This window comes from Embleya sp. NPDC055664 (assembly GCF_053618075.1).
The window spans coordinates 452,857-495,506 of the sequence record NZ_JBSHGZ010000005.1; the positions used below are offsets into that span (position 1 = coordinate 452,857).

General features: G+C 70.3%; 42 protein-coding genes and 1 pseudogene (1 of these 43 running past the window's edge). 26 read left to right on the plus strand and 17 right to left on the minus strand.

Going from position 1 to position 42,650, the window contains the following annotated elements:
- From resB to ACWGR4_RS12240, 4 genes are all read left to right on the plus strand, one after another.
- On the plus strand, positions 1 to 269 hold the final stretch of the coding sequence (gene resB / locus ACWGR4_RS12225) for a cytochrome c biogenesis protein ResB (protein ID WP_452131465.1). The gene continues 1,456 nt to the left of window position 1, outside the view; only the last 269 of its 1,725 coding nucleotides appear in the window; the start codon falls outside the window, past its left edge; the stop codon is at positions 267 to 269.
- 44 nt (positions 270 to 313) lie between these two features.
- A complete protein-coding gene (gene ccsB, locus ACWGR4_RS12230; RefSeq protein ID WP_452131471.1) occupies positions 314 to 1,330 on the plus strand; it encodes a c-type cytochrome biogenesis protein CcsB in 1,017 nt (338 codons plus the stop codon).
- Between the two features lie 148 nt (positions 1,331 to 1,478).
- Positions 1,479 to 2,363: an SAM-dependent methyltransferase gene (locus ACWGR4_RS12235; protein WP_452131466.1), complete on the plus strand. Its 885-nt coding sequence runs from the start codon at positions 1,479 to 1,481 to the stop codon at positions 2,361 to 2,363.
- Positions 2,364 to 2,457: 94 nt separating this feature from the next.
- Positions 2,458 to 3,081: a rhomboid family intramembrane serine protease gene (locus ACWGR4_RS12240; protein WP_379999493.1), complete on the plus strand. Its 624-nt coding sequence runs from the start codon at positions 2,458 to 2,460 to the stop codon at positions 3,079 to 3,081.
- Positions 3,082 to 3,142: 61 nt separating this feature from the next.
- On the opposite strand, the gene mqnP is transcribed toward ACWGR4_RS12240, so the two are convergent.
- Together mqnP and ACWGR4_RS12250 are read right to left on the minus strand one after the other, a co-directional pair.
- A complete protein-coding gene (mqnP, locus tag ACWGR4_RS12245) occupies positions 3,143 to 4,057 on the minus strand; it encodes a menaquinone biosynthesis prenyltransferase MqnP (protein WP_452131467.1) in 915 nt (304 codons plus the stop codon).
- On the minus strand, positions 4,054 to 5,505 hold the full coding sequence (locus tag ACWGR4_RS12250; protein WP_452131468.1) for a menaquinone biosynthesis decarboxylase: 1,452 nt from the start codon (positions 5,503 to 5,505) through the stop codon (positions 4,054 to 4,056). Before ACWGR4_RS12250 ends, mqnP begins: the two co-directional genes overlap by 4 nt.
- A gap of 104 nt (positions 5,506 to 5,609) precedes the next feature.
- Here ACWGR4_RS12250 and ACWGR4_RS12255 point away from each other — a divergent pair, with 104 nt between their 5' ends.
- The 3 genes from ACWGR4_RS12255 to ACWGR4_RS12265 all read left to right on the plus strand — a co-directional run bounded on the left by ACWGR4_RS12255 (position 5,610) and on the right by ACWGR4_RS12265 (position 9,907).
- Positions 5,610 to 7,727 (plus strand): DUF4139 domain-containing protein, encoded by a 2,118-nt coding sequence (locus ACWGR4_RS12255; protein WP_452131469.1) that lies wholly within the window; start codon positions 5,610 to 5,612, stop codon positions 7,725 to 7,727.
- Position 7,728: 1 nt separating this feature from the next.
- Complete coding sequence (locus ACWGR4_RS12260; RefSeq protein WP_452131470.1) at positions 7,729 to 9,378, plus strand: DUF4139 domain-containing protein; 1,650 nt, start codon at positions 7,729 to 7,731, stop codon at positions 9,376 to 9,378.
- Between the two features lie 91 nt (positions 9,379 to 9,469).
- Positions 9,470 to 9,907, plus strand: a complete 438-nt coding sequence (locus ACWGR4_RS12265) for a PLD nuclease N-terminal domain-containing protein (protein WP_379999505.1) — start codon at positions 9,470 to 9,472, stop codon at positions 9,905 to 9,907.
- A 52-nt stretch (positions 9,908 to 9,959) separates the two neighbouring features.
- Here the strand turns inward: ACWGR4_RS12265 and ACWGR4_RS12270 are convergent, their stop codons facing one another.
- Positions 9,960 to 10,862: an IclR family transcriptional regulator gene (locus ACWGR4_RS12270; RefSeq protein WP_379999507.1), complete on the minus strand. Its 903-nt coding sequence runs from the start codon at positions 10,860 to 10,862 to the stop codon at positions 9,960 to 9,962.
- 105 nt (positions 10,863 to 10,967) lie between these two features.
- On the opposite strand from ACWGR4_RS12270, the gene ACWGR4_RS12275 reads away from it, so the two are divergent.
- The 4 genes from ACWGR4_RS12275 (at position 10,968) to ACWGR4_RS12290 (ending at position 15,752) form a co-directional block, all read left to right on the plus strand.
- A complete protein-coding gene (locus ACWGR4_RS12275) occupies positions 10,968 to 12,785 on the plus strand; it encodes an N-acyl-D-amino-acid deacylase family protein (protein WP_452131952.1) in 1,818 nt (605 codons plus the stop codon).
- A 315-nt stretch (positions 12,786 to 13,100) separates the two neighbouring features.
- A complete protein-coding gene (locus tag ACWGR4_RS12280; RefSeq protein ID WP_452131953.1) occupies positions 13,101 to 13,772 on the plus strand; it encodes a WXG100-like domain-containing protein in 672 nt (223 codons plus the stop codon).
- Positions 13,773 to 14,053: 281 nt separating this feature from the next.
- The gene (locus ACWGR4_RS12285) at positions 14,054 to 15,151 is read left to right on the plus strand and encodes a hypothetical protein (RefSeq protein WP_452131954.1); all 1,098 of its coding nucleotides are present in this window, start codon (positions 14,054 to 14,056) and stop codon (positions 15,149 to 15,151) included.
- 22 nt (positions 15,152 to 15,173) lie between these two features.
- Positions 15,174 to 15,752, plus strand: coding sequence for a hypothetical protein (locus ACWGR4_RS12290; RefSeq protein WP_452131955.1), 579 nt, complete (start codon positions 15,174 to 15,176; stop codon positions 15,750 to 15,752).
- A 283-nt stretch (positions 15,753 to 16,035) separates the two neighbouring features.
- On the opposite strand, the gene ACWGR4_RS12295 is transcribed toward ACWGR4_RS12290, so the two are convergent.
- The 7 genes from ACWGR4_RS12295 to ACWGR4_RS12325 form a co-directional block, all read right to left on the minus strand.
- The gene (locus ACWGR4_RS12295; RefSeq protein WP_452131956.1) at positions 16,036 to 17,139 is read right to left on the minus strand and encodes a ferritin-like domain-containing protein; all 1,104 of its coding nucleotides are present in this window, start codon (positions 17,137 to 17,139) and stop codon (positions 16,036 to 16,038) included.
- 40 nt (positions 17,140 to 17,179) lie between these two features.
- Positions 17,180 to 18,430: an acyl-CoA dehydrogenase family protein gene (locus ACWGR4_RS12300; RefSeq protein WP_452131957.1), complete on the minus strand. Its 1,251-nt coding sequence runs from the start codon at positions 18,428 to 18,430 to the stop codon at positions 17,180 to 17,182.
- A gap of 15 nt (positions 18,431 to 18,445) precedes the next feature.
- Positions 18,446 to 19,492 carry a methyltransferase gene (locus ACWGR4_RS12305; RefSeq protein WP_379999519.1) on the minus strand — a complete coding sequence of 349 codons (1,047 nt, stop codon included), beginning with the start codon at positions 19,490 to 19,492 and terminating at the stop codon, positions 18,446 to 18,448.
- Between the two features lie 4 nt (positions 19,493 to 19,496).
- Positions 19,497 to 20,225, minus strand: a complete 729-nt coding sequence (locus ACWGR4_RS12310) for a hypothetical protein (RefSeq protein WP_379999522.1) — start codon at positions 20,223 to 20,225, stop codon at positions 19,497 to 19,499.
- Between the two features lie 18 nt (positions 20,226 to 20,243).
- Positions 20,244 to 20,912, minus strand: a complete 669-nt coding sequence (locus ACWGR4_RS12315) for an iron-containing redox enzyme family protein (RefSeq protein ID WP_379999525.1) — start codon at positions 20,910 to 20,912, stop codon at positions 20,244 to 20,246.
- Positions 20,913 to 21,077: 165 nt separating this feature from the next.
- Positions 21,078 to 21,524: a PaaI family thioesterase gene (locus tag ACWGR4_RS12320; RefSeq protein WP_452131958.1), complete on the minus strand. Its 447-nt coding sequence runs from the start codon at positions 21,522 to 21,524 to the stop codon at positions 21,078 to 21,080.
- 409 nt (positions 21,525 to 21,933) lie between these two features.
- Complete coding sequence (locus ACWGR4_RS12325; protein WP_452131959.1) at positions 21,934 to 22,914, minus strand: hypothetical protein; 981 nt, start codon at positions 22,912 to 22,914, stop codon at positions 21,934 to 21,936.
- Positions 22,915 to 23,085: 171 nt separating this feature from the next.
- On the opposite strand from ACWGR4_RS12325, the gene ACWGR4_RS12330 reads away from it, so the two are divergent.
- The gene (locus tag ACWGR4_RS12330) at positions 23,086 to 23,751 is read left to right on the plus strand and encodes a UbiX family flavin prenyltransferase (RefSeq protein ID WP_379999532.1); all 666 of its coding nucleotides are present in this window, start codon (positions 23,086 to 23,088) and stop codon (positions 23,749 to 23,751) included.
- A 110-nt stretch (positions 23,752 to 23,861) separates the two neighbouring features.
- On the opposite strand, the gene ACWGR4_RS12335 is transcribed toward ACWGR4_RS12330, so the two are convergent.
- Entirely contained in the window at positions 23,862 to 23,996 is a 135-nt protein-coding gene (locus tag ACWGR4_RS12335; RefSeq protein WP_281290559.1) for a hypothetical protein, read from the minus strand.
- A gap of 180 nt (positions 23,997 to 24,176) precedes the next feature.
- Between ACWGR4_RS12335 and ACWGR4_RS12340 the strand changes: the two genes are divergently transcribed.
- The 7 genes from ACWGR4_RS12340 (at position 24,177) to ACWGR4_RS12370 (ending at position 31,270) form a co-directional block, all read left to right on the plus strand.
- The gene (locus tag ACWGR4_RS12340; protein ID WP_380000020.1) at positions 24,177 to 24,635 is read left to right on the plus strand and encodes an Lrp/AsnC family transcriptional regulator; all 459 of its coding nucleotides are present in this window, start codon (positions 24,177 to 24,179) and stop codon (positions 24,633 to 24,635) included.
- Between the two features lie 56 nt (positions 24,636 to 24,691).
- Positions 24,692 to 25,651, plus strand: coding sequence for a threonine ammonia-lyase (locus ACWGR4_RS12345; RefSeq protein WP_379999534.1), 960 nt, complete (start codon positions 24,692 to 24,694; stop codon positions 25,649 to 25,651).
- 80 nt (positions 25,652 to 25,731) lie between these two features.
- Positions 25,732 to 26,895 (plus strand): aminofutalosine synthase MqnE, encoded by a 1,164-nt coding sequence (gene mqnE / locus ACWGR4_RS12350; protein WP_379999536.1) that lies wholly within the window; start codon positions 25,732 to 25,734, stop codon positions 26,893 to 26,895.
- Between the two features lie 43 nt (positions 26,896 to 26,938).
- Complete coding sequence (locus ACWGR4_RS12355; RefSeq protein WP_452131960.1) at positions 26,939 to 27,949, plus strand: SUKH-4 family immunity protein; 1,011 nt, start codon at positions 26,939 to 26,941, stop codon at positions 27,947 to 27,949.
- Complete coding sequence (locus ACWGR4_RS12360; protein WP_379999540.1) at positions 27,942 to 29,027, plus strand: SUKH-4 family immunity protein; 1,086 nt, start codon at positions 27,942 to 27,944, stop codon at positions 29,025 to 29,027. The genes ACWGR4_RS12355 and ACWGR4_RS12360 overlap by 8 nt, the downstream gene beginning before the upstream one ends.
- Before the next feature lie 129 nt (positions 29,028 to 29,156).
- Positions 29,157 to 29,462 carry a DUF4229 domain-containing protein gene (locus tag ACWGR4_RS12365; RefSeq protein ID WP_380000022.1) on the plus strand — a complete coding sequence of 102 codons (306 nt, stop codon included), beginning with the start codon at positions 29,157 to 29,159 and terminating at the stop codon, positions 29,460 to 29,462.
- 503 nt (positions 29,463 to 29,965) lie between these two features.
- Positions 29,966 to 31,270 (plus strand): dicarboxylate/amino acid:cation symporter, encoded by a 1,305-nt coding sequence (locus ACWGR4_RS12370; protein ID WP_379999542.1) that lies wholly within the window; start codon positions 29,966 to 29,968, stop codon positions 31,268 to 31,270.
- Positions 31,271 to 31,341: 71 nt separating this feature from the next.
- Here the strand turns inward: ACWGR4_RS12370 and ACWGR4_RS12375 are convergent, their stop codons facing one another.
- Positions 31,342 to 32,349: a helix-turn-helix transcriptional regulator gene (locus ACWGR4_RS12375; RefSeq protein WP_452131961.1), complete on the minus strand. Its 1,008-nt coding sequence runs from the start codon at positions 32,347 to 32,349 to the stop codon at positions 31,342 to 31,344.
- Positions 32,350 to 32,423: 74 nt separating this feature from the next.
- Between ACWGR4_RS12375 and ACWGR4_RS12380 the strand changes: the two genes are divergently transcribed.
- On the plus strand, positions 32,424 to 34,178 hold the full coding sequence (locus ACWGR4_RS12380) for an MFS transporter (protein ID WP_452131962.1): 1,755 nt from the start codon (positions 32,424 to 32,426) through the stop codon (positions 34,176 to 34,178).
- Between the two features lie 436 nt (positions 34,179 to 34,614).
- Here ACWGR4_RS12380 and ACWGR4_RS12385 read toward each other — a convergent pair.
- The 4 genes and pseudogenes from ACWGR4_RS12385 to ACWGR4_RS12400 form a co-directional block, all read right to left on the minus strand.
- Positions 34,615 to 34,782 (minus strand): annotated as a pseudogene (locus ACWGR4_RS12385) (type II toxin-antitoxin system RelE/ParE family toxin); the annotation flags it as partial.
- Positions 34,783 to 34,785: 3 nt separating this feature from the next.
- Entirely contained in the window at positions 34,786 to 35,097 is a 312-nt protein-coding gene (locus tag ACWGR4_RS12390; protein WP_452131963.1) for a type II toxin-antitoxin system Phd/YefM family antitoxin, read from the minus strand.
- Positions 35,098 to 35,209: 112 nt separating this feature from the next.
- On the minus strand, positions 35,210 to 35,692 hold the full coding sequence (locus ACWGR4_RS12395) for a hypothetical protein (RefSeq protein ID WP_452131964.1): 483 nt from the start codon (positions 35,690 to 35,692) through the stop codon (positions 35,210 to 35,212).
- Positions 35,693 to 35,908: 216 nt separating this feature from the next.
- A complete protein-coding gene (locus tag ACWGR4_RS12400) occupies positions 35,909 to 36,574 on the minus strand; it encodes an NAD(P)-dependent oxidoreductase (protein WP_452131965.1) in 666 nt (221 codons plus the stop codon).
- Between the two features lie 114 nt (positions 36,575 to 36,688).
- Here ACWGR4_RS12400 and ACWGR4_RS12405 point away from each other — a divergent pair, with 114 nt between their 5' ends.
- From ACWGR4_RS12405 to ACWGR4_RS12415, 3 genes are all read left to right on the plus strand, one after another.
- Positions 36,689 to 37,075 (plus strand): winged helix-turn-helix transcriptional regulator, encoded by a 387-nt coding sequence (locus tag ACWGR4_RS12405; protein WP_379999556.1) that lies wholly within the window; start codon positions 36,689 to 36,691, stop codon positions 37,073 to 37,075.
- 115 nt (positions 37,076 to 37,190) lie between these two features.
- The gene (locus ACWGR4_RS12410) at positions 37,191 to 37,709 is read left to right on the plus strand and encodes a GNAT family N-acetyltransferase (protein ID WP_452131966.1); all 519 of its coding nucleotides are present in this window, start codon (positions 37,191 to 37,193) and stop codon (positions 37,707 to 37,709) included.
- 49 nt (positions 37,710 to 37,758) lie between these two features.
- A complete protein-coding gene (locus ACWGR4_RS12415; protein WP_379999559.1) occupies positions 37,759 to 38,256 on the plus strand; it encodes a DUF4186 domain-containing protein in 498 nt (165 codons plus the stop codon).
- Between the two features lie 49 nt (positions 38,257 to 38,305).
- Here ACWGR4_RS12415 and ACWGR4_RS12420 read toward each other — a convergent pair whose 3' ends face one another.
- On the minus strand, positions 38,306 to 39,280 hold the full coding sequence (locus tag ACWGR4_RS12420; RefSeq protein ID WP_379999561.1) for a fibronectin type III domain-containing protein: 975 nt from the start codon (positions 39,278 to 39,280) through the stop codon (positions 38,306 to 38,308).
- Positions 39,281 to 39,540: 260 nt separating this feature from the next.
- On the opposite strand from ACWGR4_RS12420, the gene ACWGR4_RS12425 reads away from it, so the two are divergent.
- The 3 genes from ACWGR4_RS12425 to ACWGR4_RS12435 all read left to right on the plus strand — a co-directional run bounded on the left by ACWGR4_RS12425 (position 39,541) and on the right by ACWGR4_RS12435 (position 42,585).
- Positions 39,541 to 40,404, plus strand: a complete 864-nt coding sequence (locus tag ACWGR4_RS12425) for a hypothetical protein (RefSeq protein ID WP_452131967.1) — start codon at positions 39,541 to 39,543, stop codon at positions 40,402 to 40,404.
- Between the two features lie 141 nt (positions 40,405 to 40,545).
- On the plus strand, positions 40,546 to 41,334 hold the full coding sequence (locus ACWGR4_RS12430; protein WP_452131968.1) for a hypothetical protein: 789 nt from the start codon (positions 40,546 to 40,548) through the stop codon (positions 41,332 to 41,334).
- A 102-nt stretch (positions 41,335 to 41,436) separates the two neighbouring features.
- The gene (locus ACWGR4_RS12435) at positions 41,437 to 42,585 is read left to right on the plus strand and encodes a cystathionine gamma-synthase (RefSeq protein WP_379999567.1); all 1,149 of its coding nucleotides are present in this window, start codon (positions 41,437 to 41,439) and stop codon (positions 42,583 to 42,585) included.
- Positions 42,586 to 42,650 lie beyond the last annotated feature (65 nt).

Genomic DNA, 42,650 nt, shown 5'->3' on the forward strand with positions numbered 1-42,650 from the left:
CCAACTTCCAGGTCGCCAGCGAGCCCGGCAAGGGGCTCGCGCTGATCAGCACGATCGCCGCGATCGTCGGTCTCGTATTGTCACTGTTCGTACGCCGCCGCCGGATGTGGGTGCGCGCGGCAAAGGGCCCCGACGGCCACACGGTCGTCGAGGTCGGCGGGCTCGCCCGCACCGAGGGTGGGGGCCTCGGCGATGAGGTACAGGAGTTCGTGGACGCGTTGCGCGAGGCCGCGCCGGCGAACTCTCCCGGCACCAAGGTCAAGGAGTGAGCGTGGGCGTCAACGAGAACCTCGCCCAATTCAGCAATGTGCTGATGTATTCGGCGATCGCCGTCTACCTGATGGCGTTCTTCGCCTATTGCATGGAATGGACCTTCGGCAGCAGCGGGACGGTGGCCAAACGCTCCGCCGACCTGACCGTCGAGGTGCTCGAACCGGCCGCCGCCGCGGGTGCGGGCGGCGGGGTCGCGCTGGCCGAGCGGCCGGTGGTGGTGCTGCGCGACGGCGCGGACGCCGGTGCCGGCGACGACGAGGGCAACGTGGCGGGTGGCAGCGAACGTGCCGACCGCATCGGCCGGGTCGCGGTCTCGCTGACCGTACTGGCCTTCCTGCTGCACGCGGGGTCCGTGCTGACGCGCGGCATCTCGGTGGAGCGGGCGCCGTGGGGCAACATGTACGAGTTCTCCACGTCGGTCGCGCTGATGGTGGTCATGGCCTTCCTGGCGCTGCTGTGGAAGTACCCGGTGCGCTGGCTGGGCCTGTTCGTCACGCTGCCGGTGCTCACCACGCTGGGCGTGGCGGTGACGGTCCTGTACACCGACTCCGAGCAGCTGGTGCCGGCGCTGGACTCGTACTGGCTGTGGATCCACGTCGCGTCCGCGATCGTGTCGTTCGGCGCCTTCCACATCGGCGCGCTCGCCTCGATCCTGTTCCTGTTCAAGCAGCGCTACGAGCGCCGGCAGGCCGACCCGGCCGACACCAAGCGGGGTCGCTTCGACGACCAACTGGCCCGCCTGCCCAGCGCGTCGTCGCTGGACAAGACCGCCTACCGGGTCAACGCGATCATCTTCCCGCTGTGGACGTTCGCGATCGTGTGCGGCGCGATCTGGGCGGAGAACGCGTGGGGCCGCTACTGGGGCTGGGACCCCAAGGAGGTCTGGTCCTTCATCACGTGGGTGGCCTACGCGGCCTACCTGCACGCGCGCGCCACGGCCGGCTGGAAGGGCTCGAAGGCGGCGGTGGTCTCGCTGGTGGCCTTCTCGTGCTTCCTGTTCAACTACTACGGGGTCAACATCTTCGTGAACGGGCTGCACTCGTACGCGGGCGTGTGATCGCGCGAATTCCATGTCGGGTCCGCCCCGTTGCCCCGGTCGGGGTGACGGGGCGGACCCGTCTCGGCGTTTGCTCGACCTCTCGCACCTTCGGAACTGGCCGATTTCGTCGGTGTCCGGGCGGTCACACAGCGCTATGGTGGCGACCATGGCAGTGGACGAATACTCGGAAAGTGCCCAAGCCGCTCCCACTCCCGAGGAAGTCGGCGCCTCCTACGACGAGTTCGGCGACCTGTACGGACTCATCCTCGGCGACGCCGCCATCCACGTGGGCATGTGGGTGACGCCGGGCGCACGGACTCGCGCCGCTGGCTTGACCGACCTGGCCAACCTCGCCATGGATCGGCAGACCGACCACTACATCGCCGCCCTGCACCTCGGGCCGGACGATCACCTGCTCGACATCGGCTGCGGCACCGGCGGCCCGGCCCTGCGGGCCGCGCGCGCGACGGGGGCCCGGGTCACCGGCATCACCGTCAGCGGCTCCCAGGTGGAACTGTGCCGGGCCCGCGCCGACGAGGCGGGACTCGCCGACCGGGTGGACTTCGCCCTCGCCGACGCGATGGATCTCGGCAAGGAGTACGAGGACGAGTCGTACGACGCCGCCTGGGCCATCGACTCGTTCGCCCACATGGACAATCGCCTCGCCGTGCTGCGCCAGGCGTGGCGCGTACTGCGTCCCGGCGGCCGGCTGCTGTTCACCGAGTTCACCAAGCGCGCCGAGCCGACCCCGGAACACCTGGCCGTATGGCGCGCGGTGTGGACGTCCCCGCCGCCCCAGACACCCGCCGCCCTGCTCGAACGCGTCACCACCGAGGCCGGATTCCACCTCGAACGCCTCGAGAACCACACCGACAGCTTCGTGGTCACCGGCGACCTGATGGACATCTTCTACCGCGAGCACCACGAGCGGATCCTGGCCCGATACGGCGCGGAGACGACGGCGAACATGGACGCGGCGATGCCGAAGCTCCGCGAGTTGATCAACGAATACATGGGCTACTTAGTCTTCGTGGTCCGTAAGCCGAACTGACGCGGGCGGCCGGGCCGCCCACCACTCCGCTCGTCGCGCGTGCCTCCTATCCTGACCCGGTGGCGGTATCACTCACCGCCGGGGAGGGTGGAGCATGTCATCGCGCATATCCATATCGGGAGTTCGCGACGCGGTCCTGATCACCGGCGTGCTGATCGGCGCCATCTGGGTGGTCCAGGTGATCAACTACGCGACCGACGACTCGCTGCTGACACACGGGGTGACACCGCGGCGGGCGGACGAACTGCCCGACATCCTCACCGCGCCGTTCCTGCACTTCGGGACCGGGCACATCGTGTCCAATACGTTTCCGCTGATGCTGCTCGGCTTCCTGGCCGCGCTGCGGGGAGTCGCCCGGTTCCTGACCGTGCTCCTCGTGATCACGGTGGTCGGCGGGCTGGGGGTGTGGCTCACCTCGCCGTCGGGGTCGAACTCGGCGGGCGCGAGCATCCTGGTCTTCGGCCTGTTCGGGTACCTGGTCGTGCGCGGCTTCGCCGATCGACGCGTGCTCGACGTGCTGATCGGCTTCGCGGTAGTGGCCCTGTACGGCAGCTCGTTCGCGATCGGACTCCTCCCGCTCGCGGAGGGTGTCTCGTGGCAGGGTCACCTGTTCGGCCTGATCGGCGGAGTGGTCGCCGCAGTGACGCTACGCCGCCGCCGCCCCACCGACCCCCGCGACCCGTCGCAACCTTCGCTCGCCGGCTTGCCGACCATTTGACCGGCGCTGCCGACGCGAGCAGCTCTCCGCGAGCCGAGGCGGCTGTCGTCGCCGCCTCGGGCTACGGGCGCAGGCCCCGGACGCTCAGGTCCAGTAGGGCGCAGACGAACAGGGCGATGCCGATGAAGCCGTTCGTGGTGAAGAAGGCTCGGTTGAGTTTGCTCAGGTCGTTCGGCTTGAGCAGGCTGTGTTCGTAGACGAAGGCCGCCGCCACGATCAGCAGGCCCAGCCACCAGAAGAAGCCCGCGCCGGTGAGGGCGCCGAACCAGACGAACAGCAGCGTGGTCACCACATGGCTGATCTTGGAGGCGTTCAGCGCGGCGGCGATGCCCCACTTGGCCGGCACACTCTTGACGCCGTGCGCGCGGTCGGCGGCGACGTCCTGGCAGCCGAAGATCAGGTCGAAGCCGCCGATCCAGGTGCCCACCGCCAGGCCCAGGACCACCGCCTCCCACGACCACGAGCCGGTGATCGCCAACCACGCGCCGACCGGACCGATCGCCTGCGCGATGCCCAGGATCGCGTGCGGGACGTTGGTGAAGCGTTTGCCGTACGGATAGATCACCATCGGGATCACCGCCACCGGCGCGAGCGCCAGGCACAGCGGGTTCAGCAGCGCGGCGGCCAGCAGGTAGAAGAACAGCGCGACCAGCGCGCCGACCCACGCGGTGCGTACCGAGACCGCGCCGGTGACCAACTCCCGCGTGGCGGTGCGCGGATTGCGCGCGTCGATCTCCCGGTCGATGATCCGGTTGCAGGCCATCGCGAACGTGCGCAGCCCGACCATCGCCACGGTGACCAGGAACAGCTCCCAGTAGTGCAGGCGTTCGTTGGTCTCGTACATCGCGGTGAAGGCCGCGATGTAGGCGAACGGCAACGCGAACACCGAGTGCTCGATCAGCACCAGACGCAGGAACGCCTTGACCCGGCCGACCTCCGACGGTGCTCCGGGAGCGGGTAGAGCAGCGGACGTCACAGCCCGTATTCCTTCCATCGGCGGGTCACCTTGGCGGCGGTCTCCGGATCCGACACGACCATCTCCGGCCAGCCGCCGTCGCGGGTGTAGCCCTCCTCGGGCAGCTTGCGGGTCGCATCGATCCCCGCCTTGCCGCCCCAGAACTGTTGGTAGGACGCGTGGTCGAGGTGGTCCACGGGCCCCTCGACCAGCATCAGGTCGCGCGCGTAGTCGGTGTTGCCGAACGCCCGCCACGCGACCTCGTGGTAGTCGTGCACGTCGCAGTCGGCGTCCACCACCACGATCAGCTTGGTCAACGACATCATGTGCGCGCCCCAGATGGCGCTCATCACCTTCTGCGCGTGCTTGGGGTACTTCTTGTCGATCGAGACGATCGCGCAGTTGTGGAAGCCGCCCGCCTCGGGCAGGTCGTAGTCCACGATGTCCGGCACGATGATCTTGAGCAGCGGCAGGAAGAACCGCTCGGTCGCCTTGCCCAGCGGCCCGTCCTCGGTCGGCGGCCGGCCCACCACGATCGACTGGAGCAGGGGCTTTTCGCGCATCGTCACGCAGTCGACGGTCAGCGCCGGGAACGGCTCCTGCGGGGTGTAGAAGCCGGTGTGGTCGCCGAACGGGCCCTCGGGCAACATCTCGCCCGGGGTCAACCAGCCTTCGAGCACCACCTCGGCCTCGGCCGGGACCTGGAGCGGCACGCTCACGCAGTCGACCATCTCGATCCGCTTGCCGCCGATGAAGCCGGCGAACAGGTACTCGTCGATGTCTCCGGGCAGCGGCGCGGTGGACGCGTACGTCACCGCCGGCGGGCACCCGAATGCGATCGCCACCGGCAGTCGCTCACCGCGCTTGGCGGCCACCTGGTAGTGATTGCGGCTGTCCTTGTGGATCTGCCAGTGCATCCCGATGGTGCGCTTGTCGTGCCGCTGGAGGCGGTACAGCCCCAGGTTGCGCACGCCCGTGTCGGGGTCCTTGGTGTGGGTCAGGCCCAGGTTGTAGAACGAACCGCCGTCCTCGGGCCAGGTGAACAGCGCCGGGATGGTGTCCAGGTCGACCTCGTCGCCCTTGTACACCACCTGCTGACACGGCGCGTCCTTGATCTTCTTCGGCGGGATGTGCGCGACCGCGCCGAGTTTGCCGAACGCCTCGCGGATCCCGCCGAAACCCTGCGGCAGTTCCGGCTTGAGCAGGCCGCCGATCTTCTCCGACAACTCGTCGTAGCTCTTCAGCCCGAGCGCCATCAGCATGCGCTCGTCGGTGCCGTAGACGTTCATCGCCAGCGGCATCGAACTGCCCTTGACGTTCTCGAAGAGCAGCGCCGGGCCCTTGGCCTTGTTCACCCGATCGGTGATCTCGCCGACCTCGAGATGTGGATCGACCTCGGCGCGCACGCGCTTGAGGTCACCGCGCTTCTCCAGTGCCTTCAGGAAAGCGCGCAAGGTCCCGTATGCCATGCGTGCCAGTATCCGATACGGACTCGCCGGACCCGCACGCGCACCCGCCCGCTCGGGCTACGTTGGTGCCTTCGTGCCGGGCAGGGACGGGCAGGGAGGGGTACATGCTCACGGTCGCTTCGGAATTGCGTTCGGTGGTCGTTCACGCCGTCGGGGCGGTATGCGTACGAAATTGCGAGGTGGACCTGCCGGCGGAGGCGTCGGGGCCGGTACGGGTGCGGGTGACCGGCTTCCCGTTGACCGCGTACGGCGACCGGTTGCGGGCGCGCGTGGTCGGGGGCGGTGCGGGCGTACGGGTCACCGACGTGCGGCCGGTGGTCGACGTCGAGGTGGTCGACGACGCGGATCTGCCGGACGTACTGCGCGACCTGGAGGCCGCGGAGTCGCGGCTGCGGGCGGTGCGCGAGCGGCGGGCCCGGCTGGACGCCGAACTGGGCCGGATCGCCGGCCTGGAGCCGGTGTCGCCGCCCGTGCGTCGCGGCGACCCGCCGCGCACCGCGCCGGTGTCCGCGCTGTTGGAGCTGGCCGCTTTCGCCGACGAGCGGTCGGCGGCACTGCACGAGCGGATCACCGCCTGCGACGCGGAGATCCGCGAGGCGATGCGCGACGTGGACGTGTACCGCTTCCGGCTCAACGCCGGGTCCGGCGCCGCGCGGACCGAGCGGGCCCAGGCGTCCGGGACCGCCGTGGTCACCCTGGAGCACACCGGCGGGGCTGGCCCGGTCGAACTCGCGGTGGAGTATCACGTGCCCGGCGCGCGCTGGGCGCCGATGTACCAACTGCGCCTGGACGAGGCGATGACCGGCGGCACGCTGGTGATGCGGGCCTGCGTCGCGCAGCGCACCGGCGAGGACTGGTCCGACGTGCGGCTCGGGCTGTCCACCGCCGACCTGGCCCGCGGTTCCGACCTGCCCGAGCTCAAGTCGCTGCGGCTGGGCCGGCGGCAGAGCGCGCCCGCGCACGCGGGGTGGCGCGAGCCGCCGACCGGCCTGGCCGACCTGTTCGCGGGCTACGACGCGAGTCGGGCCGAGCGGCCGCGGCCGACGTACGGCGTACCCGCGGCGGCGGCCGGAGGGGCCGTGCCGAGCGAACTCATGGAGGACGAGGACCCGATCGTGTACCGGGCCGCGCCGCCGCCCGCCCCGACCCCCACGCCCGTGGCCGCGCCGATCGCGCCCGGCGGTTACGGCGGCCCGCCCCCGCCGGCCGCCGCCCGCCCCGCCGCACGCAGCCGCTTCCGCCGCGGTGCCTCCGCCGCGGCGGCCGAGGGCGACGCGTACGGGGGCGCCGGCTTCGCCGCGTTCCGGGAGTCCGGTTTCGCGCCCATGGCCGAGGTCGACGCGCACTTCGTCGACGCCGACGAAGCCCCGCCTGCCCCGACCGAGCCGGACGCCGACCTGCTCGACTACGCCGCGCTCGAACTGCGCGGCGCCGACGACGAACCGCAGGACCGGGGCCGGTTGCGCGCCGCGGCGTCCGGACCGGGCGGCGTGGCTGCGGAGTACCGCCGGCGCGCCGACGAGGTCACCCGGCTCACGCTGCCCGAGCATGCGCTCGCGCCGCGCGACGCGGCCGGGTCGTTCGACTACCGCTTCGACACCGCGGCCCCGGCCGAGGTGGCGGCGGACGGCGCGTGGCACACCATCCCGGTGTGCGAGATCGAGATCGGCCTCGACCCCGAGTTCGTCTGTGTACCCGCCCTGGACGACGCGGTGTTCGGCACCGTCGTACTCGCCAACGCCTCCCCCCACGCGCTGCTCGCGGGGCCGGCCGACGTGTCGGTGGCGGGCGAGTTCCTGATGACCGTGCCGCTGCCGACGCTGGCGCCGGGTGCGCGCGAGCGGGTCGGGGTGGGCGTGGTGGAGAGCGTGCAGGTCTCGCGCAACGCGCACATGCGCGAGTCGACCGCGGGCCTGCGCGGCGGCACCGTCGTGCTCGACCACCGCATCGAGGTGGAGGCGGTCAACCACCTCGCCCGGCCGATCCGGCTCGACATCCTGGAGCGGGTCCCGGTCACCGACGACAAGGACGTGCGGATCGAGGAGCACGACGGCGCCCCGCGCTGGGTCGAGGACACCGAGCTGCGCGACGGACGACACGTCGCCGGCGCGCGGGTGTGGCACGTCGAACTCGCCCCGGGCGAGCGTAGGAACCTGACCGGCGGCTACGAGATCCGGATCCCGGCGGCGAAGGCCGTGGTCGGCGGCAACAGGAGGGTTTGAGATGACGCAGCCGATGGCTCGGCCGACGACGCAACCGACGGCTCGACCCACACGTACGCAGGGCACGCCGGCGGAGCCCAAGCCGGAGACGTTGCCGATCACCGCGGTGACCTGCCTGGAGGACCGGGCCCAGGTGACCCGCTCCGGCCGGATCGGCCTGACCGAGGGGGTACAGCGGGTCCTGATCGGGCCGGTGACCCCCCTCGCGGTGGACCGGTCGCTGCGCGCCGAGGTGGTCGCCGACGACGGCACCGCGACCGCGATCGACGCGCGGGTGCGGCGCACGTACACCCCCGAACCCGCGAATGGCCCGGGCCCGGACGCCTCCGAACTGCGCCGACTCGTCCACGAGTTGAGCACCAAGGACACCGAACTGACGCGGCGCGAGGAGCGGTTGCGCGGCCGACTCGCGCTGATCACGCAGGCCGAGCACGAGTTGCGCCGGGAGATCGTCGAGCACACCGGCTACGGGACCACCGATCCGCAGCGCTGGGCCGGCGAACTCGACCGGCTCTCCGCCGAGGCCGAGCAGCGGTTCGCCGACCTGCACGCGCTGACCGAGGAGAAGAGCGCGCTGACCCGCCGGTCGCGCGACGCGCAGGCGGCCCTCGACCTCGCCGAGCGGGCGCCGGAGGAGTTGACCGCGACCGTCGAGGTGGTCATCGACGCGGACCGGGCGGGTTCGGCCGAACTGCGCGTGACGCACCTGGTGCCCTGCGCGCTGTGGCGGCCGGCCTACCGCGCGACGCTGGCTCCCGACCGTGGCTCGATCGAGCTGGAGTGCGACGCCATGGTCTGGCAGCGCACCGGCGAGGACTGGTCCGGGGTCGCGCTGTCCCTGTCCACCGCGCGGCCGACCCTGGCCGCGCGACCGCCGAGCCTGGTCGAGGACCGGCTCACCCTGCGCGAGCGCACCCAGGAGGAGAAGAAGCAGGTCGAGGTGGACCTGCGCGAGGAGGACATCGCCGCCGTCGGCAAGGTCGCGGCCGGCTCCTCGGGCACCGCCGAGTTGCCCGGCGTGGACGACGGCGGCGAGGTCCGGGTACTGGCCGCGCCCGGACCGGTGGAGGTCCCCGGCGACGGCCGGCCGCACCGGGTCCGGCTGACCACCTTCTCCGCCGACTGCACGCCCGAAGCCGCGTGCGCGCCGGAGTTGTCGGAGTACGTGAGCCAGGTCGTGCGGTTCGCCAACGACGCGGGGCACGTGCTGCTCGCGGGTCCGGTGGAGCTGGTGCGCGGCAGCGGCTACGTCGGACGCGGGCAGCTCGACTTCGCCGCGCCGGGCGAGGAGGTGCGGTTGCCGTTCGGGAGCGAGGACGACTTCCGGGTGGTCCGCGAGGTCACCGAGTCGCGCAGCACGGCGGCGCTCACCGGGCGCACGGTGATCACCCGTACCGTGACCGTCTTCGTCTCGCACATCGCGGCGCCGGGTGCCGAGGCGCCCGGGACGGTGGTGCTGCGCGAGCGGGTGCCGGTGTCGGAGGTGTCGGCGGTCGAGGTCAAGGTGCGCCGCGACCTGTCGGAGCCTGCCCCGGACGCGGTCGACGACCAGGGGATCGTGCGCTACGACGTGGCGCTGTCGGCCGGCGAACGGCGGCGGTTGACGCTGGTGTACGAGCTGCACGCGTCGGGCAAGGTCACCGGGTTGTGAGCGATCCGGTGTTCATGGGGTCGACCGTTTACGCTGGATGGGAGACGCGTCCGAGTACCGAGCGCCGAGTACCTGCCTGGGAGACCGCCACATGATCAGGGTTCTGCTGTTGCTGCTGCCCCTGGCCGTCGGGATCTACGCGTTCATCGACTGTCTGACCACCGATGAACGCAAGGTCCGCAGCCTGCCCAAGATCGCATGGGTCTTCATCCTGTTGCTCTTCTGGCCCGTCTTCATCGGTCCGATCGGCTGGTTCTTCGCCGGCCGACCCAGGAGCGAGTACGTCTCCGGCTCCGGGGGCGGCCGGTTCGCGGGCCGGGGCCGGGGTCCGCAGACGGCCCCCGACGACGACCCCGAGTTCCTGGCGTCGTTGTCCAAGGGCGACCGCAAGGCGGCCGACGCGCCCAAGCCCGGCACCGACGAGGACGAGATGTTGCGGCGCTGGGAGGAAGACCTCAAGCGCCGCGAGGACGACCTGCGCAGCCCCGACCAGGACAACCCGGAAGGGCGCGCGAAGGACAAGGACTGACCCGCGCCGTGCGATGCGAGCGCCGACCGTGATGCGGTCGGCGCTCGCGTTTTCACAGCGCGGCGGCCACCTCGGCCGACGCCTCCGCGAGCAGTCGGCCGGTGCGTTCCAGGGTGCGGCCGTCGGTGCGCGGCGCGAAGCCGCGCAGGCTCAGGATCAGTACGAGGTCGCCGTCCGGGGCGTGCACCGGCGCGCTGATCGCGCCCACCCGGTAGTCCCGGTCGGCCTCCAGCTCGTCGATCTGTCCGCCGTCGGAGCCGCCGATCTCGGCCGCGATCTCCTCGAGCAGGGTGCGCAGCCGGGCCGCCGACGCGCCCGCGCCGAGCGTATCCAGGCCCTCCAGGTGCTCGTCCAACTCGCCCAGCGTCTCGCCCAGTCGGGTCTCCACGTCGGTGACCAGCTCGATCGCGAACCCGGCGCGCCGCGCGTTGTCGATGGCGTGCTCCATCCGGGCCCGCGCGGTGGGACCGTCGGCCTCGTCCAGCCAGCGGCGGACCGTCTGCTCGTCGGCCCAGGGCACGTAGCCGATGCCCAGCGGCGGGGTGATCGGGGCCTGGGCGCCGATGTGCGGCCGGTGCGGTTCCGCGCCCGGTGCGCGCACCACCTCCGCGATGGCCACGTGCCGCTCCCCCGGGGTCATCGCGAAGCAGGTCAGTCCGGTCTCGTCGCGCAGCCGGCGCATCACCGGCCGGGCCACGTCGAGCACGCCGAGTCCGCGCGCGGCGGCGCGCCCGACCGCGACCAGGGCCGGGCCGAGCCGGTAGGTGCGCCGGGTGGGGTGGCGGATCAGCCAGCCCAGTGAGGTCAGGCTCGCCAGCATCGGATGGCAGGTCGCGGGCGTCACCGCGAGGTGCCGGGCGATCTCGGACAGGGTCAGCCCCTCGGCGGGCCGTTCGGCGATCGCGTCGATCAGCGAGACGAGTCGGTCGGTCTGTGGCGAGGGGCGTGGGGCCATGGCGGGACCATACCGGATGGAATCCGTGATCTTTTCGCATAGTGCGCATCTTGACTCGCACAATGCGCAGCCGTACGGTCTGGCCACCTTACCGGGGAGGCTGCTGTGAACGACCTCGAAACTCCTGTGCACGACGTCGGGACCCCCGTCTACGACCTCAAGATCGTCAACGCCACGATCGTCGACGGCACCGGCGCGGATCGGTTCGCCGGCGACATCGGGATCCGGGACGGACTGATCGTCGCGGTGCGTCGGTACGACGGCCCCGATCCGGCCCTGGACGGCGCCGCGACCGAGACGATCGACGCGGCCGGCCGGCTGGTCACGCCGGGCTTCGTGGACATCCACACCCACTACGACGGCCAGGCCACCTGGGACGAGGTGCTCGACCCGTCCACCTCGCACGGGGTGACCACGGTGGTGTCCGGGAACTGCGGGGTCGGCTTCGCCCCGGTGCGGCCGGGTCGCGAGGACTGGCTGATCCGGTTGATGGAGGGCGTCGAGGACATCCCCGGCACCGCGCTGGCCGAGGGCATGACGTGGGGCTGGGAGACCTTCCCCGAATACCTGGACGTGCTGGAGCGGCGTACCTTCGCCGCCGACATCGGCGTCCAGGTCGCGCACGGCGCGGTCCGGGCGTACGCGATGGGCGAGCGGGGCGCGCGCAACGAGCCGGCCACGGCCGAGGACATCGCCGCGATGGCGGCGATCGTCACCGAGGCGATCGAGGCCGGCGCGCTGGGCTTTTCCACCTCGCGCACCGTCGCGCACAAGGCGATGGGCGGCGAACCGGTGCCGGGCACCTTCGCCACGGAGGACGAACTCTTCGGCCTGGGCCGGGCGATGGCCGCGGGCGGGCGGGCCGTGTTCGAACTGGCGCCGACCGGCTCGTCCGGCGAGGACATCGTCAAGCCCGCCTCCGAGGTGGCCTGGATGCGCCGACTCGCCGCCGAGATCGGCATGCCGGTGTCGTTCGCGCTGCTCCAGGTGAACGCTGCGCCGCAGTTGTGGCGCGAGCTGATGGCCGAGTCACAGGCGGCGAACGAGGCGGGCGCGCAACTGCATCCGCAGATCGCGGGGCGCCCGTTCGGGATGCTGACCGGGTTCGGCACGCGCAACGCGTTCAGCAAACGACCGACCTTCCGGGCGCTGGACGACCGCCGCCTGGCGGGCGAGCTGGACGACGCGGCGTTCGCGGCCGAACTGGCTCGGCCCGAGGTCAAGGCGGCGATCCTGGCCGAAACGGACCTGCCGAGCGACCCGAACATCCCCGGCGACTCGGTCAACCTGGCGATGCAGTACATGCTGGACCGGATGTATCCGATGGACCCGGTCCCGGACTACGAGCCGCTGCCGGACCGCACCGTGGTCGCGATCGCGCGGGCCCGCGGCGAGGAGCCGTTGGCGACGCTGTACGACCTGCAACTGGCCGACGACGCGCGGACCACGCTGATGGTGCCGATGTTCAACTACTCCGACGGCGACCACGAGGCGATCCGGGAGATGTTGACCCACCCGGCGAGCGTGTTCGGCCTGGCCGACGGCGGCGCGCACTGCTCGATGATCTGCGACGCGTCCCAGCCCACGTTCCTGCTCACCCACTGGGCCCGGGACCGCATCCGCGGCGAGCGGCTGCCGCTGGAGTTCCTGATCCGCAAGCAGACGATGGACACCGCCGCGCTGTACGGCCTGACCGACCGGGGCGTGATCGCCGAGGGCAAACGCGCCGACCTGAACGTGATCGACCCGGACACCCTCACCCTGCACCGCCCCCGCATGGTCCACGACCTCCCGGCCGGCGGCGGGCGCATGCTCCAAAAGGCCACGGGCTACGTAGCCACGATCGTCGCCGGCGAGGTGACCCGCCGCAACGGCCAAGACACCGGCGCCCGCCCGGGCCGCCTGATCCGCGGCGCCCGCTGACCCACACCCGGCGGGCCCCTCCAAAGAACGGGGACGGAGGGGCCCGCCCCGTCTCGGCCCGTTCGATCCCCGCGCCGACTCGTACTCGGCATGCAACGGTGTTCGTGGTGCGACGAGTTCGGTAAATCCGCACGATTCGCGCGCACTTCCCGGCGGCATGGCATCCCTTGAGCGCATCGTGATTGTTTCGTCGCCCAAAGCATCCAACCATTCAATATGGTTATGTCTCGCGGTTGCACGCGCACGGATCGAGCCGAGCGGCAGGTCACACGCCCTCGATCCGTGTGTAATCGACGGACGACGCGAGGGGGACGCGTGGGATCGACCGTGCCCGCCGACTTGGCGGAGGCACTGAGTTGGACCGGGGTTGCGTGGCCCGCCATCGACGCGGACGCCTTGGACCGCCTGGCCGACGCCTACAACAACTACGCGAGCGAAGTCGACACGGCACGAATGGACGCGGACGCGGCGGCCACCGACGTGATGGGCGACAACAGCGGCCCGGCGGCCGACGCCTTCGCGAGCTACTGGGGCCAGGTCTCCGGCAGCCACCTGGTCGCGGTGTTCAACGCGTCCAAGAAACTGGTCACCGGCTTCCGGGACTCCGCCACCGAGGTCCGCAACGCCCAGAACGAGGCCGGGGAGCAACTGCGCACGCTGCGCGACAAGATCACCATGTTGCGCGCCGAGGGCCGGCTTCCCCCCGACCGCCCGATCGGCGACACCTACGAGGTCTCCAGCGCCCGTACCGCGCTCACCTCCCGCTTCGACGCCATGGCCGCCAAGGTCGCGGGCCTGCTGCGCACCGCTCACGACCTCGGCGGCCTGGAGGGGCTCACCCACGAGAGCACCCGGTTGAACGAGAGCGACATGGAGCCCGCGCCACCGGCATCCCCACCTGCGACCGACCCCGCCGGATCCGGCGGCCCGACGATGGCCCCCCAGTCGAAGATCACCTCGGTCCTGAACCCGAACGGTGATCGCTGATGCCCCCGAAGCCGCCACCGAAACCCCCGGCCCCGCCCACCAAGCCCGACGCACCCGGCCTCACCAAACCCGAAGCCCCGGGCGGGCAACCCCCCAAAGGGCAGCCGGGAACCGGACAGCCTCCCAAAGGCACGAACCCACCGGGCGCCCCGCCCGCCAAGGACACCGAGGGCCCCAGGTTCGACCCACCCGACCAGCCCTCTCCACCCAAACCCGGCAATCCCTTCACCTCCGCGCCCAACGGCACCCCTGGTGCGTCCGGCACGTCCTCGACGCCGTACATGCCCACCATCGCGAGCAGTTCCAAACCACCCTGGCGCCCACCGGCCCCCGCGGCTCCCGGCGGCAAGACGGTCACCACCCCGCAATCCCTGGAAACCGCCGCCACCCGCATGGACGCCGCAAGCAAACGCATCGTCGACGCCCGGAACTCCCTGCAAAAGGAAACCGCCGGCACCAACCCCTTCGGCAACGATCCCTACAGCGCCAAACTCAAGCCCCAATACGAAACCGTCGTCACCACCCACCAACGCGGCACGGCAAACGCCCCCGCCCTGATCACCAAAACCGGCACCGGCCTCCGCAACAACACCCGACGCACCACCGCCACCGACACCACCCAGGCCGACAACCTCCGCAAAACCCCCACCGGCCCGACGTCCGGTACCAAGAATCCATCCGGCGGTCAGGGAAAACCTCCGCAATCATCGGGAGGTTCCGGTCCGGGAAAGTCCGGCACCGCCAATCCCGGATCTCGACCTTCGTCGACACCCGCGACACAGACGGGAGGATCGGGATCCGGCAGCGGAGGCAACCGGCGGCCTCCTCCGCCACCACCGCCGCCACCAGGGACCCCGCCGCCTTACCGACCGGAGGATATTCAATACACGGAGGCATCGAGGCGGCACATTCTCGAGAGTGAGGGCGGGAAGAACGGCGGCCATCGATACGGCACCGGAATACCGACCAAAACCGAATTCCCGCAACGATGGACGGACCCGGACGTGGAGCGGCACGTCCTCGATCTCGTACGAAACAGTAGCCCTACCACGGGACCGAAATGGACGAACGACCCGGCCGGAAACCGTGTCCTGGCATGGGAGTACATAGGAACCCGGGACAACGTGACAATGTCCGTTACCGTCATGGAAAACGGCGAGATCAGAACGGCCTACCCGCTTTCCGGGGAAGGCGTCCACCGCAACCCGTCGTCCCCCAACCCGCGGCCTTCCTGGGCTCCCCCGAGCAGCACGCCCCGCTGGGATCGCGAACACGAGACATGGCACTATACGGGGATCAAGAAGGGGCAACAGGTCGACAGCTATGCCAACCAGGCCGGCGAGCAGACCGACGCCTTCGGAAACCCGTGGTCACCATGAAAACCTGCTCCGAGGAGTGTCCTTGATTCCGGAACACTACACCGATTCGGCGATTCTTTTTCTCCGCAGGATGGCCGGGCGGCTGCAGGACGACACCTTGAACTCGCTGTGGAACGACCTCGGCGCGGGTGAATTCGAATATCTGGAGGATACGATCTTCGGCTCGTTGGAGCACGAGGGAGTGGGCGTCACGCATTCCGAGGCCCGCGTTCTGCGCAGTCTCCTCGACGATCCGGAAGATGCGAGGATGCAGACTCTCGATCTTTTGCCGAGCGAACCCGACCTCCTTTACTCGTTCTCCATGGACGGAGGTGGGGAGATCGCGGATGAATTCGCTGCCGCCGCCGCCGAAGCAGAGCCCGACGTCCTACGTACGCTGCGTGTCCGGCGCGAACCGAACAGCGAAGCATCGCCGTGCCCGGCCGCCTGGATCTACCTCTTCGAATCAGCGGCGGAATCATACATCCCACACGTGCGGCTCGCGCTCGCCGGGCAATTCGTCACCACCTACCGATACGCCTTTCCGGTGGAAGTCTTCGGCCGAAGAGAAGAACTCCCGCATTACTACGAGGCAGCGCTGGCGGCGGCACGGGAAGTCTGAAACACCGACCGAAAATGCACAAGGTGAAAGGGAAGCCACCGGTCGGTTTCCCGAAGCAATCACAGACGCCCACGTCACGGAGCTCCGCCGTATGGCGTCCACGTGAAGTCCTCCGGACAGCCGGCTATTCGCGAAGCTCCGCGACCGACCAGGGCCGCCCACGCCCGGGCGCGCAGTGGGATGACAGGGGACGCCGGGAGTTTGCTGTCGCGCACGCCCATCGCCCGGTCGGTCGCCGGGGTCGATCCGGATCGCATGTAGATGACGGAGCATACGATCGCCGCTATTCCGCGCCCAGGTCCATTGCCGCGTCGATCTCTGCCTTGCGGGTGGCGAGGTCGGTGGCGGCTCGGGCCGCGTCGTACTGGTCGGCGATTTCCTCGTCCTGGCGCATCAGGGCCAGGAGGTCGGACTTGGCGTGGTCCAGGACGCCCATGGATTCGTAGGCGGAGCGGACGCCGTCGCCCCACAGGCCGATGTCGCGGACCACCGGCACGATGCGGCTGAACAGGTGCGAGCGGTAGAGGTGGAACATCTCCGACGACTCGACGCACTCCATGCACTCGTCGACCGGCATGTCCAGCGTTTCGAACACCTCGCGGCCGGTGAAGCGGTCGCGCATCAGCAGGCTGCCCTCGATCACGAACTCCTCACGCTCGGCCCGCTCGCGGTCGGTCAGTTCGCGGTAGTAGTCCTTGAGCGCGAGGCGGCCGAACGCCACGTGCCGGGCCTCGTCCTGCATCACGTAGGCGAGCAGATGCTTGACCAGCGGCGCGGTGGCCAGGTCCCGGTACAGGCCGAAGGCCGCGAGTGCCAGGCCCTCGATCAGTACCTGCATGCCGAGGTAGGGCAGGTCCCAGCGGCTGTCCTCCAGCGACTCGGCCAGCAGCTTGGCCAGGTCCTGGTTGACCGGGTAGTACATGCCGATCTTCTCGTGCACGAACCGGGCGAACAGCTCCACGTGCCGCGCCTCGTCCATGGTCTGCGTCGCGGCGTAGAACTTGGAGTCCATGTCCGGGACCGACTGCACGATCCGCGCGGAGACGGTCAGCGCCCCCTGCTCGCCGTGCAGGAACTGGCTGAACAGCCAGGAGCCCTGGTGCCGGTCCACCTCGTCGCGGTCGCGCTGCGACATCCGGCCCCACAGGTCGGAGCCGTGCAGCGGGTTGAACTCGTCGGGCAGGCCGGCCACGTTGATCGGGTCGATCTCCAGGTCCCAGTCGATCCGGTCCCGGGCGTCCCACTGCTTGTCCTTGCCCTTTTGGTACAACGCGAGCAGCCGCTCCCGACCCCCGTCGTATTCCCAGGAGAAGCGGGCGGACCCGGCCATCGGCACGTTCCAGGTGTCGGTGGACACCGGGGTGGAGTAGAGCGGGAACGACGTCACGACAGTCCCTTCGTGGTCGGATCGGTGGTCGGGTCCACGGTCAGATCAACCCCTCGGCCGCCAGGGGGTTCCTGGTCAGGGCCCGCTCGACGCCCAGCCACATCGCGCCCGCCATCTCCATGATCTTGGGCTGGCCCATCAGGTGCCGGCTGATCGTGGTGAGGTCGCGCGTGTGGCGCTCGATCGGGCAACCACGGTAGATCGAGGCGCTGCCGACCACGTCGGACAACACGCCGGCGGCGTCGCGGCAGGTCCGGATGGTGTGCATGTAGCCGCCGACCAGGGCCGCGCGCAGCCGCAAGGACGGTTCGGTGCCCTGCTCCAGCGCCGACCACAGCTCGCCCAGTACGTCGTACAGGTGGCTGCGCGCCGCGCCGACCATGGCGTGCGCCTGGGCGATGCCGGTCCGGACCCGGGGGTCCTCCCGGGCCGGGCGCATCTCGGGCACCGCGATCTTGTCGGCCAGCAGGTCCTCGGCCGCCTCGAGCGCCGCCCGGGCGATGCCGAGCGGCACCCCGGGGAGGTTGGCGAAGAACATGCCGGGCCAGGCGTACAGGACCCCCTCGCGGCGGCGTTCGCGCAGGTCGCGGAAGCGGAAGGTCTGCTCGGCCGGGACGAAGACGTCGTCGATCCGGTAGTCGTGGCTGCCGCTGCCTGCCAGGCCGGTGGTGTACCAGGTGTCCAGGATCTCGAACTGCTCGGCGCGCAGCAGGGCGACCCGGGCCTCGGGCCGGCCGTCGTCGGTGTGCGCGGGAGCGCCGTTCTCGTACACGATCGCGCCGCCGATGATCACGTCGGCGTGGGTGCAGCCGCTGCCGAACTGCCAGCGGCCGGTCAGGCGATAGCCGCCGTCGACGCGGTGGAGCCGACCGGCCGGCACGATCCAGCCCGCGGTGATCGTGTCCAGGTCGGGGTAGAGCTTGCGGCCCACGGCGTCGTCCAGCGCGGAGCTGTAGTAGCCGCCGTCCGAGCCGATCATGGCGCACCACCCGGCCGCCCCGTCGGCCGCGGACAACTCCTCCACGATCCGGGTCTGGGTACGGATGTCCACCTCGGGCCCGCCCCAGACCCGGGGCATCGGCATGCGGAACACCCCGGTCGAGCGCAGCGCGTCGACGGCCCGCGGGGTGAGCCGGCGCCCCCGCTCGTTCGCGTCGGCCTCCTCGCGCAGCACCGGGGCCACGGCCCGGGCGTTGGCCAGGATCGTGGCACCGTCGACAAGCCTGCCGTCGACAAGCCTGCCGTCGACGGAGCCGCCGTCGAGCCCGGTCGGGTCGGTCGTGCGGGACATGATCGGTCCCCCTTCTCAGTCTCGGGCCGGAGTCGCTTCGATCACCCGGAAGTCGAAGCGGGGGAGTGTGGTGATCCGGGTCGTCGCGAAGCCCGTGGTGTGCAACAGGCGCCGAAACTCCTCCTCGGTACGCTCGCGACCACCGGTGGCGACCAGCATGTGCAGGTCCAGCAGGAGCGCGGCGGCCTCGGACCGGCTGCCGGGGGTGACCGTCTCGGGCAGCGCGCGCTCCAGCAGGAACACCCGGCCCGCCGGGGGGATCACCGCGCGGATGTTGCGCAGGATGGCGCCGGCTTCCTTGTCGTCCCAGTCGTGCAGGATCTGCTTGAGCAGATAGGCGTCGCAGCCCGAGGGCACCGCGTCGAAGAAGTCCCCGCTCACCACCCGCGCCCGGGCCGCCACCCCGGCGGCGGCGAGCGTGTCGGCGGTGGCGGCCAGACCGGTGGGCACGTCGAACACCACACCCTCGACCTCGGGATGGGCCCGCAACACGTGCGCGACGAGGGTACCGTCGCCGCCGCCGAGGTCGGCCACGGTACGAAACCGCCCCAGGTCCGCGGCGGCGATCGCCTCGGGCGCCACGTCGCGGGTGTGCTCGGCCATGGCCAGGTTGAACGTCTCGGCGGCGTCGGGATGGGCCGCGTAGTACTCGGTCCACCCCATGCCGTGGGCCAGCTCCCACGGCGGCTCGCCGGTACGCACGCCGGCGACCAACTCGCCCCAACTGCGCCAGACTTCGGGGCCGCACATCATCCGCATCAGCCCGCGGATCGAGTCCGGCGCGTCGGTGCGCAGCGGTTGCCCCAGCTCGGCCAGCTCGAAGCGGTCCGCGCCGACCGGGGTCAGCACCCCCACCCCGGCCAGGGCCAGCAGCAGGCGGTGCAGGGACGGACCGTGCGCGCCGATGCGTTCGGCCAACTCGGCACTGCTCCGCGGCCCCCCTGCGAGCAGGTCGGGGATGCCCAACTCGGCCGCCGCGTGGACCGCCTTTCCGGCCAGCACCTGCACGATCATCGCGGTGAGCCGGGCCGGGGGCGGCGGTTTCCGCTCGCCTTCGCGCACGGCGTCAGCCTCCGAGCGCATCGGTCGGGCACAACGTCGATTCGGCCACGTCGGCGGCGATTCTCTTCATGGTGACCTTCCGATGGAAATAGTGGTAGCTCCGGGAGACCGCATAATCGACGTGTTCTTTCCGGTCGGTCATGAAGTAGGTGACGTAGTCGCAGATGGTCTCGTCGCCCAGGAGATGCAGGGGCGCGTGACGCACCGGAATCGTCCCGAAGTCCACGAACATGGGCAGGATTTCGTGCCGAATCAGCCCGGCGACGTAGTCGAAGCCCTTGGCATGGGAAAGCAGCGCACAGTTGCGCATGATGATGCCGAGCAGGAGGTCGCCCTTGAAGGAATGTTCGATCGCGACATTGTTGACCTCGATGACCCGCCGGCCCGCGGCTCCCGGTATCACCTCGTGATAGATCGAGTCCGGCGCGGCCGGGGTCAACCTGAAGATGGCCGCCATGCGGCCGTCGAAGGTGACCTTGTAACAACTCGACGCCACGCCGGGAAGGAATTTATCCCGGTAGATGCCGAGCGGCTTGAGCGCCTTCTCCAGGAATTCGCGATATTCTTCGCGTTCCTGGGTGTCGGTGATCATGCAGGTCTGGTACTTCCGCACCTCGGCCAGGACGGATTCGTCCTTCGGTGCGGCCACGAACGCCACCGGTGAGGTCGCCATCGCATGGTCGGTCGGAATTCCGTCTTCCTCGGGCCGCCGCTCTTCCCGTGTGCTCCTCATCCCGTCGAATCCTCGACTCTAGGACGCGATGGGAGTGGTCAGCACATCGTCGAACATCCGACTGTAGTAGTGGATCGTCATCCTCCTTCCCTGGATGACGTCGGCCATGTCGGAATCCTTCACCAACAACTCGTTCACCGCGCGCTTCACGTCTTCGATGTGCTTGGCGTCGAATCCGCCGTGGCTCTTGATGAATGTCACCTGATTACGTTCGAGGCCGTACCGGTCCCGGAGCACCTGTGCCATGGCCTTGCCCAGTTCCGCGCCGAGGCCCTCGGTCAGACTGGCCACGCCGAGGATGCCCACGGGGTTGCCGTACGTGGCCATGTAGTAGTTCTGCGAGACCAGTCCCCAGGACCCGGGTTTCGGCGGCACGGCGAGCACCTGCGCCACGTCCTCGCCGAGGTTCCGCAAGTCGTTCATACAGAATTGGTCGTGATTGTTCTCTTCCTGGACCTGCTCGAAGAACCAGTCGCGCAAGTCCCGGTAGTCGTCGCCGAGCCGCGCGCCGGCCAGGGACAACATCCGTGAAGTGTGTCGCACCATGTGGTACGTCTCACGCAGGTAGCTCACGTAATGTTCGCGTTTCATCCCGCCCCCGAGCACGAGCTCGATCAGCCCGTTCTTTTCGATCGAGGCTTTGTAGTCCTCTTCCGTGGCGGCAAGCAGGTCGTCGAAGTTGCTCATGATCGGTGCTCCATTCGTTCCGGCGTGCCGGCGGACGGTGGTGGCGACAATCCGGCCGAGGTGGGGTTCGACCGCGGTGCGAGAGCGATGACGAAAAGCGGAACCGAGAGCGGGAACCGAGAGCGGGAAGGGAAACGGAAAAGGAGACGGGAACGAAGACGGGAACTAATGGGTTTTCGTCGGCGGCTTCGGGAAGGGGAGCAGCCGGTAGGTGCCGATCGCCCGGGCCAGGATCCGGCCTTCCGTATCGGTCAGCCTCGCCTCCAGAAAGGCCGAGCTGTTGCCCCGCGAGGTGATCTGTCCCGTACCCAGGATCCGGCCCACGGAAATCGGTTTCACGAAGTCGGTGGACATGGAGACGGTAACCGGCATGAATTCCGCATCGGTGAGGCCGACGATGGCCGAGCCCATGCACTCGTCGAGCATGGCGACAATGAATCCACCGTGCACGTTGCCGGCCGGGTTGGTGAACTCGGGCAGTGCGGTGAAGGAAAGGTGGATCGAATCCGATTTCTTGTCGAGTTCGAGCAGTGTCCAGTCGACGAGAGCGGCGACCTGCGGCAGATCCCCCAGGCGATCGAAAACGGTCTCTTCGACGTTCGTATTCGGCACCGGCGATTCTTCTTTCCTCGATTTTGCCGGACATTTCGCGGCTCGACTCGAGCGGCTCGCCCCTGCGTCCGACCCATGAACATTCGGCCGCGCTTGTCAGCATGGTGAGGTCGGAGGGCGAATGTCAACCACTCCGGCAAGATCATGCGAGAGCGCCGAGCGATTAGCACCCGACCGGGTGAAGGCAAATGGACCGGCGGCCAAGATCGCGAATGGAGATCAAATATCGGCCGCCGGACCATCGAATCGTGGACCTTCGATCCGGCCGATTCCCGCGCACCTGTGCCCGGCATACGGGCGCCGGCGTACGACTCCCGACCCCGAACGCGACTCGGCCGCCCCGCACGATGCGGGACGGCCGAGGAAGTGCGTTCGCGCCGGGATCGCGCGGGATCGAACGGGCCGGGGTTCAGGCGGCCTTGTCGTCGCCGAACAGGCCACCGCCGAAGGACTTCAGCAGGCCGTTCAGGTCGATCGTCTCACCGGCCGGGGGCGCCTTGGGCGAGACGCCGCCGGAGAGCTTGGAGTACTTGAGGTCGACGGTCACCTCGTTGGTGCCGTCGCCCTTGTCGTCGGCGGTCACCCGCACCGGGAACGGCGTGCCGTTGGCCGCCACGTAGATCGTGGTGACCGCGCCGTCCGCGTCCTTCGCGATCAGCGGGATCGTCTTGACCCCGTTGATGTCGGTGATCGGGCCCTTGGTCAGCTTGGGCTTGTCGGTCGGGTCGGACGAGTCGGAATCCGAATCGGAGTCCGAGCCGAACAGCGAACCGGAGCCCGGCTTCGAGCCGAAGAGGTTGTCGAGCGACGGAGTGCCGCCGCCCTTCAGCAGGTCCTGGCCGAACTTGCTCGCGTCGGTGTCGCCGAACTTGACATATTTGCCCTCGACGAGCTTGGCGGCCTCGGTGAACATCGTGTCGAATTGTCCCCCCAGGTCCTTGTCGCCACGGGAGGAGGAACCCGACTTGCCGGACGGGGATGCCGCCTCGGCCCGCTTGCCCAGGTCGACGACGGTCTGGATGGTGCCGGGCGCGAGCCGGACGTAGAACGCCTTGTCGACCGCGATCAGGTCGAGCGCCTTGCCCTGGATGGTCACCTTGCCCTCGGCCCGGTTCTCGGTACCGATGCGCAGGTCCACGCCGACCGGCGCGTCGTAGATCTTCCCGGTTCCCTCGATGTGCAGGTTCGTGAGGTCCTTGTAGCCGTTCTCGGCCTGCTTGGACAACGCTTCCACGCTCAGGCCCTCGTTCGAGGGACCCTTCGGATCGAGGGCGTTGCCGCCGGCGGCAACGGACTCGAAGGGGTCTTCCGAGGACGACTCGCCACAACCGGCGGCGAGCAGGACAAGCGGAACGGTCAGGGCCGCGGCGGATATCCGGATCGGACGCACAGTTGAACTCCCGGTCGAGGAACGATCGATGGCATCACGAAGGATGCCTACCCGCATGGTAGGCAGCGTTGTCCACCCGATTGCGCCACGGGTGGCGCGTCGGGGCCGAACGGCGCGAGCCACACCCCTCCCCTGCGGGAGTCGCCGACCCCGCGACGCGACAATGGGGGCATGGACGCGGAGCACAGCAATAGGGGAGAACGACGTCCGTGGCTCGTCGGTGTGTCGGGAGCCTCGGGTACGCCGTACGCCGCCGCGGTGCTGCGCGCGCTGCTCGACGCCGGGGAGGCGGTGGACCTCGTGGTCAGCCGGGCCGCCCGGTTGACCCTGCTCGACGAGACCGGCATCGCGTTCCGGGACGCGCACTGGCGCGACGATCTCACCGCGTGGACCAAGCTCGACGAGGCCGCGCTCGACCGGGTCCGCTACTGGTCGGCCGGCGACTTGGGCGCGGGACCGGCGAGCGGTTCGTACCCGGCCAAGGGCATGGTCGTGGTCCCGGCCAGCACCGCCTCGGTCGCGGGCATCGCCATCGGCCTGTCCAAGGACCTGCTCCAGCGCGCCGCCGACGTCACGCTCAAGGAGCGCCGTCCGCTCGTGGTGGTGCCGCGTGAGACCCCGCTGACCGGTACCACGCTGCGCCACCTGGTCCGCCTCGACGACGCCGGCGCGGTGATCCTGCCGGCCTCGCCGGCCTTCTACGCGGGTGCGCAGGACGTCCAGCGCCTGGTCGACTTCGTCGCGGGCAAGGTGCTGGACGTGCTCGGCGTCCACCACGACCTGTACCGGCGCTGGGACGGCGAACTCGGCGGCGCCAGACGCGAGGCGACCGGATGAGCCCGACCCCGCAACCACGGCTCTTCCGACATCCACAGCTCTTCCCACAACCAAAAAGGCCCCCGTGAGAACGGGAGCCTTGGCGGGTCGTGCCGGATCTGCCGAGGTGATCAGCGACCGGTCTTGCGGCGGCCGACCAGACGCTTCACACGCTTGAGCGTGCTCGACGGCTGGGTGGCTCGTGAGCGTTCCGCGATCTCATGCAGTTCCTGCATATGGGCGCGGGCCATCTCCAGGGTGTACACGGTGTCGTCTCCCAACGAATCGTCATCAGAGGCTTGTGGCTTCTGATGCCTTTGATTCTAAGGGTTAGAATCGAAGGCGTCCAATGAATTACAGGCATGACGGGGGTTTGTGCCTGCGTCATGTCGTAGTCCCCTGGCGGACCCCCGGTGGACACCATCGAATACCTGGAGGAAACGGACATGGATGCCGTCGACCGCAAGCTGATCCAGGCGCTGCGCGGCAACGGACGGGCCTCGTACGCCGAACTGGGCCGACTGGTGGGCCTGTCCGGACCGAGCGTCACCGATCGCATCAACCGCCTCGAACAAGCCGGCGTGATCACCGGCTACCGCGCCTCGGTCGACCCGGTCTCGCTCGGCCTGGGCGTGACCGCGCTGATCGGGATCCAGCTCTCCGACGCGGCCGACCACGACGACGTCAGCCGCCGACTGCGCGACCTGGACGAGATCGAGGACTGCTGGTTCATCGCCGGCGACGACTCCTTCATGCTCAAGGTCCGGGTCTCGGACATGGAGGGCCTGGAGAACGTGGTCCGGCGCCTGTCCGGCACGCGCGGCGTGGCCCGCACCCGAACCACCGTGGTGCTCTCCACCAAATGGGAGTACCGCGCCGCCGAACTGCCCGAACCCAGCGAATAGGCGCACCCCGACCGGCGTCCGAGTGGTCGTCGACGTGCCCTCGTAGAGTGGCGGACATGACGAATCCGGTGACACTCGAAGACCTCCGGGCCGCACGGAAGCGCATCGCGGGCACGGCCGTACGCACCCCCCTGCTGCCGTCCCTGCACGGCGACGCCGACCGGCCGCTGTGGCTCAAGCCGGAGAGCCTGCAGCCGATCGGCGCGTTCAAGATCCGCGGCGCGTACAACGCGATCGCGGCGCTGACCGACGCCGAACGCTCGCGCGGGGTCGTCGCACACTCCAGCGGCAACCACGCGCAGGCGGTGGCCTACGCGGCCCGCCTGTTCGGCGCCAAGGCGGTGATCGTGATGCCGGACACCACCCCGCAGGTCAAGATCGACGCCACCCACGCGCTGGGCGCCGAGGTGGTGATCGTCACCCCGGAGCGGCGCGACACCGCCGCCGGGGAGCTGGCCGAGGAGCACGGCTACGCGTTCGTACCGCCCTACGACGACGCGCGGATCATCGCCGGCCAGGGCACCACCGGCCTGGAGATCACCGAGGACCTGCCCACCGTCGACACCGTGCTCGTCCCGGTCAGCGGCGGCGGCCTGATCTCCGGCATCGCCGCCGCGGTCAAGCTGACCAGCCCGCACACCAAGGTGATCGGCGTCGAGCCCGAACTGGCCGCCGACGCCGCCGAGTCCTTCCGTACCGGCGTGCGCACCACGTGGTCCACCACGCAGACCTACCGCACCATCGCCGACGGCCTGCGCACCACGTCCGTCGGCGTGCTGCCGTTCGTGCACATCCAGGCGTACGTGGACGACATCGTCACCGTCACCGAGGACCAGATCCGCGAGGCGATGCGCTTCCTGGGCCTGCGCGCCCGCCTGGTCGCCGAACCCGCCGGCGCGGTGGCCACCGCGGGCTACCTCTTCCGCAAGGACGTGCTCCCGGCCGGACGCGAACACGTCGCCGTGGTCAGCGGCGGCAACGTCGACCCCGCGCTCTACGCCGAGGTGATGGCCTGAGTGGGCACCTCCGGTGCCGGGCGTAACCTCGTACAAGCCGCGCAGCGGCGGACAAGAAGACCAAGAGGGAGTACTCACGCATGGACGCGGGCCTGCGCAGGGAGATCGAGGACAAGGTTTTCGCCGGGGAGCGCCTGAGCCGTGAGGACGGCATCGCGCTCTACGCGAGCGACGACCTGGCGTGGCTCGGCGGGCTCGCGCACCACGTGCGCACGGTGAAGAACGCCGACAAGGTGCACTTCAACGTCAACCGCCACCTCAACATGACCAACGTGTGCAACGCGTCGTGCGCCTACTGCTCGTTCCAGCGCAAGCCGGGCGAAAAGGACGCGTACACGATGCGCATCGAGGAGGCCGTGCGGCTCGCGAAGGAGATGGAGCCGGACGGGATCACCGAACTGCACATCGTCAACGGCCTGCACCCGACCCTGCCGTGGCGCTACTACCCGAGGTCGCTCAGCGCGCTCAAGGAGGTGCTGCCGAACGTCGCGCTCAAGGCGTTCACCGCGACCGAGATCCACTGGTTCGAGAAGATCTCCGGCCTGTCCGCCTCGGACATCCTCGACGAGCTGATGGACGCGGGCCTGGAGTCGCTGACCGGCGGCGGCGCGGAGATCTTCGACTGGGAGGTCCGGCAGCACATCGTCGACCACGACACCCACTGGGAGGACTGGTCGCGGATCCACCGACTCGCCCACTCGAAGGGCCTCAAGACCCCCTGCACGATGCTCTACGGCCACATCGAGGAGCCGAGGCACCGGGTCGACCACGTGATCCGGCTGCGCGAACTCCAGGACGAGACCGGCGGGTTCCAGGTCTTCATCCCGCTGCGCTACCAGCACGACTTCCACGACAGCAAGGACGGCATCGTCCGCAACCGGCTCCAGGCCCGGACCACGATGGCCACCGGCGCCGAGGCGCTGAAGGTGTTCGCGGTCTCGCGGCTGATGTTCGACAACGTCCCGCACGTGAAGTGCTTCTGGGTGATGCACGGCCTGGCCACCGCGCAACTCGCGCTCAACCACGGCGCGGACGACCTCGACGGCTCGGTGGTGGAGTACAAGATCACCCACGACGCCGACGACTTCGGCACGCCGAACAAGATGACCCGCGACGACCTGCTCGAACTGATCCGGGACGCGGGCTTTCGCCCGGTGGAGCGCAACACGCGCTACGAGACGCTGCGCGAGTACGAGGGCCCGGACCCGGCCCGGCGCGACACGCCGCAGCCGATGAAGCTCTGATCCGACGCGGTCGAGGACGATCGGCGACGGGGGAGCCGGGGCGATGCGGGACGGTGCGCGCACGGACGCGGCGGCGTTCGTGCGCGGGTTCGGCCCCGTCGCCGAGGCCGCGCTGCTGCGGCTGTATCCCGAGCCGCGCGAGCACGGTGACGGGATGCTCGTGCTGGGCGAATTCGGGTGGCTCGCCCCGAGGGTGATCCTGCTCGACCCGGCGACCGGGCGGGTGTACTCGCACCTGGGCGACTCGGAGCTGTTGGCCGGCGGCCTGGACACGTTCGGGCGACTGCTGGGCGAGGTCCGGGCGTTGCGCACCCATGCCGGAGGGCCGTGGGATCCGGAGCGAGCGGCGCGTGCGGCGCTCGGGCGGGTGCGTGAGTACGAGCCCGGGGTCCTGGCGAGCGATCCCGACGTGTGTGCCTTCTGGCGGGCGGCGCTGCTGGTGTGGCCGCTGCTGCACGCGCCCGGGCCGGGTCGAGGCGGGCTGCGGCTCGGGCTCACGCACGAGAGGTTGGCCACCGACCTCGGGCCGGAGCGGGTGGTGCGGATCCCCTCGGGGAACATCCCCGACGTGCTCGACTCCCACGCGCCGTCCCGGCGCTTTCTCCGCGACGTCGGGTTGGTCGACGCGTCGCCGGTGCGCCCGGACCCGGATCGCCCGCTGTCGGTCGCGGCGCTCGATGCCTTCGACCCCCACGGCTATCGGGATCCGCCGAACGCGGCGCGGCTGGTGCGGCTCGGCGGCGTGGACGTGGTCGGCTCGCGCGTCGACCTGCTTCTGGACGCCGACGACGGCCGGGTGCACGGCTGGTATCGCGACGACGAACCGGAACTGTTCCCGATCGCCGCGGACCTGTCCACGCTCGCCTTCGCCCAGTGGCTGATCGCGCGGGTGCGGGCGTACGACCGCGAGTTCGCGATCACCCACGACTACGACGGCTTGGCCGCGATCCTGACCGCCGTGCTGGGCACCGTGGACCCGATCGCGGTCCGCGGGCCGGCCGCGTACTGGCCGAACGTGTTCGACGACGAGGCGGGAGGACTGCTGTATGGCTGACGCGTTGCGGATCGCGATCACCCGGCGCGACGTCGAGGAGTGGTTCGGGCCCGACGAGGTGCTCCGATGCGACCTGCCCCGGATCGCCCACGAGCCCACCCGGCGCTTCCTGGCCGAGGTCGGCCTGCCCCGCCGGGCGGCGCTGATCACCTTCGCGCCCGACGCCGCGCCCGACCCCGGCCGGGACGGGCGCATCGTGCTCGGCGCCTACGGCTCGCTGCGCACGGCCGACCAGGCGGTGCTGCTCGACGGCGCGACCGGCCGGGTGTTCGCCGAGGAGCGGTACGGCGATCCGGCCCTGATGTCCCTCGACGTGTCCACGCTGGTGCGCAACTGTGCCCTGGTCGAGGCGATCCGCCCCGGCCGTGGCCCGGTGCGCACCGCCGAGGAACTGATCGACCTGCTCGGCGAGACCGAACCCGAGCTGAACCCGGGGCACTCGTTCTGGCACACCTCCTTCGCGCTGTGGCAACTGCGCCGCGCAGCGCTGCCCGGGGAGGGCCTGGCGGTGCGGATCACGCCCGCGATGCTCGACCTGGTCTACGAGAACGAGTTCTCCGGCTACGAGGAGCGGCAGCTGCCGGCCGCGATCACGCACGAGCCGACCCGACGGTTCCTGCTCGACGTCGGGCTGATCGACGCGTGGGCGTATCTGGACATGCGCAGCGACGGCAAGCCGCTGCCGACCCTCGCGGAGCTGGCCGCCGAGCGCCGGGCGGACTGGGACGACGAGCCGGAGCCGCCGGCCGACGCGGAGCACCTGGTGGTGCTCGGTTATGTCAGCGAGGACGGCGATCTGCTCGTGGACGGCCGTACCGGCGTGGTCCGGCGCTGGAACACCGGTGGCGACGAGCCGTTCCTGGACACGCTCGACACCGACCTGTCCACGCTCGCCTTCACGATGTGGGTGATCGGCCGGATGCACCGGCAGGGCGAGCGGTTCGGGATCGGCATCCACGACGTGTGGGAGTCGATCGCGGTCGACCTGCTGTCGTCGGTGGACCCGCTCGCCTGGGCCGAGCCGGGCAGCTATTGGGAGGGCATGATCCTGGACGGCATCAACGGGCTGGGTCCCTGAGCCGGAACGGGTCGCCGATTCGGGGTCGGGATCCGAGTCCGAAATGGGGGATGCTTGACTGGTAGTGGCGGCCCGGGCTCGCGCCCGCGGCCTCTCGTACCGCGTCCGCCAGTGGAACCGAAGGTGACCATGTCGAATCCCGCGCTGCGTTACTCGCTCTACCGGCTCGGCATCTTCGCCGCGCTGTTCGCGGCGGCCATGGGCGTGTTCAGCCTGTTCGACATGGAAGGCGGCGGCAACGTCTTCATTGCGATCGCCATCGCCGCGGGGCTTTCGGCGGTGATCAGCTACCGGTTCCTCAACGCGCAGCGCGAGGCCATGTCCGAGGCCCTGTACAACCGGGTGCAGGCGGCCAAGGCCCGGATCGCCGAGGACAACCGCGCCGAGGACGAGGCGACGGGCGCGATCTCCCCGCGTGCTCGGGAGGCTTCCTAGTCGAGGCGCCGGGTGCCGGGCGCCCGGGACGGGTCGGGCGCGTCGTGCCCTGGGACGTCGGGTAAGCGAGGTGTGGCTGGCGGTGTCCCTCGGTGTCCACCGGTGTCCGTTCCGTAATTCTTTGCGTTTATCGGTTTGCTGTCGCTATCCTCGCCACATGATCGGTGCAGGCGACACGCAGATGACGCACGGTGCGGTGGGTTTCCCGCTCGTGTCACGTCGTCATGTCGACCTGGGCCGTTGCGCCACCGCGCTGTGTTGCGGCTGACCGCTGCCGTGCCCCTGTCGGGTCGACGCCTTCACGCTCGTCGTCCCGACCGCCCGCACGTCGGCCTTTTGCGGCCGTTCTGCGCGAAGTAACGCTTCCTCGTAGTTCTTCCTGCGGGCACTCGGGTGCCTTTTGATGCGCAGGTTCACGGCCGCTCCGTACCGCCACCCTCCGTCCCCCACGGTGCCCGTTCAGGAGCCCTGCCTTGTCATCAGCAGTCGATTCCCTCAAGACATTGAAGCGAACGCCCTTTTGGGCGCAGATAGCCGCCGGCCTCGTGCTCGGTGTGGTCCTCGGCTTCATCGCCAAGGAGTACAGCGTCTCGTGGCTGACCCAGACGCTCGACCAGATCGGCACGATCTTCGTCCAGCTGCTCAAGCTGGCCGTACCGCCGCTGGTGTTCACCGCGATCCTGGTCAGCGTGGTGAACCTGCGCAACGTGAACAACGCGGCCAGGCTCGCCGCCCGCACGCTGATGTGGTTCCTGATCACGTCGCTGATCGCGGTTGCCATCGGCCTGACCATCGGCCTGGTCACCAACCCGGGTGACGGCTTCAAGCTGCCGACCAACCCGGGCAAGGCGCCGAAGACCAACGGCGACTGGCTCGACTTCCTCACCGGCATCATCCCGACCAACATCGTCACCGCGTTCTCCGAGGTCAAGGTCCTGCAGATCGTGTTCCTCGCGGTCGTGCTCGGTTCCGCGATCCTGTCGGTCGGCGCGAAGGCCGAGCCGCTGGTCAAGGGCGCCGAACTGGTCCTGGAGATCATCCAGAAGGCGCTGTGGTGGGTCATCAAGCTGTCCCCGCTGGGCACGCTCGGCCTGATCGGCACCTCGGTCGCCACCTACGGCTGGGACCTGATCAAGCCGCTGGGCACGTTCACCGCCGACATCTACATCGGTTGCGCGCTGGTGATGTTCGTGGTCTACCCGCTGCTGCTCTGGCTGGTCGGCAAGGTCAACCCGCTCAACTACTTCAAGGGCGCGTGGCCGGCCATCCAGCTCGCCTTCGTCTCCCGCTCCTCGGTCGGCACCATGCCGGTCACCCAGAAGGTCACCGAGCGCCTGGGCGTGCCGAAGGACTACGCGTCCTTCGCGGTGCCGTTCGGCGCCACCACCAAGATGGACGGTTGCGCCGCGATCTACCCGGCGATCGCCGCGATCTTCGTGGCCGAGGTCTACGGCGTGAACCTGGGCATCAAGGAATACCTGCTGATCGCGTTCGTCTCGGTGATCGGCTCGGCGGCCACCGCCGGTCTCACCGGCGCGATCATCATGCTGACCCTCACGCTCAGCACGGTGAACCTGCCGCTGGCCGGCGTCGCCCTGCTCCTGGCGATCGACCCGATCCTGGACATGATGCGCACCGCGACGAACGTCGCCGGTCAGGTGGTCGTGCCGATCCTGGTCTCCGCTCGGGAGAAGACGCTCGACCTGGAGATGTACAACAACCCGCGTGACCTGGAAGCCCCCGACGAGCCGGCCAAGCCGCACGTCCCGCTCCAGAAGACGCCGGACCGCGAACCGGTCTCCGTCTGACGCACCCCGAACCGACGCCCCCGATCCCCTCGTGCCGAAGGGATCGGGGGCGTTGTCGTGTCCGCGTCGGGTCAGCCCCGGGGCGCTTCCTCGGCCCGCTCGGACTCGGGCTCGGGCTCGGTGGTCGGGGTGGCCGCCGTGTAGCGGCGGGCCAGGGTTCGGATGTGGTCGACCAGTTCGGGCGGGTCCTCGATTTCGAAGTCGGCGTCGAGCAGGCCGATGTAGACGGCCAGGCTCTCGATGCTGGGGGCGCTGGTCTCGAAGACGCAGGTCTCGTCGTCGATCACCGCGAACGAGCCGAAGGCGGGCGGCACCCGGTCGGCGACCGTGCCGATCGGGGCGTGCACCAGGACCCGAGCCCGGTACTGCCCGCGCGCGTTCTGCACGCCCTGGTTGACGAAGGCGGCCACGTCCCCGTCGGCGGGCAACTCGCGCGGGGTGAAGCGCGGTCCGTGCGGCGGGCGCGGGGTGATCCGGTCCAGCCGGAAGGTGCGCCAGTCCGCGCGCTCCAGATCCCACGCGACCAGGTACCAGCGGCCCATCCGGTGCACGAGGCGATAGGGCTCGACCCGACGCGAGGACTCCTTGCCGTCGTGCGAGCTGTAGCGGAAGCGCAGTTGCTCGTGGTCGCGGCAGGCGCCGGCGAGTACGGTCATCACGTCCATGTCCACCGCCGGGCCGGTCGCGCGCACCGGCACGGTGTACTTCTGCAGCGCCTTGACCCGGCGGTGCAGCCGGGACGGGAGCACCTGGTCGAGTTTGCCGAGCGCGCGCAACATCGCCTCGTCCATGCCGTCCACCACGCTGCCCGCGGCGATCCGCAGCCCGACCACGACGCTGACCGCCTCCTCGTCGTCGAGCAGCAGGGGCGGCAGCGCCTTGCCCGCGCCGAGCCGGTAGCCGCCGACCACCCCTCGACGTGCGTCGACCGGATAGCCCAGACTGCGCAGACGTTCGATGTCGTAGCGGACCGTGCGGCCGCTCACGCCGAGCCGTTCGGCGAGTTCGGGGCCGGTCCAGTCGGGCCGCGTCTGCATCAGCGAGAGCATGCGCAACAGGCGCGCGGAGGTTTCCAACATGAGCCGAAGTCTGCCGGCTCCGCGCGGGATGAACAGGAACGAACCTTGCCTGTTTGACTCCTAGTGTCGGAGGCGTGGAAAAGAGCCCGGAAATCAGCGGCGAGCAGACCCTCGCCACCCCGTCGTCCCCGTCCTCCCGGCCCGTCGTCGGCACCCGGCAGCGTTGGCTCGGACTGCTGGCGGTGTTGGCCGCCACCTTGATGAACCTGCTCGACTCCAGCGTGGTGGGCGTCGCGGCACCGGCGATCCGCCGGGACCTGGGCGGCGGCTACTCCAGCCTCCAGTGGATCGCGGCCGGCTACACGCTGGCCCTCGCGGTCGGCCTGCTCACCGGCGCGCGGTTCGGCGACATGTACGGCCGCAAGTTCATGCTGATGGTCGGCGTGGTCGGCTTCATCACCCTGTCGGTGGCCTGCGCCGCCGCATGGTCGCCGGAGACGCTGATCGTGGCGCGGGTGCTCCAGGGGTTGTTCGGGGCGCTGATGATTCCGCAGACGTTCGGGCTGCTCCGGGACCTGTTCCCGCCGGCCGAACTCGGCAGGGCGTTCGCGGTGTTCGGCCCGGCGATCGGGTTGTCCACGGTGCTCGGGCCGATCGTCGCGGGTGTGCTCGTGGACGGCGACGTGTTCGGCACCGGGTGGCGGATGATCTTTCTGATCAACCTCCCGCTGGGCGCCTTCGTGCTGCTCGTCGGCGGGCGGATGTTGCCGAAAGTGGCGCCGAGCGAGACCGGCGGGCGGCTGGACGTGATCGGCATGGTGCTCGCCGGGGTCGGCACCTTCATGCTGGTGCACCCGCTGGTGCAGGGGCGCGAACTGGGCTGGCCGCTCTGGTCGTTGATCGAGTGCGGCGCGTCGTTGCCGGTGCTCGCCGGGTTCGCGGTGTACCAGCTGCGGCGGCAGGCGGCCGGTCGGGTGCCGCTGATTCGGCTCGGGGTGTTCCGGCGCCGGTCGTACGCCTCGGGCGTCGGGTTCGTGATGGTGTTCTTCGGGGCGATCGTCGGCATCTCGATGGCGATCGGGCTGTTCCTGCAGATGAGCCTCGGGTACACGCCGACCCGGGCGAGCCTGACCATGGGCGCGTGGGCGCTCGGCGCGTTCTTCGGGTCCGGGTTCAGCGGTGCGGTGATGGGCAAGCTGGGTCGGCGCATCCTGCACATCGGGCTGACCGTGATGGCGGCGGGGACGGGCTGGCTCTACCTGGTCTTCAGGCAGGCCGAGACGGATCTGGGCAGCGGCGACCTGCTCGGCCCGCTGGCGGTGTTCGGCCTCGGGATGGGGATGATCTTCGTCCCGGTCTTCGACATCATCATGGGCGAGGTCGAGGATCACGAGGTCGGCTCGGCGTCCGGTGCGTTGGAATCCCTGCAGCAGCTCGGCGCCTCGCTGGGCATCGCGGTCCTGGGCACGGTGTTCTTCGGGGTGATCGGGGCCCAGGCCACGCACAACTTCGACACGTCGGCGGCGCCGAGGCTGCGCGCGGAAATGAGCGCGGCGGGCGTGCCGACCGGGACGCAGGAGTCGATCGTGGCCGGCCTGCGGGCCTGCCTGGACGACCGGGAGAACGCCACCGACCCGGACACCGTCCCGGCGAGCTGCCGCACCCTGCAGGTGCCGCCGGCCGCGACCGCCGCGGTCGCCGAGGCGAGCGCGGACACCCACATCCGCTCCTCGCTCGACGCGATCCGCCGCACCACCCTCCTGGCCCTCGCCCTGACCGCGGTCGCCTTCGCCCTGGGCTTCCTCCTCCCGAAGCGGGCCAGGGAGAACCGGCTTCCCGAGCCCACCCCGGAAACCCCCACCGAAATCCGCGAACCGGCCCTGGTCTGAAGCCGGCTCCCCATGCCACCGCCGCCCGGCCCGAGCCCCGTAATGGAGCCCGCGCCGGGCGCCGGCATGTCTGTCGCGAGCACGCTTCGCGGAGTCGGATACAGAACTCGGTCCACCGATCCACGGCTTCCGGCAGTTCCAGTGCCGCGGCCTCTGCGGGGGCCAGGCCCACGGTGTGGATCAACCGCTCGGCCAGCCAGTCCGGCACCGGCTCCCGTACCGGCGTGGGATCGACCGCCACCGCGCCGATCAGGCGTCCCAGACGCTCGACGATCTCGCCCAACCGAACCATTTCCGGACGAGTGGAGTCGGCGGCGGCGACTCGGGCGGCGGCCTCGGTGCACACCTCGGCGTCGGCTCGGGCGCCGATGGCCCGGATTTCACAGACCTCCAGCACACCGTTCTCGGTGATGCGATACACGATGCGCCAGGTGTTGCGGCCGACCACGAGCTTTCGATATCCGGTGAGTTCGCCTCCCAGCGGATGGCCGGCCTTCGGGTCGGTGAGCAGGAGGAGAACCTTGCGCAGCACCTTGGGCGCGGCTTCCGGACCGATGCGGCGCAGATCGTCGATCGCGGAGTCGGTGAAGACGATGTCGGGCATCGATCACTCGTCCGCGTCGGGGAGGGCGGCCAATGATTCGCGTGTGTGTCCGTATGCGGCCAGGACCTTGTCGAGGGACGTGCGCCGACCGCTGTCGGTCGCGGCGCGGGCGAGCACGAGCGCGAGATCGCGCAGGTCCGCCTCGGCCGCTTCCAACTCGGTGAGTCGGCCGATGCTCACGACCGCCGCCACGGGATGGTGATGTCGGGTCACGACGACTTCGGACCCCTGCTCCGCGTCGGCCACGAGTCCGGCCACACCGCGCCGGGTCGCATCGGTGACCGATATTTCCCGCGGTGAGTGCATGAGAGCCATGGAAAAACTGTACATAAACCATCCAGATTTGCTCGCCTGATTCGGGCCGGCCGGACTTTCGCGGGCCCCGAGGCGTGCCGGCGGTGTTGCGGTTCCTGGAGCGGGACTGAGGTCAGCCCGCGACCCGCGCGGCGGCCTTCGTGTTCGCGCGGTTCAGGGCGCGGATGATCAGCCACTGGTCGATCATCGCGCCGAACGTGGCGAACAGGCCCATCACGACGCCGACGACCACGTGGCCGGTCTGCGCGGCGAGTTCGAAGCCGACCAGGTGGATCAGCAGGCGCAGGCCGAAGCGGATGGCGACCAGGGCCAGGGCGAGCATCCGGGTGTGGCTGTTGCGCATCATCGCCTTGAAGAACTTCATCCGCGCCCGCATCACGGTGAACGAGACGACGACGTTCACCACCACGAGCGGGATCAGATACGCCCACAGCGACGGGTAGCCCTGCGCCACGTCGCAGCCGCCGACCGACACGCCCACCATCGCGAAGTACCAGGCGGGCAGGCCCCTGGGGGCCTCGACGACCGGAGCGGGGGCGGAGGTGCCGGCCGTGGTGGTGGTGTTCTTCGTGAAGGCGATGGTGGCGATGCTCATGGTTCCCGGCTCCCCGATTTCGGCCCGTTCCGGCCCGCTCGCTGACATGCATCAGCCTGCCGCCCGGGGGTCGGTGGACAGGACGACCGACCGACGTACACCGCCTGTCCACCGAACGGCTGACACCGGGGCGGGCCGGGTCTCGGGACGGGTCTCGGGACGGGTCTCGGGACGGCGGGGCCACCGGTCGACCGATGGCCCCGCCTGCGCCGTGGGTCAGTACGCCACCGTGAAGCGCTCGCCCGTGTGCTTCGGGGTCTCGATCTCGTCGAGGAGGGCGACCGCGTAGTCGGCGACCGAGATGCGGCTCACCCCGTCCGCGTCCACGACCAAATCGTCGCGGCCGGTGCGGTAGACGCCGGTGCGCTCGCCGGGGCCGATGTCGGCGGCGGGGGAGAGGTAGGTCCAGGTCACGTCGGTCACCGTGCGGTAGTGGTCCAGGGCCGCGCCCTGCCCGCGCATGATCTGTACCGCCAACTCGGGGATGCCCTCCGCGTCCCACACCCGGTCGCCACCGGGGGTGCGCAGCGAGCCGGCGCCGCCGACCACGAACAGGCCGCGCGCGGGCGCCGCGTCGCCGAGCGAGCGCAGCCCCTCGGTCAGCGCCTTCGCCGCGGCCACCACGAGCGCGGCGTGCGCGACGCCGTCCACGTACCCGCCGCCGATCGCGCTCACCAGCGCGTCGTGCCCGGCCGCGACCGAGGCCGCGGACGCCGGGTCGGTGGCGTCGCCGGTGACGACCGTGAGCCGCTCGTGCTCCTCGCCGGCGAGCCGGGCCGGATCGCGCACCACCGCGGTGACGTGGTGCCCGCGGCCCAGGGCCTCGCGAAGGATGTGCACACCGATACCGCCGTTGGCGCCGAACAGGGCGATCCTGGCCATGATGAAGTCCTCGTGTTCTCGGGAAGCGGAAGAGCTACGACACCATCCAACACCGCAGCTCAAGCCATTTGTTACCACCGGATACCGAGCACCTTGAAGTGCTATTGTTTCCTCATGGATACCAATGGCGCGGCCGGTCTCGCGGCGAGATTGCTGACCGACTCGCCGGACTGCCGCAGCCGGCACGTCCTGGACCGCCTCGGCTCGCGGTGGAGCGTGCTGATCATCCTCAACCTGGCCGCCGGCACGCTGCGCTTCACCGAGCTGCGCCTTCGGGTCCGGGGCATTACCCCGAAGGTGCTCACCACCAACCTGCGCGACCTCGAACGCGACGGGCTGATCCGCCGCGAGGTCTTCGCCGAGGTCCCGCCGCGTACCGAATACACGCTGACCCGCCTCGGCGAAAGCCTGATCGACACCTACCGGGCGGTCCAGGACTGGGCCGAGGCGCACGTGGACGAGGTGCTTGCCAACCGGGAGACGTACGACCGGGCCCGCTGACCGCACCGGCCGGCTCGCGCCACCCGGGCCTCACCCGCCACACCCCCCGCACACCGCCGGCGATCGGGCGCGGGGTTGGTCGGGGGTCGATCGAACGGCGCGGGAGAATGGTTGTATGACAACGCCCGTCCGGCTCTCCGCGATCGATCTCGTCACGTACACCCCCGGTCTGGCCGCGCTGCTCGTGGACGCGGTGGACGACGGGGCCGGAGTCGGCTTCCTCGCCCCGCTGCCGATCGACGCGGCCGCCGAGTGGTGGGCGACGCAGGCGGTCGAGATACGCAACAACCGGATCATCGTGTGGGCGACCTCGGACCACGAGGGCGTCACCGGGACCATCCAGCTCCGCTTCGCCGGCATGCCGAACAGTCGGCACCGCGCCGCGATCTCCAAGCTGCTGGTGCACCGACGTGCCAGGGGCAACGGCATCGCCCGCGAACTCCTGTCCACCGCCGAGCAGTTCGCCGCCGCGTCCGGCCGCAGTCTGCTCACCCTGGACACCCAGACCGGCAGCGGCGCGGAGCGGCTGTACAAGCGCGCCGGGTGGATCGAGTCGGGCGCCATCCCGTCCTACGCTGCGGACGCCTCGGGTGTGCTGCGCTCCACCACGATCTTCCACAAGCACCTGGCCTGAGCCGGACGAGCACCCGGCCCGGGCCGAACGGGTTACCGTTGGAGGCGATATGACGACCAAGACCTCCAAGGGCGCCAGGCCCGAGCCGCTCGATGCCCGCCTGGACGCGATCGGCAAACTTCCCTCCCGTTCCCGGTTCCATCTTCCCGGCCGGGAACGCACCGTCGCCGTGACCCTGGGCGAGTCCGGCGTGCGCTGGTACGCGTACGACGTGATCGCCCGGCGCCTCGGCCCCGCCAAGCCGAGCAAGGACGGCCGACAGACCCCGTACCGGGGCCACCCGGTCTTCGTCGCGCAGCACGCCACGGCCACCTGCTGCCGCGGCTGCCTGGAGGAAGTGCACGGCATCCCCCAGGGCCGCCCGCTCGACAAGGCAGAGCTCAACTACGCAGTCAACCTCGTATGCGGCTGGCTGACCCGGGAGATCGGCCCGGTCGCGAAGACCCGCGCGAATCGCCCGCCGCGCTCGGCGATGCCGGCCGTCCCGGAGAACCCGACGGGCGCGCCGAGGACGGGTCGCGGTCTGCGGGCGTCCAAGTCCCGCTGAGCCGAGCACCCGCCGCGCCGCACCCGCCGATGCCCGGCCCGAGCGGCGCTCACGGCCCGCCCGGCGTCGCGGCGCCGGGCGGTGCGTCGGTGACGGTCAGGTCGGCCGAGAACTCGCCCCACGTCCCGTCCGGCAGCTGCCCCCGGATCTTCAGCACGTGTCCGACCGCCGGCCGATCGCCCAGCGGCAGGCTGTACCGCGCCGTCTCCGTCGGCGGCGCCGCGCCCCACTGGACCGTGGTCAGGAACCGCCCGTCCAGGTACACCTCGTAGCTCGCGACCACCCCGTCCACGTCCGGCGGGGTCCAGGTCAGGTCGACGTAGGTGCCGTCCGCCGCGGTGCGGGGGATCGCGCGCAGGTCGGTCGGCGCGGTGTTGCGACCGTTGCCGGCGCCCTGTTCGGTGACCACCGTGACGGGGCTGCTGGCCGGCGACTTGTTGTCGGCGGCGTCGCGCGCGGTGACGGTGAACACGTACTCGGTGCCCGGGCGCAAGCCGGTGACCACCGCCGTGGTGCGATCCGCGGCGACGCTGTGCACCCGTACGCCGGCCTGCCACACGTCGTACGCGGTCACCCCCACGTCGTCCGTGGCCGCCTCCCACGTCAGTGTCGCCCCGTCCTTGCCCCGGGCCTGGCCGCGCAGATTCCCGGGCGCGGTCGGCGGCACCCGCTCGCCCTGGACCACGGACGGCGTCGTGGCCGGCACCTGCGGGCTCGCCGCCGACACGTTCCCGGCCCGGTCCCGGGCCCGCACGGAGAACGTGTACGCGGTCCCCGGCGTCAGCCCGCCCACGTCCACCATGTGCCGCCCGCCCGTGACGTCCAGCACCTTGGCGTCGCCGCGATACACCTCGAACACCGCCACGCTCGGATCGGCCCGCCACATCACGTGCACCGACACCGAACTCGACGCGAGCGCGCTCACCTCGACCGGCACCGGCGGCGGCGTGGTATCCCGCCCGTCGTCCGAACACCCGGTCATCGCCAGCGCAACGACCAAGCCGGCCAAGCCGATCCGTGCCACCCGTCGCGCCACAACGCCTCTCTCCACCGATCATCACCGAGGAGCAATTGGTCTAGACATATATGACACAGTCCCCCGCCCCGGAACAAGAGCACGGCCGCGCGCGTGGGCCCGTCGGGCGGCCGAACACACCCTCCAGGTCTGGGGAACTCCCCGTGACTTTCCCGGGAATCGCGCAATCCTTCGGGTTCGTGTGTGGGAGCTCGCGCCACCCGCTTGAATGGACCTCGACGCTGGGGTTTCGGGAGGCGGGGCGTTCCATGATGCGCAAGGTGGGGATGGCGGCGGCCCTGCTCGTGAGCGGGATGCTCGTGGCGGGGTGTTCGGGTGGGTCGTCCAAGGGCGGACCGTTCGGCCTCGGGGTGAGCGATTCACCCACCGCGAGCCAGAGTTCGACGCGGACCCCGGAACCGCCACCGCCGCCTTCGCCGGATCCGGTCACCCCGGATCCGGTCACCCCGGAGCCGGACACCACGAGTGCCACGCCGCGCCCCACCACGACTCCCCGCGCCGATGTCACGCTGACCACCGAGCGGGCGCGGACCGTGGTCTCCGCCGTCGCGCTCGTCCCCAAGGACTGGGGCGACGCCTACGTCCCCCAGGAGCAGAACTACGAACACACCGCGCTGGACCGGGTGATCACCGGCACCGACTGCAAGCAGGCGCTCCAGGGCACCACCCCCGGGGCGCTCGCGACCATGGATCGCTACGTGTACATCCCCGACGGCAAGCCGAGCGTGGACAACCTCAGCAAGACGCTCGCCACGTCCTCAGCGACCGTGTACTCCACCACCCTCGCGGCCCGTACCGACATGCAGACCGGCCTCGCCGACGCCCGGCGCTGCCCGAACCAGGTGCTCGGCGGCGACGAGAAGCTGAACGGCATCCAGGTCCTGGACCTGACCGTGGAGGGCATCGACGAGGTACACGTCGCCCGCGCCCAGTGGATCTCCGGCCACGGCGGCGCGCCGTTCCAGTACGTGTGGGTGACGGCTCGGCAGGGCCAGATGGTGCTCACCGCGGCGGTCGTCGACCGGGGCGACAAGACCTACGAGTCGGCCAAGAACCAGGCGATCGACGCGCTGGCCAAGATGGTCGCCCGCACCACCGTGTACCTGCGCTGACCCGACGCGATCGCGCCGACCTCGCGCGAGCACGGTGAATATCATGTGGGTTCACGCTCACGGGGGAGTCATCGGATGAACGGCACGAGAGTCCGCGCGGGATCCGGCACAATCCGCGCGGGATCCGGCACGAGACGAACGATGCTCCGCGCGATCGGCCCGCTCCTGGGCGCTTTGCTGCTGGCGGGTTGCGCCGACAGCGGCGACGGGCCGTTCGCGGTCGTCCCGAACGCGACGTCCACCGATGCGAGTCCCGTGGCCAAGGGGCCGGGCGCGAGCCCGGGCACGACCGCGTCCACCACCGCGACCTCCCGGCCGTCCGCCACCACCGCGCCGCCGAGCCGCAGCCCCGAGCAGGCGCAGACGCTCGCCCGTTCGCTGGCGCTGACCCCCGAGGACTGGGGCGGCGGCTTCGTCAAGCAGAGCACCTACGAGTTCGCCGGCGAGACCTGGACCGACTACGCCGCCGACTGTACGCAGCAGACCGTGCCGCTGCCGTCGAGCATCATCGGCCAGTGGGTGCGCCAGGTCCAACAGTCCGACGCCGCGCAGCCGAACACGCTCTCCAGCGGCAGCACCAGCGCGATCGTGCACAAGGACGTGCGCGGCGCGCGCGATCAGGTCCAGAACGCGCGCCAGGTCAAGGACCGCTGCCCGACCCGCACCTACACCGACGGCACCCAGGCCAAGGACACCCCCGGCGCCCCGCAGCCCCCGTTCGCCGAGGCCGACGAGGTGTTCGCCGAGGAGGGCCTGATGTACCTGAAGTCGGGCGGCAGTCCGTACGCGTACGTCGTGGTGACCCTGCGGAAGGACACCGTGGCGATGTCCGCATACTTCAGCGCCCCCGGCCCCGAGCACATGGCCGATGTGCGCACCCGCGCGACCCAGGCCGCCCGGCTGATGCTGGACCGCCTGCTGCGCTCCTAGGTGCCGTCCGCCGGACAGGGCTGGGCATGGCGCCTGCCCCCGGTCCCGTCGGATCGACCGGATGCGCGCCGGAGCGCGTCGGGGCGACTAACGTTTCCGGTCATGACCCAATCGCACGGCTTTGAGACCCTGGCGATCCATGCCGGGCAGGAACCCGACCCGCTGACCGGGGCCGTGGTTCCGCCGATCTACCAGGTGTCCACCTACAAGCAGGACGGCGTCGGCGGGCTGCGCGGCGGCTACGAGTACAGCCGTTCCGGCAACCCGACCCGCACCGCGCTCGAAGAGTGCGTCGCGGCCCTGGAGGACGGCACCAGGGCGCTGACCTTCGCCTCCGGACTGGCCGCCGAGGACTGCCTGCTGCGCGCCCTGTGCGCGCCGGGCGACCACGCGGTGATCCCGGACGACGCCTACGGCGGCACCTTCCGACTGTTCGCGAAGGTGGCCTCGCGCTGGGGAATCGAGTACACCCCCGCGCACGCCGGCGACCTCGACGCGGTACGGGCCGCCATCCGGCCCGGCGTCACCCGGATCGTGTGGTGCGAGACGCCGAGCAACCCGCTGCTCGGCGTCGCCGACATCGCCGCCCTCGCGGCCGTCGCGCACGACGCGGGCGCGCTGTTGGTGGTCGACAACACCTTCGCCTCGCCCTACCTCCAGCAGCCGCTGACCCTGGGCGCGGACATCGTGGTGCACTCCACGACGAAGTACATGGGCGGCCACTCCGACGTGATCGGCGGCGCGCTCGTGGTCAAGGACGCGGGCCTGGCCGCCGAGTTGGCGTTCCACCAGAACGCGATGGGCGCCGTGCCCGCGCCGTTCGACGCATGGCTGACGCTGCGCGGGCTCAAGACGCTGGGCGTGCGGATGGACCGGCACTGCGCCAACGCGGAGCGGGTCGTGGACCTGCTTTCGCGGCACCCGCGCGTGGCCGAGGTGATGTATCCCGGGCTGCCGGGACACCCGGGCCACGATGTCGCGGTCAAGCAGATGAAGGCGTTCGGCGGCATGGTGTCGTTCCGGGTGAACGGCGGCGAGGAGGCCGCGGTCAAGGTGTGCAACCGGACCGAACTCTTCATCCTGGGCGAATCCCTCGGTGGCGTCGAGTCGTTGATCGAGCACCCGGGCCGGATGACGCACGCCTCGGCGGCGGGCTCACCGCTGGAGGTCCCGGGCGACCTGGTGCGGTTGTCGGTGGGCATCGAATCCGCCGACGACCTGCTGGCCGACCTGGAACGCGCCCTCGGCTGAGGCCCGGTGCCCGGCGTCGGTGCCGGGTCCCGAGCGCCGGGGGGCCGGTCGGCCCACCCGGCGCT

Excerpts from the sequence above, each read along its gene's own strand:
- ccsB (WP_452131471.1), top strand. The coding sequence starts at position 314 with ATGTATTCGGCGATCGCCGTCTACCTGATGGCGTTCTTCGCCTATTGC.
- ACWGR4_RS12235 (WP_452131466.1), top strand. The coding sequence starts at position 1,479 with ATGGCAGTGGACGAATACTCGGAAAGTGCCCAAGCCGCTCCCACTCCC.
- ACWGR4_RS12240 (WP_379999493.1), top strand. The coding sequence starts at position 2,458 with ATGTCATCGCGCATATCCATATCGGGAGTTCGCGACGCGGTCCTGATC.
- ACWGR4_RS12250 (WP_452131468.1), bottom strand. The coding sequence starts at position 5,505 with ATGGCATACGGGACCTTGCGCGCTTTCCTGAAGGCACTGGAGAAGCGC.
- ACWGR4_RS12255 (WP_452131469.1), top strand. The coding sequence starts at position 5,610 with ATGCTCACGGTCGCTTCGGAATTGCGTTCGGTGGTCGTTCACGCCGTC.
- ACWGR4_RS12260 (WP_452131470.1), top strand. The coding sequence starts at position 7,729 with ATGACGCAGCCGATGGCTCGGCCGACGACGCAACCGACGGCTCGACCC.
- ACWGR4_RS12265 (WP_379999505.1), top strand. The coding sequence starts at position 9,470 with ATGATCAGGGTTCTGCTGTTGCTGCTGCCCCTGGCCGTCGGGATCTAC.
- ACWGR4_RS12270 (WP_379999507.1), bottom strand. The coding sequence starts at position 10,862 with ATGGCCCCACGCCCCTCGCCACAGACCGACCGACTCGTCTCGCTGATC.
- ACWGR4_RS12285 (WP_452131954.1), top strand. The coding sequence starts at position 14,054 with ATGCCCACCATCGCGAGCAGTTCCAAACCACCCTGGCGCCCACCGGCC.
- ACWGR4_RS12300 (WP_452131957.1), bottom strand. The coding sequence starts at position 18,430 with ATGTCCCGCACGACCGACCCGACCGGGCTCGACGGCGGCTCCGTCGAC.
- ACWGR4_RS12310 (WP_379999522.1), bottom strand. The coding sequence starts at position 20,225 with ATGAGGAGCACACGGGAAGAGCGGCGGCCCGAGGAAGACGGAATTCCG.
- ACWGR4_RS12315 (WP_379999525.1), bottom strand. The coding sequence starts at position 20,912 with ATGAGCAACTTCGACGACCTGCTTGCCGCCACGGAAGAGGACTACAAA.
- ACWGR4_RS12330 (WP_379999532.1), top strand. The coding sequence starts at position 23,086 with ATGGACGCGGAGCACAGCAATAGGGGAGAACGACGTCCGTGGCTCGTC.
- ACWGR4_RS12340 (WP_380000020.1), top strand. The coding sequence starts at position 24,177 with ATGGATGCCGTCGACCGCAAGCTGATCCAGGCGCTGCGCGGCAACGGA.
- ACWGR4_RS12345 (WP_379999534.1), top strand. The coding sequence starts at position 24,692 with ATGACGAATCCGGTGACACTCGAAGACCTCCGGGCCGCACGGAAGCGC.
- mqnE (WP_379999536.1), top strand. The coding sequence starts at position 25,732 with ATGGACGCGGGCCTGCGCAGGGAGATCGAGGACAAGGTTTTCGCCGGG.
- ACWGR4_RS12355 (WP_452131960.1), top strand. The coding sequence starts at position 26,939 with ATGCGGGACGGTGCGCGCACGGACGCGGCGGCGTTCGTGCGCGGGTTC.
- ACWGR4_RS12360 (WP_379999540.1), top strand. The coding sequence starts at position 27,942 with ATGGCTGACGCGTTGCGGATCGCGATCACCCGGCGCGACGTCGAGGAG.
- ACWGR4_RS12365 (WP_380000022.1), top strand. The coding sequence starts at position 29,157 with ATGTCGAATCCCGCGCTGCGTTACTCGCTCTACCGGCTCGGCATCTTC.
- ACWGR4_RS12375 (WP_452131961.1), bottom strand. The coding sequence starts at position 32,349 with ATGTTGGAAACCTCCGCGCGCCTGTTGCGCATGCTCTCGCTGATGCAG.
- ACWGR4_RS12390 (WP_452131963.1), bottom strand. The coding sequence starts at position 35,097 with ATGGCTCTCATGCACTCACCGCGGGAAATATCGGTCACCGATGCGACC.
- ACWGR4_RS12395 (WP_452131964.1), bottom strand. The coding sequence starts at position 35,692 with ATGAGCATCGCCACCATCGCCTTCACGAAGAACACCACCACCACGGCC.
- ACWGR4_RS12400 (WP_452131965.1), bottom strand. The coding sequence starts at position 36,574 with ATGGCCAGGATCGCCCTGTTCGGCGCCAACGGCGGTATCGGTGTGCAC.
- ACWGR4_RS12405 (WP_379999556.1), top strand. The coding sequence starts at position 36,689 with ATGGATACCAATGGCGCGGCCGGTCTCGCGGCGAGATTGCTGACCGAC.
- ACWGR4_RS12410 (WP_452131966.1), top strand. The coding sequence starts at position 37,191 with ATGACAACGCCCGTCCGGCTCTCCGCGATCGATCTCGTCACGTACACC.
- ACWGR4_RS12415 (WP_379999559.1), top strand. The coding sequence starts at position 37,759 with ATGACGACCAAGACCTCCAAGGGCGCCAGGCCCGAGCCGCTCGATGCC.
- ACWGR4_RS12425 (WP_452131967.1), top strand. The coding sequence starts at position 39,541 with ATGATGCGCAAGGTGGGGATGGCGGCGGCCCTGCTCGTGAGCGGGATG.
- ACWGR4_RS12430 (WP_452131968.1), top strand. The coding sequence starts at position 40,546 with ATGCTCCGCGCGATCGGCCCGCTCCTGGGCGCTTTGCTGCTGGCGGGT.
- ACWGR4_RS12435 (WP_379999567.1), top strand. The coding sequence starts at position 41,437 with ATGACCCAATCGCACGGCTTTGAGACCCTGGCGATCCATGCCGGGCAG.